This window comes from Streptomyces sp. V4I2 (assembly GCF_030817655.1).
Classification (GTDB): domain Bacteria; phylum Actinomycetota; class Actinomycetes; order Streptomycetales; family Streptomycetaceae; genus Streptomyces; species Streptomyces plumbiresistens.
Genome location: NZ_JAUSZM010000003.1, coordinates 10,262,077 through 10,318,332, shown reverse-complemented (window position 1 = coordinate 10,318,332; position 56,256 = coordinate 10,262,077). Strand labels below are relative to the sequence as shown.

Genomic DNA, 56,256 nt, shown 5'->3' with positions numbered 1-56,256 from the left:
TCCAGTCCGACATGCGGGGGAAGCTCTCTGTGACGGCCCAGTTGGCGATCCAGTTCGCGGCGGTCGCCACCGACATCGCGGCGGCGCGGATCCTCAGCGGGAACATCTCGCCGACCATCACCCAGAGCACCACACCCCATGAGACCGCGAAGAAGAACACGAAGGAGTGGGCGGCGACCAGCGCCACGGTGCCCTGGGCGTCCGGGATGGACAGACTGCCGCCGCTGCCTGTCTTGTACGAGAAGGCCCAGGAGGCGAAGGCCAGCGACACGGCCATGCCGGCCGAACCGGTCAGCGCGAGCGGTTTCCGGCCGACCCGGTCGATCAGCAGCATCGCCACGACGGTGCCGATGATGTTGATGATCGACGTGGACAGGCTGATCAGAAGGGAGTTGGCCTGGTCGATGCCCACCGACTGCCACAGCAGCGACGAGTAGTAGAAGATGACGTTGATGCCGACGAGCTGCTGGAAGACGGCCAGCCCGATGCCGACCCACACGATCGGCAGCAGCCCGAAGCGGCCGTCGAGCAGATCGCGCACCCGCGGCTTGTGATCGGTCTTGAGAGCATGCTGGATCTCGGCGATCCGCTCCTCGGAGCCCGCGTACGTGCCTTGCAGGTCGCGCAGCACGGCGAGGGCCTGGACCTCGCGGCCCGTGGCGACGAGGAAGTGCGGCGACTCCGGGATGCGCAGGGTGAGGAACAGGTAGGCGAGGGCCGGTACGACCGCGGCCATCAGCATCCACTGCCAGGCATGCAGGGCACCCAGCAGGTTCTCGCTCTTGCCGTCGGCCCCTTGGGCGATGCCCCAGTTGACGAGCTGGGAGGCGGTGATGCCGAGCACGATGGCCGCCTGCTGGAACGAGGCCAGCCGCCCGCGATGGTCGGGCGGCGCGACCTCGGCGATGTAGGTGGGCCCGATCAGCGAGGCGAGGCCGATCGCCATACCGCCGACGATGCGCCAGGCGCCCAGGTCCCAGACGGAGAAGGGCATGGACGAGCCGAGCGCGCTGATCGCGAAGAGAACCGCGGCGAAGTGCATCACGCGCCGACGGCCTATGCGGTCGGCGAGACGTCCGGCGACGGCCGCTCCGAAGGCGGAACCGAGCAGCGCGGAGGCGACAATGGTGCCCGTCTCGCTGGAGGTGACATCGAATCGGTGCTGGATTCCGGTGACGGCGCCGTTGATGACGGCACTGTCGTAGCCGAACAGGAAGCCGCCGATCGACGCGGCCGCCGAGATATAGGTGACGCGCCGGAGGTTGGTCGGGCGGAGCGCGGCCCCTGAGTGGGCCCGCCCCGCTGAAGAGGCGTTCGCGGTCATGGACAAGGACTCCTTCACAGGACCGGGTACGCACCGGCGCAGGCGGGAGCTCCCGGCCAGGCGGGCGTACCAGTCGTAGGGGACGTGGATCGGATGGACGACCGTGCTGATGACCGGGCACCGGTCGTCGTGCCGGGGGGCGAGCATGCCGCCGCTCAGACGCCGGCCGTCGGGGCTGAGAGCAGTTCGTGCAGGCGGGCGAGGTTCGCCGCGCCGATGAGGCCGGCGTCCGATCCCACGGTGGCGGTGCGGACCTCGGCGTAGACGCGGTGCTCGCCGCCGCCGAGGGCCCGACGGTAGGACATCTCGGCCGGACGCCTGATCAGCTCGCCAGTGTCGCCGAGGCCGCCGCCGATGACGAGGACGGACGGGTCGAGGATGGAGGCGAGGTCGGCGAGGGCCTGGCCCAACCAGCGGCCCGACTGCGCGAACACCTCGAGGGAGAAGGGGTCGCCACTGAGGGCGGCCTCGGTCACATGGTGCCCATCGAGGCCGTCGGGGGTGCCGTCGCCCAGCGCGAGCACCACCGCGGCCCGTGTCGGATCAGCGGCCGCCATCTCACGGGCGCGGCGGGTGTGGGCCGCCCCGCTGGCGTACTGCTCCATGCAGCCGTGCTGGCCGCAGGGGCAGGGGAGCCCGTCGGGGACCGCCCGGTAGTGGCCGATCTCGCCGGCCATGCCGAAGCGGCCGCGGAAGAGCCGGCCCCTGCTGATGATGCCGCCGCCCAGGCCGGTGCCCGCCATGACCATCAACATGTCGTCATGCCCGGCACCGGCTCCATGGATGAACTCGCCCCAAGCGGCGGCGTTCGCGTCGTTCTCGACGACGACCGGAAGCCCGGTGGCCTCCTGGACGATGTCCCGGATCTCCTTGTCGTGCCAGCCCAGGTTGGGTGCGAAGCGCACCGTCGAGCGGTCCGCGTCCACGTATCCGGCTGCTCCGACACCGATCGCTCGGACGTCGTCCCAGCCCTTGCGGACCCGCTGGACCGCCTCGGCGATCGCCCCCGCGATCCGGTCCGGGTCGTGCGGGGTGGGGACGCGCACCCGGGAGACGACCTCCCCGCCGGGGTCGACCGTCCCGGCGGCGATCTTCGTGCCGCCGAGATCTACGCCGACGGTCAGACCGCCGTTCTGGTCGTTCATGCGGCACCGCCCACGCCGTCGAACCGACGGTGCGCGTACCGACGCTTGTGTCCGCCTGACCGGCTGACGGGTCCGTGAGACATGGTGTGGCTCCTGACGTTGTGATTTCGTGTGAAGGAGGGGGGAGTCGGCTCGTCACCAGCCGGAACAACGGGCATGGCGGCTTCGGCACCCTGGAGGCGGCGGTTCGCCGCCGGTCCGTCTACAAGCTCAGCTTCCGTAATCGGGTGGCGAGTTGCATGAGTCATTCGACTGTGTCCAGCCGTAGTCGCTCGCTGTGTCACACATCGGTGCCCTGCGTTGTCTTCTAAGCGAACCAAGTCGGATCTAGCGGAGGTATGACACGGTGTTGGACAAGACATCCATGAGCGGACTCGACGAGCACGGGAGCCAGGACGGGACCGGGCCCAGGATGCTGGCGGACGTCAAGCCGCCCTTCGTGCCGGAGGGTGCTTCGGCGATGACCGTGGTGGTCGAGTGGCCTCCGGGACACCCCGGGACGCCGCCGCACCGACACTCGGGGCCGTGCTTCGGCTACGTCACCGAAGGCGCCGTCCGGTGGGAACTCGAGGGCGAGCCCGAGCGGGTGATCAAGGCCGGTGAGACTTTCTGGGAGCCGGGCGGTGACGTGATCCACTACCAGAACGGCAACGCCCTGTCGGATACGCCGGCCAAGTACGTCGTCATCATGCTGTGCGCGCCCGGCCAGCCGATGCTCACCCTGGTCGAAGAGGAAGAGCTGTCGAAACGGGCCCACCTGCGAGCCCCGCGGCCTTCCGAGGACTGAACCACGGCCCGGGGGACGAGAGTCCGCCACGTCAGATCTCGAAGGGGGACGCTGTGGCTGGTCATGGATCGGCGCCGCGCAGCACGACCGAGGGGCTGGTAGGACGCGACCGGGAACTGGAGCTGCTTCGGTCGTACGTCGACCAGGTGCTCGGGCGCGGTGGGGTGCTGGTGCTGTCCGGTGAACCGGGTGTCGGCAAGTCCGTGCTACTTGATGCCGCGGTAAGGGCGGCGACGGCGGCCGGTGCGCTGGTCCTGCGCTCCGACGGGGTCGAGTTCCTCGCGGATCTGAGCTTCGCCGGACTGAACCACGTACTCGAACCCCTGCTGCACGAGTACGACGGGCTCGACCCGGTGCACCGGGAAGCCCTGACCGTGGCGCTGGGCGCGAGTGACGGCGCCCCAGTGGATCGGCTGATCCTGTACGGGGCCGTACTGGCACTGCTCCGCCGGGCAGCGAGCAGCCGTCCCGTTCTGCTGGCCATCGACGACCTGCAATGGATCGACCGGGCGAGCGCCGCGGCGCTCGCGTTCGTCGCCCGGCGGCTGACCGGGAGCCGAGTGGGCCTCCTCGCAGCCTCACGGCCGGGGTTCGAGAGTACCTTCGAACGCGCGGGGCTTCCCGAACTCACCGTGTCCCCCCTGGACGACAGGGCGGCAGCCACCCTGGTCGGCACCCACTTCCCGCTGCTCACCGGGCAGGAGCTGCGTCGGGTCCTCGCGCAGGCGCGGGGCAACCCACTGGCACTGTTGGAACTGCCGGCCGCGCTCGACGACTCGCGAGGCAGCGCGGGAGTGCTGCTGTCCGAGGTACTCCCGCTCAGCCGTCGGCTGCGGGACCTGTATGGCTCCCGGGTCGCGGAGATGTCGGCCCCCACCCGCCGCCTGCTGCTCCTGGCCGCGCTGGAGGGCGGCGGGGACCTGTCGGTCCTGCGGGCCGCCGCCCCCGGCGAGGACGTACTGGCCCTTCTCGCTCCCGCGGAGCGGGCGCAGTTGCTGCGAATCGAACACCGAGGTCTGGGGCGGCTGTCCTTCCACCATCCGCTGATCCGCGCGACCGTCGTATCGGGCTCGACCAGCGGTCAGCGCCTGGACGCCCACCTGGCTCTGGCCGAAGCGCTCACCAGTAAGCCCGATCGCCGGGCCTGGCACCTGGCCGAGGCCACACCCGATCCTGACGAGCAGGTCGCCGCGCTCCTGGAGGACACCGCACACCGGGTCCGCCGGCGCGGGGACGCCGTCGGCGCCTTCAACGCGCTGGTGCGGTCCGCCGACCTCACTCCCGGCCCCGCGAACCGCGCCAGACGGCTGGCCGAAGCCGCCTTCGTGGGCGCGGACGTGGCCGGAGAGCTGCGTACCGCGGCCGAACTGCTCGTGGAGGCCCGACGTGCCGACCCGGAACTCCGGGGATCGTTGCGGGCGGCGGCCGCGGCCGCCCAGGTGCTGCTCAACCGCGACGGTGATGTCAACACCGCGCACCGGCTGCTGGTCGGCGCGATCATGACCCGCGACGGCAGGGCCGACGGCGACGACGAGGCGCTCTTCGAGGCGCTGTGCACCCTGCGCAGGGTGTGTCTGTGCGCGGGCAGACCCGAGCTCTGGAACGCGTACCAGGCCGCCATGTCGCAGCTGACCGTGCCGATGCCTCCCCTCCAGGAACTGCTCGGCGACGTCTACGCCGACCCGGCACGCTCCTCCCCGACAGCCCTCGGCCTTCTCGATGCGGTCATCCACGACCTGCACCGGCAGACCGACCCGAGCCGGATCGAACGGATCGCGATGGCGGCACTGTTCGTGGACCGGGCGACAGGGTGCCGTGCGGCGCTCTGGCCCGTCGTCGAGAACGGGCGCGAAGGCGGCGCGGTCACGTCGGCGCTCATCGCGCTGGTGGTGCTGTGCCTGGACGACTTCACGACGGGTCGGTGGGACGAGTGCGGCCGTCTCGCCGCGGAGGGGCTGGCGCTGAGCGAGGCCCACGGCTATCAGATGCTGGCCCAGCAGTTCCATCGGGCCCAGGGCCTGCTGGCCGCGGCGCGGGGCGACGACGGCACGGTGCGGGGGCTGGCACAGAGGATCACGGAGTGGGCGGTACCCCGCGGTGCGTGGACCGTCGAGCACTTCGCGCGGCACATGACGGCACTGGCCGCCCTGGGACGTGGTGACCACGAGGACGCCTTCCTCGACGCCTCGGCGATCAGCCCTTCAGGCGTGCTGGCCCCGCATGCCCCGCTGGCTCTGTGGGTTGCCATGGACCTCGTGGAAGCCGCGGTGCGCAGCGGACGCCGAGCCGAGGCACTCGCCCATGTCGCCGCGATGCGGGAGACGGGCCTGCCCGGAATCTCCGGCCGCCTGGCACTGGTCACCGCCGGTTCGGCCGCGCTCGCCGCCCCCGAGGACCGGGCCGCCGACGCCTTCGAGGAAGCGCTCGCCGTTCCCGGTGCCGAGCGCTGGCCCTTCGACCTCGCCCGCGTCCGCCTGGCCTACGGGCAGCACCTGCGTAGCGCACGGGCCGCCCAGGACGCCCGGACGCACCTCGCCGCCGCCCTCCAGACCTTCCGCCGTCTCGGGGCCGCCCCCTGGGTCGCGCGGGCGGCCGAAGAGCTGCGGGCCACCGGCCGTACCGCCACCTGGGGGGCCCATCAGCACCTGGGGGCCGAGCCGCTCACGGAGCAGGAACACCAGATCGCCGCACTCGCCGCGACCGGGCTGAGCAACAAACAGATCGGCGAACGTCTCTTCTTCTCCCACCGAACCGTGGCGGCCCACCTGCACCGGATCTTCCGGAAGCTCGGCATCACCTCGCGTGTCACCCTCGGCGAGGCCCTGGCCGCGCTGCCGCCTCAGCAGTCCCAGGCGGAGCGGTCTGCCACCTCTTCGCAGGCCTAGAAGGCGTTGCTTCCTGCAAGGGACGCGAGCGCGTCCCTCAGTGCCGCACGTGAGGCGATTCCAAGTTTCGGGAACAACTGGTAGAGGTGCGAACCAACGGTTCGGGGCGAGAGGTGGAGACGTTCGCCGATCTGCTTGTTGGTCAACCCGGAAGCGGCGAGTACGGCGATCTCCTGCTCCTGCGCGGTGAGGGTCACGGAACCGTGCTTCGCTCCGGTGCGGGACCGGCGGGTGGCGCGGAGTTCGCCCGTGGCCCGGTCGGCCCACGGCCGGGCGCCCAGGTGCTCGAACACCTCGGCCGCCGAGTCCAGCTGGGCTCGGGCCTCCGTGACGAAGCGCATGCGCCTCAGACGCTCCCCGTAGGCCAGCCGGATCCGCGCCAGATCGAAGGGCCAGTCCTGCGCTCCCGGGACGTCCAGCGCCTGCTCGAAGCACCCGACCGCGCCGTCATCGGGTGCTGCCAGCGCGACCGAGCCCGCCACCAACAGCGCCAGCCGCGGGGAGAGAGCCGCGACACCGGCTTCCCGCATCGCACGCACGTGTGCCTCCGCCTCAGCGGTGCGCCGGGTGTGCACCGCCGCTTCCACCAGGTCCATGCAGACCCACAGCGCGTACGGAGCGTGGGGCGCGAGTCGGCCCGCAGGGCTGATCGCCACGGCGTGCCGGTACGCGCATTCGTAGTCGCCGGCACCGAGTTCGGCCAGGACTCGCGCATGGTCGGCGAAGGCCGCCGCCGCCAGAACTCCACGAGGCACGGCCCACTGCGTGATTCGGTCGGCCGTACTCCTGCTCTCTTCGAAGTGCCCGTGGACGGCGGCGAGCAGGGCCTGGTGGTACTCGAAATACCAGGAGAAGAACGGGTATTGGCGCTCCTCGCAGAGCCTCAGGCCCTCGGCGGCCAGCGTTTCGGCCTCCTCCCACCGGCCGGTCGGGAAATCCTGCAGGCACAGGTGCATGAGCGCGTCGATGTGCCGGCGCACGTGGCCGCCCCGGCGTCCCCGACGGACCGCGTCCCAAGAGACGCCCCGCAGTTCCGTCAGCCGGTCGAGGCGGACAGGGGCCATGCCGTGACGGCCGACCGAACCGGTGCCGGCAGGTTCCCTCCACGTCCTGCCGCAGGCGGAGAGCGGAGGCGGTGCAGTCGGCTTCAGACGGTCGAGGGCCGCGTGGAAGGGTTCCCACAGGGCATCGCGACCACCGGCCCAGCACACCAGCTGCAGGATGTGCAGTGCCTCGATGAGAAGGTCGTCCTCGGCGTCGTATCCATGGCTGCCGGTCTCGATGGCCTCCACCAGGAGACGGTGGGCCATGTCGATGTCGCCGTCACCGCCGTTGAGCAGGAGGAGAGCCGCCGTGGCGGCGGTCAGCGGAGACCCGGTGAGGCCCGGGTCCGCGCGCCGGGCGCGGTCGAGGAGTTCCGACGCCGCGCGCAGCTCACCGGTCGCGTCGACACCGAGGTATGCGGCCCGGGTCAGTCGGCGTCCTCGGTCCACGGCACGGGGGCTCAGCTCGGCGGCCCTGGTGAACGTGGCGACCGCCTCTGCAGCGTCACCTCGCGTGGCGGCACGATGCCCGGCCTCCTCCAGCAGGGCGGCGACACGCTCGTCGGGAACGAGCGTTGCCCGTCCCAGGTGCCAGGCCCGCCGCTCAGGCGTCTCCGCGCGGATCTCGGCCAGGGTCTTGTGGGCCTGGCATCGCTCGGTCAGGGTGCTGGTCTCGACGACCGCGGCCCTCGTCAGCGGATGCCGGAAGACGAACCGTCGGTTCGTGTCGTCGAAGGTGATCAGACGGTCCGACTCCACCGCTGACAGCGCCGTAAGAGCCTTCGAGTCGTCCGATCCGGCACGGAGGACTCCCGGATCTCCGGTGTCGTCGAGGGCGAGCAGCAGCAGAAGCCGGCGCGACTCGGCCGGAAGGCGGGCCACGCGCGAAGCGAGGCGGATCCGAAGACGTGAGGAGAGGGGCAGTACGTCGTGCAGATCGGCCGGCGCGCCGCGTTGCGGGCCGCTCAGCGCGGCGGGCAGCTCCACGAGCGCCAGCGGGTTGCCCTGCGCCTGCGCCAGGACGCGGTCCCGCGCCGGTCCGGCCAGCCCCGGAAAGCGGACTCCGAGCAGTTCCACGGCCGCGTCGCGATCCAGCGGCGGCAGCTCGTACTCGGTGAGCCCGGTTCGGTCGAAGAAAGTCTCGTCTCCCGATCTGCAGGCGGCGAGGAATCCGATACGGCTGCCCGCCGACCGACGGGCGACGAAGCCCAGCACCTCCGAACTGGCCCGGTCGAAACAGCCGAGGTCGTCCACGACGATGAACACAGGGCGTTCGGTTGCCACTCGGCGCAGCAGGAAGATCACCGAGTCGGAGACGTGAAGACTGTCGGGCACCGGATCGCCCCCGTAGCCCAGCGCACTGCGCAGAACCCTCCGGTGGGTGTCCTCCAAGCGCTCGATCCGGTCGTTCAGCGGCAACAGCAACTGGTGAAGGCCGGAGTAGGCGAGCTCGGACTCGAACCGGACGCCGACGGCCGACAGCACCCGGGCACCCGACCCGGACATGACCCTGGCGACCTCCCCGAGCAGGGCGCTCTTGCCCACGCCCGGCTCCCCGGAGAGCAGCAGGGCACGGCCCGCGGCCGAGCCCTGCCCGATCAGCGCCGTGATCTCCCGGAGTTGCCGCGCACGCCCCACCACCTCAGGGGACTGACTGGCGTCCGCGGCAGGGGTCTTGGGCAACCGTTCGACGCGCGAGCCGAGTGACATGGGTACTCCGTACGTTTGCGCCGTCCCTCCCGCTGTACGGCGGGAAGGCTTGGGCCCACCGTGCACCGGTCGGCGAGGACAAACATCAGTCACGTGACTGCGTGGCGACTTGCGGTCATTTGACTGATGGTGCGAGCACACGAGGGCCTCGCAGAATCGTGATGTCCCTGAATCACACGAGCGGCGCTGGACGCATCACACCGTGTGCCCCTCCGAATCTCCCGTGATCCCAAGATCTACCGAGCGGTGATGTGATGAGAGAACCCGACAGTTGTACGCCGGTGGTGTGCCGGATGCTTGTCCGTCTGGTCGTCGCCGAAGGAGTGGACCGGCCGGTGATGCTTGATCTGTCCTACGACAGAGCCGATCCCTACGCGGTGTCCCTGACGTTCCACATGCGCGCAGACACGACCGTGCGCTGGGTGGTCGGTCGCGATCTCCTCCTGGACGGGCTGGTGAAGCTCACCGGCGTCGGTGACGTCCAGGTCTGGCCCTGCCGGGACCCGGGGGCGGACCATGTACACATCGCACTATGCCCGTGTCCGAAGCAGGAGGCGGTCGTGGTGACCGCCTCGGCGCGAGCCCTCGGGAGCTTTCTGCAGCGAACCCTCGCGGTGGTGCCCCCCGGTACCGAGGAGTGCCACCTGGACATGGACGGAGCCGTCCACCAACTCCTGAGCGGCCCCGGTGAGTCACTTCGATAAGGGCCATCCGAGCCGGACGGACCGACGCCGTACGGGGACGAGCGTCCCCGGCGCACAGGCACCCCGCCCATCTCGAGGTGCGGAAGGAGCGCGCCGAGGACATCCAGTTGCGGATCGCCGACTGGATCACCCGGTTCGCCGGATCGATGTGGTTCGTCTACATCCACGTGGCGGCACAACACGCCACTCACGGAACTCGTCCACAGGCTCACCGTCGAGATCCACAAAGCGGTGAACGCCGAGGCCCCGGGTGAAACGGACACAGGCGAGAACGCCGAGCAGGTACACACCGCCACGGCCTGAGCCGCCGTCGCATGTCACACCGGCCCGGCCTGAGCGGTCTACATGGTGACGGACAAGAAGCAGAGGGAGTCATGCGAGAGATTCTGATTGTCGGCGGCGGATACGCGGGCTTCTACACCGCCTGGGGTCTGCAGAAGAAGCTGCGTTCGGGCGAGGCGCGGGTCACGGTCGTCGACCCGCGCCCGTACATGACCTATCAGCCCTTCCTGCCCGAGGTGGCGGCCGGTTCGGTGGAGGCACGTCACGCCGTCGTGTCACTGCGGCGGCACCTGCGGGGCACCCGGCTGATCTCTGGCACCGTGACCGGGATCAGCAACGCGGACCGTACGGTGACCGTCCGCCCGGTGCGCGGCGACGCCTACGAGCTTCGGTATGACATCCTCGTGGTCACCGCCGGCGCGGTGACCCGCACCTTCCCCATTCCCGGACTCGCGCAGCAGGCCATCGGCCTCAAGCACGTGGAGGAGGCCGTGGCGATCCGTGACCGGCTGGTGACCGCGTTCGACCAGGCCGCGTCGCTGCCGGCCGGCCCCGAGCGGCAAAAGCTGCTCACCGTCACGTTCGTGGGAGGCGGGTTCTCCGGCGTCGAGGGCTTCGGTGAACTGCTGTCACTGGCGACCGCGATGCTCAGGTCCTATCCGGAACTGAGCATCGACGACCTGTCCTTCCACCTGGTCGAGGCCCGGGGCCGCATCCTGCCCGAGGTGAGCGACCGGCCGGGTGCCTGGGTGGTACGCCACCTGGAACGCCGCGGCGCACATGTCCATCTCAACACGCAACTGCTGTCCGCCGAGGACGGCCACGTCGTCCTCTCCGACGGAGCGGAGTACGACTCCGAGCTGATCGTCTGGGCCGCCGGCAACGCCGCGAACCCGGTCGTGCACAACCACACGGACCTGCCCCTCGACGAGCGCGGTCTGCTGCTGGCCCGCGCCGATCTACGCGTGGGCACGGGCGCCGAGCCCGTGCCGAACGTGTGGGCCGCCGGCGACGACGCGTCAATCCCCGACCTGGCCTCGCCGGTGCCGGGCGCGCGCACGGTGCCGAACGCCCAGCACGCCGTGCGACAGGGCAGACGTCTCGCCAGGAACCTCGTGGCCGACCTGCGCGGGCGGCGAGTCCGGAACTACCGGCACGGCAGCCTGGGCGTGGTGGCGACGCTGGGGCTGGGGCGGGGCATCTTCCAGTACAGGGGCATCGTCATCAGGGGATTCCCGGCGTGGCTGATGCACCGGGGTTATCACGTGCTCGCGGTGCCCAGCTGGGAACGCAAGATCCGCGTTCTGGCGGTCTGGCTCACCGCGGCCCTGACAGGCCGGGATCTCGTGTCTCTCGCCTCCGTCCAGCGTCCGCGGGACGCCTTCGTCACGGGTGGGCAGCCGCAGGACCCGAGCGCCGGCCGTGCGAAGGAAGGCAGCGCACCATGACCATGTGGGGTTCTCGTTTTCATTGGGGGTACGCCGTGTCCGCACGCGAGGAGGCCGCCCGCGGCCTGCCCGATATCGAGGGCTTCTTGTACCGGGAGGCTCACAGGGGAGCGACGTACCGCCGCGTGGCGGCATTCACCGCGCGCGTGGAGGGGCTCACCCCCGAGCAGAAGCGGGACATCGAGCAGTGGTACGTCGACGAGCAGAAACACGTAGCCCGCATGGTGACCGATCACATCGCCGAACGCGTCGGCGCGATGGAGGCGCAGCACCACGTCAGGATCCGGCAATGGCTGCGGGGAACACTCACCGGAATGGTGCTGATCACCCTGACGATCATCGCCTGCGTCGTGGTGATCCTTGGCTCGTCGCGGTGACCGCCGAGCGCTAGGAACGCCCGGTGCGATACAAGCCCCGGCCGGCGCGCTCAATGCGGGAGGAGGCGACGAGGCGATCGAGTGTGCTGCGGACCGCGTTGATGCTTCCGCTGTCGGCGTCACGGCCGAGCGCCGCCGCGACCTCACGGGCTCGCACCTCCGCGTCACCGACCTTGGCGAAGTACGCCACGATCTGCTCGGTGAGCTTGCCGTACTGCTTGCCGTGCGCGTCCACCTGGTCAGCGGCGCGCGGAGTGACCAGCGCGCTCTCGAGAGCGCCGAGGGCCCGCTGTACGGAGCCGAGATGTGCCACGATCGCCGCCAACTCCCTTTCCAGCGCCTGCTTCTGGAAATGCAGCCGGGCCAGTTCCTCCTGGAGCCCCTCGGCGGTGACCTCGATGCTGTGTGCCGTACGGCTCGCGGAGACCATGAGTTCTCCCCTCCTCAACCCTTGTCGACATCATATGCAGTGGTTCGAGTGTCAGGCAGGTCATCTCAGTGTCTCGAACAGTGGGATTTTGCAGGCCCGTGAAAAAGCATCGTCCGTTTCTGTCACACGTTCCCGTCGGTGGCGGTCCCTGCAGCGGATGGACCGTAGCAACGGAGGCGGGCAGCTCTTCGGGATCGACTACCGCATACTCGGCAGCACGGTCGAGGCCGAGGACGTGGTCCAGGAGGTATGGCTGCGCTGCGTCGGAAAGCCCACGTCGGTCACGTCCGCCAGGGCCCTGTGCACCTCGCGCAGGTCGTCCGGGCCTGCCGCACGATAGGCCGCCGAACGCACCAGCGGGTGACGGAAGCGCGCCCTGGCGCCGAGGGTGATCAATCCCGACGCCTCGGCGTCCGCCGCGGCCGCGTCCACGGCGATTCCCAGCCGCTCGGCTGCACGCCTGAGCAGCGTCACGTCGCCGACCGGCTCGGCAGCGGCGAGGAACAGCAGGCGCTGCGTCTCGGCCGGCAGCGCCTGGACGCGGCGGAGGAAGTCCTGCTCCAGCCGGTTCGACATAGGCCCCGCCCCGGTGCGCCCGAAGTCGCCGGTCAGGTCCAACGCCGTGAGCGCGTGGGGCAGTTCGAGCAGGGCGAGTGGGTTGCCGCGGGTCTCCGCGACGATGCGATCACGCACCCTACGGTCGAGCGGGCCGGTGACGACCGAGGCGAGAAGCTTTCGGGAGTCCTCCGCGAACAACCCGGTCACGGGCAGCTCGGGGAGGCCGGTGAACACCTCACCGGTGGTCGGCTCGCGCACGGCGACGGCGAGCACCACCGATTCCGCGAGCAGCCTGCGGGCGACGAACGCCAGAGTCTGTGAAGAGACGCGGTCCAGCCATTGCGCGTCGTCGATGACGCAGACCAGCGGCTCGCTCCCGGCGGCGTTGGCGAGGAGGCTCAGCGTGGCGAGCCCCACCAGGAACCGGACGGGCGCGGCTCCGCCGTGCAGCCCGAACGCCGTGCGCAGTGCGTCGCGCTGCGGCTCCGGAAGGTTGTCGACTCCCGACAGCAGCGGTGCGCAGAGCTGGTGCAGGCCGGCGTAGGAGAGCTCCATCTCGGACTGGACGCCGGCCACGCCGACGGTACGGCATCCGGTGGCACGACCCAGCAGGTATTTCAGCAGCTCGGTTTTCCCGATCCCCGCCTCACCTCGAAGGACCAGGACTCCGCTGCGCCCGTCCCTGGCGCCCGCCAGCAGGTCATCGAGGGCCCGACGCTCGCTCCGCCTGCCGAGGAGTTCCGGCTCCGGAACCGCGGCTCGTCATGGCAGCCTCCCACGTCAGATCCTCATGGCGGCGCGTCGGCTGGTGCGTAGCCGGATGACTGCGGCCGTGGCGCAACCGAGGCGAGCCGGTTGCATCGTAAACGGCTGCGAAAGTGGAGAACTTCCGACTTTGAGCGAACGTGGTGGTCGAGCGTCCGGAACGACGGTCCGACGGGTCGGCCACGGATCTCCCACGGCACGACCACGCAATCCCCTACGGCCTTCCAAGGGCGCGCCGGGCTGCCCTCGGGCGCGACATTGGTGCCGGCTGCTCTTCGAGCTGCTGACCCACGGAGCAGAGGAGCCGGACATGGACACACAGCTGACCGAGACCGGGCAGAGCCGGGAGACGGCGGGCACATCCGTCATCGCGCTGGACGACGCGACCTGGGTGTTCGTGCAGGCCAGGCCCGGGCTGCTCACCCTCGCCAGGCACATCGTCGGAAACGCGAACGAAGCCGAGGACGTCATCCAGGAGACGTGGCTGCGGTGGCAGGATGCCGACCGCACGGCCGTCTCCAATCCGCCGGCACTGCTCAGGACGACCGCCGTCCGGCTGGCCATCAACGTCGTCCAGTCCGCCTGGAAGCGCCGGGAGTCCTGTGACAGCCCCTCGCTCCCGGAGCGGGTGGACCACCACGCGGGCCCTGAAGAGGTGGCCGAGCGGCAGGACGCCGTCGAGCGAGCGGTCCTCCTGCTGATGGAAACCCTGACTCCGAGGCAACGCGCCGCGTACGTCCTGCGGGAGGGCTTCGGCTGCCCGTACGACCGGATCGCCGAGATCCTGCATCTCAGCGTCGTCAACACGAGGCAGCAGGTTGCACGCGCCCAGCGGCGTCTCAACGGGGACCGCCGCAGGCAGCAGGTCGACTCCGTCGCGCACCGGCGTCTTGTTCAGGCGTTCCTCTCGGCGGCCTAGATGTTCTGTCCCGGGAGGTTGTGGACGGTGAGGCAGGTCTCAGCTGAGGGATCTTGAACAGGTGAGGGCCTTTCGAGTTCGGTGTGGATTGCGACGTCGACACCGACCGAAAGGCCCTCGTGTCCCACCGTAATGCACCCCTGACCGAGACCGGACGACTGCGCCTGGCCCGTTGCGTGGTCGAGGACGGCTGGCCCCTGCGCCGGGCTGCCGAACGCTTCCAGGTCTCGCCGACCACCGCCCAGCGCTGGGCCGACCGCTACCGGACGTTCGGCGAAGCAGGCATGAGCGACCTCTCCAGCCGCCCGCGTACCAGCCCGCGCAGGACGCCGACCCGCACCGAGCGGCGCATCATCAAGGTCCGTGTCCTGCGCCGCTGGGGACCGGCCCGCATCGCGCACCTGCTGCACCTGGTGCCCTCGACCGTTCACCGTGTGCTGACCCGCTACGGCCTGGCCCGCCTCACCCACCTGGACCGGGCCACCGGCCGCGTCATACGCCGCTACGAACGTGAACGTCCCGGCGAGCTGGTGCACGTCGACATCAAGAAGCTCGGCAACATCCCCGACGGCGGCGGACACAAAGTGCTGGGCCGCCAAGCAGGACGCAAGAACCGCCCGAACGCCGGCTACAGCTACCTCCACACCGCCGTCGACGACCACTCCCGACTGGCCTACAGCGAGATCCACGCGGATGAGAAGAAGGAGACCGCCACCGGCTTCTGGACCCGTGCCCAGGCGTTCTTCACCCAGGCCGGCATCACGGTCGAACGGGTCCTGACCGACAACGGCTCCTGCTACCGCTCACGAGACTGGCGCGACCTGCTCACCGCAGCCGGGATCGCCCACAAGCGCACCCGGCCCTACCGGCCGCAGACCAACGGGAAGGTCGAACGCTTCAACCGCACCCTGCTCGACGAGTGGGCCTACGCCCGCCCCTACCACTCAGAGACCGAACGACGCCAAGCGTTCCCCGACTGGCTGCACACCTACAATCACCACCGCGGACACACCGCGCTGAAAGGCCAACCACCCGCCAGCCGCGTCCCCAACCTCTCAGGGCAATACACCTAGACGGGTGACCTCGGGCACCTGGAGAGGGTGCTGTCGAGTGATGCGGGCGGTCGGCGGTGACCGCTGCGGCAGGTGTCAGCGGGCCTCCGGGCGGGCGGGCGGGCGGAATGTCGTCGACGTAGACGTGCCCGGGCCGGGTGACGGCGTACCGGACGTCGTCGGCGATTTTCCTCGGGCTCAGCCTCTCGCGGCTAATCCAGGCTCGACGGGGACGACGTGTACCCACGCGCCGTCGCCTCCTGCCGCAACGCCTCTGAGAAGGCAGTGATCCCGATCCTGGAACCTGGTGGCCGCTGCACGACGACGACGGCCGTGCCCCTACGCCCCCAGGTCAAGGAGATCTCCACCGCGGCACCCTTGCAGCGCGGCAGGTGAGCAGGTCGGCGCACATGGATCGGAGCCGTTCGGTGGCGGACATGCGCGTCCACTCCCCCGCGTCGGCAGGGGGACCGGTCCGCTCGGCATGACGCGCGTCGTTCACCAGGATGTCCAGCGCCACCAAACTGCCCGACGGTCGCCTTCGCAGCCTCCTGCATTGGCCTTCAGGCAGGGCGGCGACCCTGGCCCGGACGAGGAGGTCAGGGGCAGGGCGTATGCCGGTTCAGAGCGGTTGAAATGACGATCATGCGCTCGCCGAGGGCCGCGAGTTCCTGGCGCAGTTCCGTGACCCGGTCACGAAGCTCGGCGGCTTCGGCGGTCAGCGACTCGAATGTGGCAGCGAGGTCGATGCGGTCCTCATGGATCAGGGACATCGTGGCTCCATGAGTTTGCGTTCGAGCAGCGCGAGCCGCCCTCCCGGAGGAATGAAGTCGGCCCGTCGGCAAAGGACATCGGTGGCCCTCTTCCTTTCGGTGAGGGCCACCTCGAGAAATTACTTCTGCCGTGACAGCCAGTCGGCGAAGCGGGTCTCCGCGATGTGCGCGTCCGGGCCGGGCAGGAGTGTGTTCTCCTGCAGCGGGGCGCCCCAGTACGTCGCCTGCGGATCCGTGACGATCTTGCGGGGGTCGTTCTGGGCGGTCAGTCCCATGCGGATGAACTCCTCCAGCTGGAACGCCTCAGGACCGGCGACCTCCACCACGCCTCCCACCGGTGCGCCGACCGCGGTGCGGGCGACGGCCACGGCCACGTCGTCGGAGACGATGGGCTGGATCTTGGTGTCGGGGAGATGCACGGTGCCACCCTCGGTGACCCCGTCGGCGAGTCCCTTCGCGAACTCGAAGAACTGGGTGGCGTGGACGATGGAGTAGGGGTTGCCGGACGCCTTGATCAGGTCTTCCTGGACCTGCTTGGCGCGGAAGTACCCGCTCCCTTGGAGACGGTCGGTGCCGACCACGGACAGCGCCACGTGATGCGCCACGCCGGCCTGGGTCTCCGCCTTCAGCAGATTGGTCGTCGAGGTGCGGAAGAACTCCATGACGGCCTCGTCCTCGAACGAGGGCGAGTTCGACACGTCGACCACCACCGACGCACCCTGCAGGACCTCGGCAAGGCCCTCACCCGTCAGCGTGTTGACGCCGGTGTTGGGGGACGCCGCGACCGCCTCGTGCCCGTGCTCGCCAAGCCCGGCGACCACCTTCGAGCCGATGAGCCCGGTCCCACCGATCACTACGACCTTCATGACGGAATTCCTTTCGAGTTTCCCTGATGCCTCTACCAGTAGAGACCGGCCACCGGTTCTGTTTGTGACACCTCTTATTCGACGAGTTTGCCCGTGGTCGAGACTTCCTCCATCAGGGCGGAAATCTCTTCGGGGACGGCCGGAACGCTCTCGCGGGTGACGCCCGTCGTCGGGGACCACACGAGGTTGACCTGCAGAGCAGGATCCATGTCGGGATAGTCGCTGCGGTTGTGGCAGCCGCGGGTCTCCCGGCGCTCCAGTGCCGCTTCGAGGGTGGCCCGGGCCGCCAGCGCGGCGGACTTGAGGTCGAAAGCGTGCGCGAGGTCCTGATAGCCGGCGATGTCGGGGTGGATGCCTACATCCTGCATCCTCTTCTCGATCGCCGCGAGTTCCGCCAGTCCCGCGCGCAGGCCGTCTTCATCGCGGACGACGCCCGCGTGCTCGGTCATGGTGTTGCGGATGGCGCGTTGCAGAGCACGAACGTTCTCCGGCCCGTCGGCGGCGAGGAGTTCGTCGATCTCCTCCCGGGCCTCCGCGATGGCCGACGCCGACCGCGGCTGCGCGGTCAGGGACTCTGAATAGGCGGCCGCCGCCCGGCCGGTGAGGCGGCCGAAGACAAGCAGTTCGATGAGACTGTTGCCACCGAGACGGTTGGCGCCGTGCAGGCCGCTCGACGCCTCGCCGATGGCGTACAGACCGCGGACGTCCGTGCTGTGGTCCTCGGGACGGACCCAGACGCCGCCCATCGAGTAGTGCGCCGTGGGGGCGACCTCGATGGGCTCGCGCGTGATGTCGAGCATCTGGAGGTCCAGAAGCGTCTGGTAGACCCGGGGCAGTCGATTCATGATCGTCTGCCGGGGCAGGTGGGAGACGTCGAGCCACACGCCGCCGTTGGGGGTGCCGCGCCCCTCCTTGATCTCGGTGTAGGAGGCGAGGGCCACGCGGTCGCGGGTGGACAGTTCCATGCGCTGCGGGTCGTAGCGGGTCATGAATCGCTCGCCGAGGGCGTTGCGCAGGATGCCGCCCTCACCGCGGGCGGCCTCGCTGACGAGGGTGCCCGCGGCGTTCTCCGGCTCGATGATGCCGGACGGGTGGAACTGGACCAGCTCGGCGTCGCGCAGCCGGGCCCCGGCCTCGACGGCCAGGCGGAAGGAGTCGCCGGTGTTCTCGTCACGGCGCGAAGAGGTGCGTCGCCAGATGCGGGTGTGGCCGCCGGCCGCGAGGATCACGGCGTCGGCGTGGATGAGATAACGCTGTCCGTTGGTGAGGTCGAAGCCGTACGCACCGAAGACGGCACCGTCGTGCACGAGCAGGCGGGTGATGTAGACGCTGTCGAGCATGGGTATGTTCAACTGGCTCGCGCGCCGGATGAGGGTGCGCTGGATCTCCAGGCCCGTGTAGTCGCCGGCGAAGGCGGTCCTGCGGAACTTGTGCGCGCCGAAGAAGCGCTGCGAGATACGGCCGTCCTCCTCGCGGGCGAAGGCCATGCCGTAGCGCTCCAGGTCGTCGATGCCCAGGGCGGCGCCCTGGGTGACGATCTCGGCGGTGCGGGGATCGCCGAGCAGGTAGCTCTCCTTGAGCGTGTCCGCGGCGTGCTGCTGCCAGCTGTCCTCGGGGTCCATCGTCGCCAGCGCCGCGTTGATCCCACCGGCCGCCAGTGCCGTATGGGCGTCCTCCTTGGGACGCTTGCCGACGGCGAGGACGTCGATGCCGGCCTCCGCCAGTTCGATCGCCGCGCGCAGGCCGGCCCCTCCGGTGCCGATCACCAGCACCATGGCGGCAAGACGTTGTTCGGTGACAGCCACGGTCCACTCCGTTCGCTGGGCCTTCATCAAGTACGACCGGGCAGTCCCGCGATCTGTGACACCACGGCCGTGGCGTCAGGAGGCCAGCGTGATGGTGGTCGGCGTGCCGTGCCAGGCCATCCTCGCGTAGGGGCACAGGGCGTCGGCCCTCTGCAGGAGCGGGGTGGCAAGCTCGGGGGTGACGCCCGGCCAGCTGACGACCAGGTCGATGTGCAGGACGTATCCGCCGTCCTGCGGACTGCGGCCGAACGCCACGGTCGCCTCGACGGATATCGCGGCGGGGTCGAGAGCGGCCTGTCGTGCGACGACGCTCAGCGCGCCGTGGAAGCAAGCCGCGAACCCGGCGGCGAACAGCTGCTCGGGATTGGTTCCCCGGCCGTCTCCGCCCAGTTCGGCGGGCAGGCGCAGGTCGAGGTCGAGAATTCCGTCGTCCGAGCGTGCCCTCCCCGAGGCTCTCCCATGGGCCGCCGTCCCGCCGGTCACGGTCACCGCCGTGGTGTAGAGGGGAGCGAAGGAGTTCCCGTCAAGGTCCTTCTCGGTGGACAGGTCGTGCGGCTGGATCGGCTCGGTCACCGCGTCACACCCGTGGTGCTGCGACGTGCCGGACCAACTGGGCTGCAAGTCATCGTGAGCGCACCTTTGCGTCGTGGCGTCCTGGATACCGGACGACCAATGACTGGAAGACCGACAAGTACCGGCTCTTGTGACGCGCGCGGCCTCGTTGACCGCGGTCCTCAGTCTCCGGGGCCCCAGATTGACCGGCCTCGTACACAGGTCGCCCCACGCGGTCGGCATGGTCGCCATTGCATGGATGCCGGCGCGGCACGGCAGCGTCACGCACGCGAGATGGTGCTTGGAGCCAGCACGAGCGCGGTCGACGGGTGACGGGCCGACGTGGTCCCCCCTTTTAGGGCCCGGACGTGCGACCCTTCCACGGCACAGTCGTCCAGGTCCAGCAGGTCGGTGCTCCGCAACTCGGCCAGTAGAGCCGCGTGCAGACGCGGCCAGACGCCGGCCTCGGTCCAGTCCCGCAGTCGGCGCCACGCCGTCACCCCGGAGCAGCCCACAGTCTCCGTCGGGACGTCGCGCCATGCGACACCAGTCTGCAGCACGTACAAGACGCCAGCGAGGGCCACCCGGTCGGGAACACGCAGTCGCCCGGGATAGCGGTAACTGCGCTCGGGAGCACGCGGCAACAGCGGAGCCACGCGCTCCCACAGGTCGTCTGGAACAAGATCAGCACGCGCGCGGCCACCCTGCCCACCGTGACCGCCAACGGCAAGACCCGCAGCTCGACTTCGTCTCGGAAGGCACCTGGTGGTGAGTTGGCGGGGTGCGAATCGGATCAGCTCAGTTGTGGTGGGACCCAGGCGTGGTGCCGAAGGATCATGTGCGTTGCGGCGCGGGAGGGTGTCAGCCGCATCGCCGTGTTCCGCAGGGCGACGGCCAGCGGGTGGGAGAGCTGCTGGCCCATCCGCCCGGCCTGCCGGGCGGCCCGCGCGACGGCCTGGCTGCGAGGTCGGCGCTCGGCGTCGTAGCGAGCGAGCGCGGCCTTCACGGTGGGCTCGGTGGCCAGCGCGGCGGCCAGGGTGACCGCGTCCTCCAGCGCCTGGCAGGCCCCCTGTCCGAGATTGGGGGTCATCGCGTGTGCCGCGTCGCCGAGCAGCGCGGTCCGACCGACCGTGTACGAGGGGAGCGGTGTGCGGAGTTCGTTGACGTCGTGGTGCAGCACGGCGGCGGGCCGAGTCGCGTCGAGCAGGGCGGGGACCGGGTCGTGCCAGGTATGAAATCGTCTGCGCAGTTCGTCCAGTGGGTCGGCGAACCGCGTCCCGGCGGGGAGGTTGAGGACGGCGTGCCACTCGGCCCGCCCGTCGTGGAAGGCGATGTGCCCGAACTCGGCGCCGTGCCCCCAGGTCAGCTCGAAGTCGGTGCGCAGGTCGACCGCCTGCTCGGTGATGGCACGCAGCACCGTCGAGCCGCTGTAGACCGGACCGGGGTGGGCTGGGAAGAGATGGCTGCGCACTTTGCTCCAGATGCCGTCGGCCGCCACTACAAGATCGGCGTCCAGGACCGTCTCGCCGCAGCTCACTCGAACCGTCCCGGGGCCGGGCTGCTCGACCGAGTCCGCCTCGGAACCGATCAGCAGTGCCTCGGCGGGCAGGCAGTCGCGAAGCAGCCGGTGCAAGGTGGAGCGGGGGATGCCCATGATCGGTGTGCCCACCGCCTTCTCCAGTGCCGAGCCGTCCATCCGGGCCAGCCAACCGCCCTGTGGTGTGCGAGTGCCGCCGTTGTACTGGCCTCGGGAGGCATCCCGTACCGCGTCGCCGACGCCGAGTTCGTCCAGTGCCCGCAGGCCGTTGGCGGCCAGTGAGATGCCCGCCCCCGCGTCCTCGGGCATGGAGGCACGCTCGCAGCGGTAACGATCAGGGAAAGCGGCTTTTGGCCCTGCTCGACCGCCAGGTGCAGCTTGGTCGTCAGCCCACCGCGCGAGCGTCCCAGGCCGTGATCGTCGGGCTCGACGCCGATGCCGCCGGGAGGCTCTTTTTGCTCCGCCCCTTTTTACGCGCCCCGGCGGCGTGCTGGTGAGCTCGGGCAATGGTGGAATCCACACTCACATCCCAAGTGATCAGGCCCTTCGCGTCAGCCTCAGCCTGCAGATCTTCCAAGATCCGCTTCCAGTGCCGTCGCGCTGCCAGCGCCGGAACAGGTCGTAGATCCGGTCCCAGGGGCCGTACCGCTCGGGCACGTCCCGCCATGGGGCGCCCGCCCGGGTCCGCCACTGGCATGACAGCCCGCAATTCCAGCCGGTCTTAGAAGCCATTCGGGTGCCTCGACAGGGGCGGGGCCGACCGCGTACCCGGCCGGACAAGGTAAGGGCTGACAAGGCCTACGGGTCCCGCGCGAACCGCGCCTACCTGCGCAGACGCGGGATCCGATGCACCATCCCAGAGAAGACCGACCAAGTCCGCAACCGCAGGAAACTCAGTTCCCGCGGAGGGCGTCCACCGAAGTTCGACAAGGATGACTACAAGGAGCGTCACGCGGTGGAGTGCGGGATCAACCGGCTGAAACGTCACAGGTCCGTAGCCACGAGGTACGACAAGCTGGCGGTCCGCTACGAAGCGACCGTGCTCGTCGCAGCGATCAACGAGTGGCTATGACGCAACGTCTCAGCAGCCCTATCCGCCCTGCACGATCCGCCCCTTTGGGGTTCCGTAGTACCAATAGCGCTTAGCTGGAGCTGGGGAGAGCGTGCCGGCTGCCAGATCGACCAGAGCCTGCGCCAGCTCAACAAGCGGAGCAGCAGCGATGTGTTCTGCACCGCGCAGGAAGCTGGTCGCACTCTCCTCCAAATCGGGCCAGGTCGAAACTTCCTCCCGGCTCACGCCGCCGCGGGCCTCGATCCGGCGTGCCGCCTCCGGAATGCAACTCAGGAGTACCTCCCGCTGCTCGACAGCGAAGTCGTCAAGCAGGACAGCGGAACTGCTGCCCCCCAACGCCTGGGTGCGGAGCCCCTGCTCCAACTCCGGCCAACCCGAGGGCCGCAGATCCGCCGGCATCTCCGCACCAACGCGCGCCGCCTCGATAAAGAGAACCCCGAGCGCCACGTCATAGGCCCAGAACACCGCTTCACCGGAGATCACTGGCACAGTCCTGCTCAACCGAACTCCTCCCCCCAGCCGACGCTTCCAGCCCTAATCATGGCTGATCGGCTCAGACACTTGTCCCGGTTGGCTCATCACGCCTTCGAGCCGCGACCAGCACTTTCGCAACAGGGCCTAAGAGCATCGCCACAGTGTGACCACTCTGACGAAGGTGACAGTGTGATGCTCGCCGGAGACAACGACCATGGCAGACCTGTAACGGAATGAGGGTGTGCCCGGTCGAAGAGAAGACGCGATCGACCTGGTGCCCGCCTTGTGGTGACACCGGACTCTGTGGCGGCCGGCCCATCCCCTGTGCGTGCAGCCAAAGCAACCGTGTCCAGGCGCCTACGGGCCGGACCGTCACACGGTGAACCAACGAGTGCGCCATCGACAGCACGGGTCCTGAGAGGAACGGAGACAGAGGATCATGCATCTTGACAGGCCCTCCACTACGAGCACGATGGACGAGGCCGTTTCTGTCTTCGTGGGGCTCCGTCCACGTCTTTTCGGTATCGCCTACCGCTTGCTGGGAAGCGCGGTGGAGTCCGAGGACGTGGTCCAGGAGGTGTGGCTGCGCTGGCAGAGGACAGACCGTTCGGCGGTGGAGAATCCCGTGGCGTTCCTGTCCAAGGCAACCACCCGGCTGGCCATCAACGTGGCCCAGTCCGCCCGCGTGCGGCGTGAGACCTACATCGGCCCATGGCTACCCGAGCCCATAGACACGAGCAACGACCCGGAGGTGGGCGCGCAGCGGGCAGAGGCCCTCGAACTGGCCCTGCTCCTCGTGCTGGGCAAGCTGAATCCGACCGAGCGGGCCGCCTACGTGCTGCGTGAGGCATTCGACTACGCCTACGCCGATATCGCGGAGATACTCGGGTTCACCGTCGTCAACGTGCGCAAAATCGTGAGCCGGGCCCGTAAGCATCTGTCGGCCGACCACCAGGAGACCGTGGACGCGGCCGAGCACCGGCAGCTTCTCGACACCTTCGTCTCGGCGGCGCGTACCGGGGACATCGCGTCCCTGGAGGCTCTTCTGACACCGGACGCCGTCTCTCTGCCCTGCTGACGATGACCAACGAGGCGTCGCTCAGCCCCCTGCTTCCCCAACGCGCGCTCACCGTCCTCACACGCATGAGTAACCGCGTGTCGAGCGCTGAGGCTGCGCTCGCGGTGTCACAAACCACCGCCGGACCTGGTCCTAGTCAGTGACCACCCGGAGCGATGGGAGCAATCGTGGCTATCACCGAACAACGTCTTTCCACCATGGTGCTGGTGATCGGTACCGGCGGGGCCGGCCTCAGGGCGTCGATCGAGCTGGCCGAGGCCGGTGTCGATGTCATGGCCGTCGGCAAGCGCCCCAAAGAGGACACCCACACATCCCTGGCGGCCGGTGGGATCAACGCGGCGCTGGCGACGATGGACCCCGAGGACAGCTGGCAGCAGCACGCCGCCGACACGCTCAAGGAGAGCTACCTGCTCGCCGATCCCCGCACCGCCGAGATCGTCACCCAGGGCGCCGCCCTGGGCATCGACGACCTGGAGCGCTACGGCATGGCCTTCGCCCGCGAGGAGGACGGCCGTATCTCGCAGCGCTTCTTCGGCGCGCACAAGTTCCGCAGGACCGCCTTCGCCGGCGACTACACGGGCCTGGAGATCCAGCGCACCCTCATCCGGCGCGCGAGCCAGTTGAACATACCCATGCTCGACAGCGTCTACATCACCCGCCTCCTCGTGCACGACGGTGCCGTCTTCGGTGCGTACGGCTTCGACCTCACCAACGGACAGCGTTACCTCATCCACGCCGACGCCGTGATCCTCGCGGCCGGCGGCCACACCCGCATCTGGCGACGCACCTCTTCGCGCCGTGACGAGAACACCGGCGACTCCTTCCGCCTGGCCGTCGAGGCCGGGGCCCGGCTGCGCGACGCCGAGCTGGTCCAGTTCCACCCGTCCGGGATCATCGAGCCGGAGAACGCCGCGGGCACCCTCGTCAGCGAGGCCGCCCGCGGTGAGGGCGGCATCCTGCGCAACGCCCTCGGCGAGCGATTCATGACCCGCTACGACCCGCAGCGCATGGAACTGTCCACCCGCGACCGCGTGGCCCTCGCCTCCTACACCGAGATCAAGGAGGGGCGCGGCACCCCCAACGGCGGCGTGTGGCTCGACGTCTCCCACCTGCCCCGGCAGACGATCATGAATCGACTGCCCCGGGTCTACCAGACGCTTCTGGACCTCCAGATGCTCGACATCACGCGCGAGCCCATCGAGGTCGCCCCCACGGCGCACTACTCGATGGGCGGCGTCTGGGTCCGTCCCGAGGACCACAGCACGGACGTCCGCGGTCTGTACGCCATCGGCGAGGCGTCGAGCGGCCTGCACGGCGCCAACCGTCTCGGTGGCAACAGTCTCATCGAGCTTCTCGTCTACGGCCGCATCACCGGCCAGGCCGCTGCCGCCTACTCCGAGTCACTCACCGCCCAGCCCCGGTCCGCGGCAGCCGTCGCCCAGGCCCGTGGCGAGGTCGACGAACTCCTCGCCGCCGACGGACCCGAGAACGTCCGCGCCCTGCAGCGCGCCATCCGCAACACCATGACCGAACACGCGGGAGTCGTCCGCGATGAAGAGGGCCTGCGCACCGGTCTGGCGGAACTGGACACCATCGAGAAGCGTATGGAGAACGTCGGAGTCCACCCCGACATCGCCGGGTTCCAGGACCTCGCGCATGCTTTCGACCTCAAATCGGCCGCGCTGGCGGCCCGCGCCACCCTCGAAGCGGCGCTCGAACGCAGGGAAACCCGCGGCTGCCACAACCGCAGCGACTACCCCGGCATGGATCCCGCCCTCCGCGTCAACCTCGTGTGGTCCCCGACCACAGGAATCACCCACGAAAGCATTCCGTCCATCCCGAAGGAGATCACCTCACTCATGGAGGACGTCTCCACCGACGGAAAGCTCGTCGAGTAGCGCACCAGGGGCCTGGCCGTCAAGAACGACCCGCGGAAGGTCGTGGGTACCGTCCGCACCGCGGTACGGCAGGCCCCTGTCCACAGTGGACGAAGCGGGACCTGAGCCGCCAACGCGCCTTGTCACCGCAGTAACCGTAGAGAAAGCCATTCACCATGCTCACAGGACGCGACCGAAGCACTTCTCCCGGATCCGGCACCTACGCGGCAGTCACCGGTGCCTACACCATCGATCCGGCCCACACGACGGTCGGATTCTCCGTCCGGCACGCCATGATCTCCAACATTCGCGGCAGGTTCGACCGTTTCGAGGGCCTCCTCCTGCTGGACGGCTCCGACCCCTCCCGGTCAACGGCGTACGTGAGTGTCCAGACCGACAGCATTGACACGGGAATCCAGGAACGCGACGCGCACCTGAGAGGACCCGAGTTCTTCGACTCCGCGACGTTTCCCCTGATGGCCTTCCGCTCCACGGGAATCGTCCAGCGCGGCGACGACGAGTTCCGTCTCATCGGCAGCTTGCGCATCAAGGACGTCGAGCTGCCGCTGGACATCGATCTCGTCTTCGGCGGAGCCGGCGACGACGTCGGCGGACAGCGCCGGGTCGGCTTCGAGGGCACGGCCACCCTGCGCCGTTCGGACTGGGGGCTCACCTGGAACACGACTCTGGAGGCAGGAGGCGTGCTCGTCAGTGACAAGGTGACTCTGGCCCTGGACATCTCGGCGGTACGGATCGATCAGGACGCGGCGGCGTGAAGGCGGTGAGGTCGTCGAGGGTGACAGTTCTGGTGTCCTCGCCGCCCTCCAGTGCCTGGCATCGGCCGATGCTCGCCCGCCATGCCGGTGAGGAACACCGCACCGCCACTGCGCTGGAGTTGTTCTTCGACCTGTGTTTCGTCGCCGCCGTCGCCCAGGCGGCCTCGGCGTTCGAGCACGAAATCACAGCGGGCCGTCCTGGTCACGGCCTGCTCGGTTACACACTCGTGTTCTTCGCGATCTGGTGGGCCTGGATGAACTTCACCTGGTTCGCCTCCGCCTACGACACGGACGACGTGCCGTATCGCCTCCTCACTCTGGTCCAGATCACCGGAGCTCTGGTCATGGCCGCAGGGGCCACCAAGGCCCTGGAGCACGGGGACTTCCAGATCATCACGTGGGGTTATGTCGTCATGCGGCTCGCCGTGGTCAGCCAGTGGCTGCGCGCCGCGTACACGGACCAGGAACGCCGGCGGTCGGCACTGCGGTATGCCCTGGGAATCTCAGTCCTGGAGATCGGCTGGCTGGTCCGCCTGGCCCTGCCCCACGACGGCGGTATCGCCTCGTTCGCCGTCCTCGCGGTCGGTGAACTCGCGGTGCCGGTCTGGGCCGAACGTGCCGTGGGCACCACGTGGCACCCGCACCACATTGCCGAGCGCTACGGGCTGTTCACTCTGATTGTGCTCGGCGAGTCCATCACCGCCGCTGCCCTTGCCGTCCGCACCGCCCTGGACACCCATGCGGAAGTCGGCTCCGTCCTGCTCATCGCACTGGGTGGCATCCTGACCGTCTTCGCCCTGTGGTGGCTGTACTTCGCCCAGGACGCGCCGCGTCGCCTCAAAACCCAGACCACGGCCATGCTGTGGGGCTACGGGCACTACGCGGTGTTCGCCGCAGCGGCGGCCATAGGGGCCGGACTTGCCGTCAACGTCGCCCATCTCACCGACCACGGCACTCTCACCGACGTTCAGGCCGCGGCCACGTACACGGTGCCCGTCGCCGTCTTCATCGCCTGCGTGTGGCTGCTGCACCGGCGGACCGTGCAACTGCCCACCAAGGCCAACGTCCTTCCCCCGGTCGCGGCACTCGCCGTCCTCGCCACCACCTTCACGACGGTCGCCGTGTTGTGCACCGGCGTCATCGCATCGCTTCTGATCGGTGCCTCCCTCGTCGTAGCCCGTCGCGAAGCCCACGCGTCCTGAACTGTGCCGCCGCACGACTTCACACTTAGTGGCATTACAGTGTGTCCTGTCAAACACACTCTCAAGTGACCTCCCACCCCTGGGGGGTCGCCACATCCTCGCGCCCCGAAAGGCATCATCATGCGCAATATGCTGCGTGCAGCAGCTGTCGGTGCAGCGTGCACCGCGCTCTCACTCACCTCCGCGGTCGCCCAGGCGACTCCCGGAGGTCCCGGCGTAACCGGCAAGGTCCTTGCCCAGAAGACCATCGGAGACCGGGACTACATCCTCCGAGAGGTCACCATTCCGCCCGGCCAGGGAACGGGCTGGCACTACCACGACGGCACCCTGTACGCGTACGTCAAGCAGGGAACGCTGAGCCACTTCGATGCCACGTGCGCATCCGACGGCGTCTACGACAAGGGCAGCTCCCTGAAGGAACCGTCGGGCGCGGACCACGTGCACCTGGGCCAGAACCGCGGCACGACGGACGTCGTCCTGGAAGTCCTCTACGTGCTGCCGCACGGCGCCCCGTTCGCCGAGGACGCCCCCAACCCCGGCTGCACGTTCCAGTAGTCCGGCGCGCCGCGCCACGGCCGCGTCCTTCGCGTAAGGACGCGGCCGATCGCCGACAGCTGTCACAGCTCCTCCCGCTGCCCGGTCAATCGGGTGTCAGCAGCTTGCGGTGGCATCCACCCGAGCCCCGCAGCGAGGAGGAGGCAGCATGGCAGGGACCCAGGTCAGTCGACGCAGTCGGGCGATCGCTGTAAGCCCGTCGACAGAACTCCGGCACGAACCGAGGGAGGACGGGATGATGCTCCGAGGGACCGACCTACAAGCCGATCCCGCCGCCGCCACCGCGTCGCTGGCGGCAGAGGCCGCCCTGCTCGAGGGACGGCTGAGCCAGCTCCGAGAGGCCATCCACACGGTGGACGCACGCATCGAGTCGATCTCCGAGACTCTTCGGCGGCTGCGCCACACGCCGTCCGGGTCCGATGACGGCGGGCCTCGCTCGGGCGACACAGACGACGCCGGCCCCGGTCACTCGGCGACGCGCCACCACTGACGGACCCGAACAGACGAGCTGACGGGTCCGCCCGCTTGCGTCCCCGACCGGCGCCCATGAGGGGATGCGCACCCGGACGTTCCCGAGCCGAGCTGGATCGCCGAGCACCTGAGCAGGCGCTGTCCGAAACCGCGCCGGCTCGGTCTCGGACAGCCGAGACCAGGAACAGAACGGCTGGATTCAGCTCGTTGCCTCCTGAAGCACCCATCCGTTGCCGTCCGGGTCGCTGAATGCCGCATACGAGCAATAGCTGCGACGTTGCGGATCAGGGCCGCTGACCCGCATCTCATCCGTGCAGCGGTGGAATATCTCGCTCGTGTCGTGGAAGATCCCGCCCATCTCCACACCCCTGCCGAGGAGCTCTTCGTGGGCCTTCACGATGTCGGAAACGACGAGGTGGAGCCCCTGCGCCGAACCGGGAGTGGCAGTGGTGACCCCGACGCCGAAGAGGATCGAGCACGGCGAGCCGGGGGGTGTCATGTGCACCACCCGGTAGGTGTCATCGGTGACGTGATCGGCATCCAGGCGGAACCCCACCGCCTCGTAGAACGCTCTGGCCCGGTCGACGTCGGAGACGGGCAGAACTACAACTTCCAGCTTGAAATCCACTGTCGTCATCACTTTCACAGACGGAGGCTTGGCACCACCGGGTATTACGGTCAGAAACGGTGTCGTCATCTCGGATGACGTACAAGGGCCACGGGATACGGACGGCTCATTCCGATCACGAGACAGCCGACCCTGAAGGGGATCGGGATGATGGGTGTCGGCTCTCCGTAGAAATGACGGAGGAAGTCCCAGCAGTCGGCGGCTCGGGAAGGTCCTCCAGGAAGTCCGCAGCCGGCGCGAAGAACATGGAGCCTGTCACCGGGACGGAGAAGTCCAGTATGCGGTCGTACGGCGCCGACTCCGTGCCCAGGAACATCCGCTCCAGCATCGTCTCCGTCACCTCGGGGGTGCGGGCGTAGCCGATGAAATACGTGCCGAACTCCGCACGGCCCACGGCGCCGAAGGGCATGTTGTCGCGCAGGATCTCGAGTTCTTTGCCGTCCGCGTCGGTGAGGCTGGTGAGGGCGACGTGTGAATCCGCAGGTTTGACGTTGTCGGCGAGCTCCACGTCGGACAGCTTTCGCCGGCCAATTGCTCTCTCCTGCGCCTCGACGGACAGTTCCTCCCACGCGTCGAGGTCGTGCAGGTACTTCTGCACGACGACGTAACTCCCGCCCGAGAAGGACGGATCCTCGTCGCCGACGACTACCGCGGCGTGCGCCGCGGCACCCGTCGGATTCTCCGTTCCGTCGACGAAGCCGAGCAGGTCGCGTTCGTCGAAGTACTTGAAGCCGTGCACCTCGTCCTGGACTGACACTGCCTGGCGCAGTCGGCTCATGATCTCCGCGGCAAGCGCGAAGCACAGGTCCAGTCGGGAGGCGCGGATGTGGAAGAGCAGGTCGCCCGGGGTGGCGACGGCTCGGTGCACCGGACCGTTCACTTCCCGGAAGGGATGGAGCCGGGCCGGACGCGTCCCGGAGAACAGGCGGTCCCAGGCGTGCGAACCGATGCCGGTGACGCAACTCAATCTGCCGTCGGGCTGGGCACGGAATCCCACGGCCCGTTCCAGCGAGCCGATGTCCGACAGCAGCTCACGGGCGATGGTCTCGCCGCCGCTGTCGATCGTCACGACGAGAAAGATCGCCGCACTGGTCAGCGGGGACAGAACCATCTGAGGCACCGGTTCCGCGACGTCTGCGGTCATGAGCGTTTCCCTTCCAGCCGCCGGCAGCGGCAGATGTGTCACCGACGCCAGTAGTCGTCCAGACGATCAGTTCGGGACAACTCGCGTTTCTCCTGGTGTGTCAACGGAAGCGCGGTAGCGGCTTGCTTGATCGCGTAGAAGGCGTCCTTGTCCAGGACACCTTTGGATTGCAGCTCTTCCAGTAGGAGGGCCAGCGCGTTGGTGTTCGCGCACGCCTTCTCCATCGTCCGGTCGAGTTGCGGCTGGTTGACCAGAGCAAGAGGATCAGGCGCCGCTTGTGACTTGTCCTCATCGGCGATCAGCACCAGGTTGTGACGACGGGCTCCTTCCCCGGCCCGCTGCCACACGCGGCGCCCGAAGCGCATACGCAGAGGTTCGTCACTGATGCCTCGGCGGATGACGTCGAAGAACTCATGCGGCTTCCTGAGAAGCTCATCCAGCCGCTCATCGTCCTCATCGGACACCTCGGTGACGAACGTCGCCGTGATCGTCTCCTCGCTGACGTCCTCTCTGTACCTGGTCGGAACGAGAGTGACTCCTTCGATCTCGAGAGCCAAGACGTGGAGCTCCTCCACCTCCTGGATCTCCGCCCTGTAGATGTAGATCTCGGGTCTGCGTCCTTGGGAGACGGCGGTCCAGCCCTCCGACACGCGCCAGGTCGCGTCAGTCCCCTGAATGTGCGTTCCATCGGCCGTGGAGGCCGCCTGGAGCTCGGCGTCCAGTTCCTCGTGCCGTTCGTCCGGCACATGGAGCTCCAGCGCGAAGCGGCGCAGGGAACGGCCATTGTGGACGGAAACGACGGCAGGCAGCTCTGCGGCCGTGAGTTCGCGGACCGCGCCGAGCAGAGTGAGGTGCAGTATCGTCATTGCCGATTCTCTTCCATGCCGGTCTCAAGGGTCTCTTCCCGACGTCTCGGACGGCCGAAGTCACACGATCCGCTCGAAACACAACAGTGGTTTCCACACTATCACTGCATGGCATGTGTCAACCGGTCCCAAGCACGCGGCAGAGATCAGTGACCCCGCAGCCCACGCCTCATCGGCTGAACAGTTCGAAGACAACAGCCGGCGCCCCACCGAAACGTGGGCTCAGGGCGCTGGTGCTCTGGGTCAGGAACCGTCGTGCCTGCGATTCGGGGTCCTCGTCGGTCAATGCCTCGAGGTCTGCGCGGTGCTCGCGAAGCGACAGAAGATCCAGCGATTACCGGCATCCGCTGCCGCATCGAGAGCAGCGTGCGCTACGGCCACGTGGTCCGGGGTGTTCCAGGCGCCGGTACTCCAGGTCGTGTGATGGTTGAGCATGATGACCAGTTCGGGCCGGTAGCGGCGCATGGCCGTAGCGATGTCGCGGCGCAGCGGGAGGCCGTATTCGATCATGCCGTCGCGATGGTCGAGAAACTACACGGCTGACACGCCGACCACCGCCGCACTGGCCCGCTGCTCCCGTTCCCGCAGCGGTCCGCACTCGGTCGGCGCGATCGTGTCGATGCCGGCCTCGCCACGAGTGGCCAGGAGATAGGACACCTCGCGGCCGGCATCGGTCCAGGCGGCGACGGCGGCCGCGCAGCCGTATTCGAGGTCGTCGAGATGGGCCACCACCGCGAGGGCACGCTGCCAGTCGGTCGGCATCGGCTGCAGCTGACCGGGCCTCGACTCGATCATGGTTCGTTCCCTTGTTCCGAAGCGTGCCGACCGCTTCGCCCGAGCCGCAGGATGCTCACGCCTCGTCGTTCACCCATGACATCAGCTTGCGCAGTTCCTTGCCGGTGGTCTCCAGCAGGTGCTCGGAGTCTGCGGTCTTGTACTCGTTGTACCTCTTCAGACCACCGTGGTATTCGTCCATCCAGTTCTTGGCGAACGTGCCGTTCTGGATCTCGGCGAGGAGTGCCCGGGAGCCGGCGTCGTGGGGAGACGCGATCGGCGCCACACTGGCGGCAGAAGCCGCCCTACTAGAAGCCCACGAGCGTCTGCTCCGAGAGGCCCTCGACACGGTCGACGCGCGCATCGAGGCTGTCTCCGCGGCCTTACGGCACCTACGCCGTTCGGCGGCCTCCGCCGAGGCCCAGAAGCGGGCGGACCCGGGCGACGGCCGCAGGCTCACCGTCGCCGACTCCGCCGACGTGTGTCTCACGTGGCTCGACGGCTCTACGACATGTCGCCCTTGACGATCCTGGCGCTCTGCTCGCGAAGTGGCTGAGAAGCGGCCCGCGCCCGACTGGCCGAACACGTCAGACAGGGCGTCCTCGCCGGCCACGACAGTCACGCTGAAACCTGCGCTCGGGCGCGGGTCGGGTCCAGTACAAGATCCCCGTGCGGCATCGAGGGGATGAGCCTGGTCCCCCGCTCCAGGCGCGCACGGGCAACCCCGTCGCCGTACGCGTCAGCCGTTGGGGAAGGCCGCCCAATGAGCCTCCAGGAGTGCGGCGACCTCTGTCGGCCGCTCGAGCACCGTCCAGTGGTTGCAATCGAGCTTGGCGACCTTGGAGGCGCGCAGGGACGCGCCGAGCCTCTCACCGAACTCGATCTGACAGGCGGGGTCGAGCGCTCCCCAGAACACGAGAGACGGCGCGGACACGTTCGCCAGTGCCGGTTCCCATTCCGCCCCCATGGTCACCGCGGAGCGGTAGATCTTGAGGATGCTGTCCTTCATCACCCCGTCCACGCGGCTGACCATCTCCTTGGCCGGTTCGACGGGGAGGTCGAAGCCCTTTACCAAGTCGTCGGCGAAGGACTCAGCTTCCAGCTCGTTCATGAAGCGGTCGCCTTCGACCGGGTCCTGCCATGTCATGGCAAGCGGATGCCAGACGTAGTCGGAGCTGATCGGACCGTTGCCCCCGGCCCAGGTACGCACGAGATCGGGCCGGAGTGATGCGACACGGGCCGTGAATATGCAGCCCCAGTCGTGACCGACCAGGTCGACCGGCTCACCGATCCGCGCCAGTCGGTCGATGAGCCAACTGACGTACTCCTCCTTGGTGGATTTGAAGTCGTCCGGCCTGGCGGCGGCGAACCCGGGCAGGTCCCAGGCTTCCACGTCGGTCCGGGAGAGGTGCCGACGTACGTCGTCCCACACGTGGTGGGTGTCGGGGACGCCGTGGATCAGGATGGCAGGCATGGGGGTGCCCTTCGTCGATCGGAGATGGGTCGACTGCCGTGCGATGAGCAGCCGTACCTCGCGTGAGGTGTCCGGTAACCATATTGCCAGGAACAACATCGTGTCACACGGTGTTGTCGTCTCCGTCCACCTGCGGGTCGCTTCTTCAGGTGGTGGCCGCTGGTTCACGTCGTGTCCGATTGATCCATGGTCAATCAGCACATGGATCGGGCCGCGCGCCGCGTGGACGCTGGTGACCCGGAAGTACCGCCCGACCAGGAGTGTGTGATGAACGAAATGACGGAGCCCGACCTGCGAGGAAAGCTGGCCGTGGTCACCGGGGCGAGCGACGGCGTCGGCCTTGGGCTGGCCACTCGACTCGCTCATGCCGGCGCCGAGCTGATCCTGCCGGTGCGCAACATGGCCAAAGGAACCACCGCCCTAGAACAGATCCGGACGAGCGTGCCCGATGCGCGGATCTCCCTTCGCGTCCTCGACCTGGCTTCCTTGGCGTCGGTGGAGGACCTCGCCGACACACTCAATGGGGAAGGCAGGCCGATCCACCTGCTCGTCAACAACGCAGGCGTGATGGCGCCGCCCATGCGGCACACGACCGAGGACGGATACGAGCTGCAGTTCGGAACCAACTATCTGGGTCATGTGGCCCTCACCGGGCGGCTGATGCCGTCCCTGCGGGCCGGCCGGGCTCGTGTGACCACGGTGACCAGTAGCGCCGCGCGTAACAGCCGGATCGACTGGGACGACCCGCAGGGTGTGAAGCGGTACTCCCCGGTGCGTGCGTACGGACAGTCCAAGCTGGCCAACCTGCTGTTCGCTCTAGAACTGGAGCGGCGCAGCGCATCGGGCGGCTGGGGCCTCGTCAGCAACGCGGCCCATCCCGGTACGACTCTGACCAATCTCTACGCAGCCGGGCCCAACCTCGGCCGCGCCCGTCCCGCACCCCACGCGGCGATCATGAAGCGGCTCGCACGCTGGGGTGTCTTCGTGCAGTCCGTCGACGCCGGCCTGCGTCCGCTGCTGTACGCGGCGACGAGCCCGGAAGCCGAGGGCGGGCGTCTGTACGGCCCCGACGGCTGGGGCCAGTTCACGGGCAGTCCCACGGAACTGGCGCTCTACAAATCGGCCCGGAGCGAGGCGGACGCATCCCGGCTCTGGCAGCTGTCCGAGCGTCTCACCGGCGTCACCTTCGCGGCGGTCTGATGGCATCCCCGACGGACCAGGGCAGCGTGACTGCTTCGGCGTCCACACCGACCGGCCCAGGACACGGAAGCATGCCTGACGGTCCGTAAGGCAGCCCGGTTCGGGCTGAGTTCGCGCCTTTCTCGCCCGTTCGGCCGGTGTCACAAAAACCGGAGGACCTCGGTCTTGTCTATGGACGCATGGCCGTCAGGCCTGGTGCACCAAGGAAGTAGCAGAACATGCCGCACCCGGCACGGGTCTACGGACTTGGTGATCGGGGTGGTGCGCCGACGCGTCACCGCCGCGGGGTGGCACAGACACGAGTCTTTCCCGTGGGTGCTGGACGCGCCGGTCCTGTCCCGCACTCCGGCACCGGCGCCACAGGCTTCGAGAAAGGACATTGCGATGCTGCACGAGTCATTGACCATTGTGGATGCCGGTCCCTTCGACCGCGTGGACCCGGACGAATTCGTCCGGGCGGCCATGCAGTGGCACTTCGACCCCGCGACCGGTTCCCGCTACTGGCTCGACCGGGCGGAACGGCTCGACTTCGACCCCCGGCACGACGTCAAGGGCGTGGCGGACCTGGTCCTGTTTCCCGATCTGGCTGACGAACTGCGGGGGGTGCGGGTGGCGGATCTCATCCCCAGGGGCTACGGATCCGGGGCCAGGCTGCTGAACGTGTTCGACAGCGGCGGGACGACCGGAGCGCCCAAGCGCGTCATCCAGCTGGACGACTGGATGGGGCACAGTACTGAGCAGGTGAATCGACGTCTCAGGGCCCATGGGCTGCCCGACGGCGGTCTGTGGCTGACTGTGGCGCCGACGGGGCCGCACCTCGTGGGAGACGTGCTGCAGCGGGCGGCGGCGGGCCTCGGCAGCGTGGGCCTGAGCGTCGACATGGACCCCCGGTGGGTGAGGAAGTTGGTCGCCGCGGGCCGGGCCGACGACGTCGACGCCTACACCGACCACCTCGTCGACCAGTGCCGACGCATCCTGCTCAGCCAGGACATCGGCGTCATCGCGGCCACCACCCCCCTCCTGGAGCGGTTCGCCCGTGAGGACGGTCTCGTCGAGATGATCAACGGCAGTGCCAAGGCGATCATCTGGGGCGGTACGCACATGGACCCCGACACACGGGAGCTGTTGAGCACCGAGGTCTTCCCCGATGTGCCGGTCATCGGCATGTACGGCAACACCCTGATGCTCACCGCGCTCATGGAGAGGGTCGGTCTCACGGCCTCGGAGCCGTGCGTGTTCGACCCGGTGTCGCCGTACGTCTTCCTGTCGGTCGTTGATCCCGGCACCGGGGAACGGGTGGAGGTCGGCGAACGCGGTCAGGTGGTGGTCAGCCACGTCAGCAAGTCCATGCTGATCCCGAACAACATGGAGCGGGACACCGCGCTGCGGGTCCGTCCGGACGAGGGCCACGTGGGCGACGCCGTAGCGGACGTCGCGCCCGTACCCACGGTCAAGGGCGAGACCGTGATCGAAGGCGTCTACTGATGACGACCGTGAAGTTGGCCGACCCCCTGTACCTGGACGCCTTGGGCCCTCGGGGTGCTTACCGGACGCGTGTTCCGACCTCGGTGACGGACGTGACCGGCACCGAGGTCGCGCGGCTGAGCCTGGTACCGCCGCTCTTCGTGACGCGGGCGATGGCCGCCTTGCGGCAGGCCGGGCCGATACCCGCGGCCGACCTCGACGGCCTGCTCGCGGCGGCGGCCGACGCGTTCGCCTCCGGCACGATAGGCGGTCTGGGCGTGCGGGAGTACGAGCAACTCGTGAGCCGTACGTCGGGCACTCCCCTGTCGGTGGTGCACGCCGCGACCGATGGCACGGCTCGCTTCGTACGGCAGGCCCGCTCGTCCGCCTGGCGGGGCAGGCCGGTGGGCGCGGCCGGCGGCCTGCGTGACTCCGCCATCCGCGAAGGACACGCGGTCTGGGTGCGTCAGGGCGACGTGTTCGCCGTCAACGCCTCCGGCAACCACCCCGGCGTTCACCGTCTGTGGCTGGAGGCGCTGGCGCTGGGTTACCGCGTCGCCGTCCGCCCGTCGAGACGTGAGCCCTTCACCCCGTACCGGCTGGTCGGGGCGCTGCGTCAGGCCGGGGTACGAGACGACCAGCTCGTGTTGCTGCCCACCGACCACCGGACCGCCGACACGGTGGTCCGCGACGCCGACCGGGCCCTGGTGTACGGCGGTGACGACGTGGTCGCCAAGTACGCGAACGATCCCGGAGTCCTGTCGCAGGGACCCGGCCGGTCGAAGATCCTCATCACCGCGGACACGGACTGGCGTGACCACTTGGACACGATCGTGGCGTCTGTCGCCGACGAAGGCGGAACCGCGTGTGTCAACGCCACCGCAGTCCTCCTCGAAGGCGATCCAGCACCTCTCGCCGAGGCCATCGCCGCGCGCCTGTCAGCACTGCCCAGCCTCCCTCCGCAGGACGAGAGGGCGGTTCTGCCGGTCTGTGCGCGGGAGCGGGCGCACGCTCTCAGCGCCTACCTGGGAACCGTGGCCGCGGGTACGCGCGCCTGGCTCGGCGGAGACGGGATCGCCGACGATCTCGGCGACGGGAGTGCCGTACTGCGCCCCGCCGTCCACCAGACCGATAGCGCCGACGCCGTCCAGCTGCGCAGCGAACTGCCCTTCCCCTGCGTGTGGGTCGCACCCTGGAGCCGGTCGGACGGCATCGCTCCGCTGAGGGACACGCTCGTGCTGTCGGCTCTGACGTGCGACGGGGAACTGCTGGACGCCCTGCTCTCGGAACCCACCATCGCCAACCTGTACATCGGCGATCAGCCGACCTACTGGATGGCTCCGGGGGTGCCTCACGACAGCTACCTCTCGGATTTCCTGATGCGGAGTAAAGCCGTCTTCGACGCGCGGTGAGGCGGGGTCGGCCGTCGTGTCCGTTCAGTGGTGCATGAGCAGCATGATGACCGTCCCCAGCGCCATCGACCCGTCCCAGAAGCGGCCGTAGGGATCCCTCTCAGTTCCGGCGTCTCTCCTGTCGGCGGTGGAGCGCAGCGCGGGCATCTCGCGGGTCAGCGACTGCAGCGCACAGCCCAGGAGGTACAGCACCAGCATCGTGACGACCACGTCACCGATGGCTGAATCCCCTGCGGAATGGGCGAGATGCCGTGCCGGGGCAGGACCGTCGGCCAGGTTCTCGTGCGACGGACCCGCCATGGAGCGGGACGTCCATGCCATCCAGCCCATTGCCGCCATCCCCGCCGCCTGGGGCAGCCTCCTGACCTGCGCGGCGAGTACGGATTCCTGGCGGCGGACAGCGGTCAGCGGAAACCACAGCGCGGCGGCGGCGAAGAAACCCATCTGTGCCGCCGCCGACACCGCTTGGACCAAGCCCCACGGCATCGCCGCCATGACAAGGGCCATCGCGGCATGCAGCAGGTGATCGACACGGGCGCGCCGTCCCGGTCTGCCGGACAGCAGGCCGCGGCGCAGTCCGTGGACAGCCGCGGCCACGAAGAGCGCTGTCAGCATGCAGTACACGACGTCGGACGGACTCATGCCTTGGCGTACTCTCCTAGATTCTAGGGAACCGACCGGTTCTTCATGAACCGGCGTGTGCGAGCGATGGCGCTCCAGCCGGTGGGCCGCGAACCGCACAGGCGGCGGGGCCGCGCGCGGCGCGCGCGTCATCGTCCGCACCGAGCGGATGGGCGCCCAGGCCAACGCGTCGTCGTGCTGGTGTCGCAGAGCGGCATTGCCCGGCTCATGAACGCTGTGCAAGTGATGACCGTGCAGGACGTGGATCTGTGACATGAACGGCCGCGTTCTCCTTCCACCGTGTTCCATGGGGGCTGCGGCAGTCGGTGTCACACCAACGATGCGACGCCTGTCCTATGTGCATTGGGTGGTGGACGTCGCCGTCGCCATCGAGACACCAGCGGATATCCCCCGACGAAAGAGACCTGGATGAGAGTCGTTGTTGCCGGGGTCACCGGCCTGGTCGGTTCCAGAACTGTCGCCCGACTCCGGGACCGCGGCGTAGACGTCGTGCCCGTATCACGCCGTACGGGAGTCGATGTCATCACCGGGCAGGGACTCGCCGAGACCCTGCGCAGCGCCGAGGTGGTCGTCGACCTCACCGATGCGCCTTCCCGTGCGGAAAAGTCGAGCACGGAGTTCTTCACCACCGCGACCGCCAACCCTCGCACAGGCGGGCTACTCCCGTGCGAAGGCGGCTCAGGAGGAGTTGGCACGGCGCTCACCGATCCCCCACTCGATCGTGCGTGCCGGGCCGTTCTTCGAGTCCGTGGACACCGTGTCACACTCGAGCAACATGCGGACGGCGCACATGTCGCGCCGGTGCTGATCCGCCCCGTGTTCCGGAGCCTTGAAATCGCCGGCCCCGAGGAGTACCGACTCGACGACCTCACCGCAACACTGCTGGCCGCCAGCGGCGACCAGCGCGACGTGATCTCCGACGTCCACTCCCCCTTCTTCAGTGCGGTGTTCGAGGAGCGGACGCTGCTTCCTGCGACGACTGCACCGCGAGGCCACGTCACCCTCGCGCAGTGGCTCCTGCAGGACTGACGCCCGCCTGGTGTCCCTGGGATCACGCAGAGTGTCACAGGTACCGCACACGATTGGTCTTGCTGGATATGCGCACCTTTATACACAGTTCACGGCCGGTCCAGGTTCGCCAGGACGACTACGCGGTCAGTGCCGAGTTCTACGACGTCCTTCAGGCCGAGCAGGACGCGGTGCGGGTACGTCGTCTCTACGGCCGCGCTGTGGAAAGCTCCCGGCTCGGCGTACTGGATGTCGGAGCCGGAACCGGACGGGTGACCTTGATGAGCCTTCTCGCCTCTCAGGTGGACGTACACGCCATCGAACCCGCACACGCCATGCGGACACCGCTGATGACGCGCCTGGCCTCCCTGTCCGCCGAGCTGAGGGCTCGGGTCACCGTCCATCCCACGACTCTCGGCGAGGCGCGGCTCCGAGAAGTGGCGGACCTCGCAATCTGTCACAACATGATCGCCTGTTTGTCACCCTCCGCCCGACATGTTCTGTGGCCGGCACTCGCCGAGGCCCTGGTACCGGGTGGCTCACTGCTCCTTCAGCTTCCGCCGTCGGGCCTGTTTCCCGGCGAGGTGACTGAGCGTCGCTTCCCGGAGCAACAAGTCGGGCGACACGAGTACGGAGGCCGTATGGTGCTGTCGGCAGAGGGGGAACGGATCCGCACACGCTTCGATTACTGGGTGCGGGAGAGTGGGCTCCTGCTGCGTGAGCACACGGAAACCTTCTGGATGTGGCCGTCGTCTCGCACGGCGATGATCAAGGATCTGGAAGATCACGGATTCGTGCCGCAGCCGGCGTGGGAAGATCCGACCGTGCTGGCGATGACTCTCGGTCCCCACCCGAAATGACTCCGTTACGCTCGGCGAGACGGGAAGCGTGCGCCCGGGCCGCGGACACACTCGGCTTCTGCGACTTGTAACATGGTGGCGTTGCAGCCGAAGGGACACCTATGCACGCCGAGGCCGACGCCAACTCCCTCGAACAGGCGACACAAAACTTCCTCGCGGCACGTCCGCAGCTCTTCGGTATCGCCTACCGCCTGCTTGGCAGCACAGTGGAGGCGGAGGACATTCTTCAAGAGACGTGGTTGCGGTGGCAGAACACGGACCGCACGAAGGTGGTGGAGCCGACGGCCTTCCTCACCACGATCACCACACGTCTGGCCATCAACCTCGCTCAGTCCGCGAGGGTACGGCGGGAATCGTATGTCGGACCGTGGCTTCCCGAGCCGGTCGATACCGTTGAGGACCCTCAGCTGGGCGCGGAACGCGCTGAGGCGCTCGAACTGGCGGTGCTGTTGCTCCTGGAGAAGCTGAACCCGGTGGAGCGGGGCGCGTATGTCCTGCGGGAGGCCTTCGGCTACCCCTATCCGCAGATCGCGGGCATCTTGGAGATCAGTGAGGCCAACGCCCGTCAGCTGGTAAGCCGTGCCCGCAAGCACCTGGCCGCTGAGCGCCGGGAACGCGTGAGCCCGAGCGAGCACCGCCGCCTGCTGCGAGTGTTTCTCACCGCTGCGCAGACAGGTGATCTCGCGGTGCTCGAGGATGTGCTCACCGCAGACGTCGTCAGCTACTCCGATGGTGGAGGCACTCGCGGCGCCTCGAAGATCCCAGTGTTCGGACGCGTGCACGTTTCCAAGTACCTCGCCGCGTTCGCGCCACGGTTCTGGCCCCAGTCGGAGATCCGGTGGGTCGAGGCCAACAGTCGGCCGGCCGTCCTCATCTCTTCCGGCGGAGCAGCTGTGGCCCTGCTGTCCGTAGATGTGTCGGTGGAAGGCATCGACCGGATCATGTGGGTGATGAACCCCGCCAAGCTGTCTCCCTACGTGGCGTCGCTGAACGAGTGACCGCTTCCGCGTAGTCGGGCGATCGTCACACTGGGCGCGTGTCACAAGGGTCGTCACTCATCGGTCTACAGGTCGTCCGGGACCCCGGATCCTACGAAGCGTGAGGAAAAGTCAACGTGACGATGATCATGAGCGGCACGGCGGCCCCTCCCCGCGGCTGGGCGCATAGCCCGGCCCGCCGCAAGCACATTCCACCGGTAGGCGCGTACCGCGACGATGCCGGAGTCATGCCGTGACCGAGCGGATCCAGTTGCCCGACCTGTCCATCGAGAAGGACTACGACGGGGCGTCCTTCTCTCCCATTTACACCACGACGGTGACTGTCCACGGCGGTGTGGTCTCACACGGTCGGGCCTCGGGCAAGGCACGTTCGTCGGACGGAGCCTTGGACCTCGATCTGCGCATGCCGGCCGAACTCGGAGGGGACGGTCAGGGCACGAACCCTGAGCAGTTGTTCGCAGCCGGCTTCGCGGCCTGTTACCACGGAGCCCTGAGCCTGGTGGCCCGGCAGGAGGAACTCGACCCCTCCTCGATCTCCGTGGAAGCAACCGTCGCCTTCGGGCGGGATCCGGCAGACGGTGGCTACCTGCTCCAGGTTGATCTGGTGGTGAAGTGGCCTGGCATCGACCGCGAGATTGCGGCTCCCCTGCTCGAGACAGCCGACTCGTTGTGCCCCTACGCAAGGATGGCGTGGCAGGGAACCCCGACCACCATCACACTGGCCCCGTAGCGGACCAGCGCGGACTGGGCACCACGCTGCGCCGGGGATGTCCATGTCGACGCCGTAGGTCACCGTTGGCGGCATACGGCGTCTTCGCATTGGCGGCCGCGGCTGTCGATGGAGACGCGTTGATCGGGAGCTGACCGTGCTATGCCGTGAGTTCCTGGCTGGGGATCGGTTCCCTGCACGTGAGCCGGCACTCCGCATGTCAGCTCCGGTGACCGCTGGTGATCTCCTTGTATTCCTGCACCGTGGGTTTGGGTATCTGGGCTCCGTCCCCGTAGAAGCTCCGGCTGAGCCTGACCCGCAGCCGTTGCGCCCGGGTGGGGCTGCCGTTCACGCTTCCCGCCTGAGCCGCCGTAAGCGGTTTGTCCTGCTCATGCGCCGTGAGGATGTGCAGCTGTTCCTGGCTGAGCGGTTCATGCACCTCGACGAACTCGCCGTGCGCAAGGCGTTTGATGACGCCGGTCTCGCGACCGTGCAGCACCTTCTCCCGATCGCGCAACTGGAGGGCGAGGGCCCAGCGTTTCGTCACGGCGAAGACGACGAGGGGCACGGCGAAGAGACCGATACGGACGGCCCATGTCACCGCGTTGACAGAGACGTGGAAGCGCGTGGCAATCAGATCGTTCGCGGCGCCGAGAAGGGCCACGGCATAGACACTCAGCCACGCGGCACCAAGTGCCGTACGCACAGGCCGGTTCCGCGGGCGGTCGAGGAGGTGATGCTCTCGATCGTCGCCGGTAACCCACGACTCGATGAAGGGATAGGCGCCCAGCGCGAGGAAGAGGCCGACACCCACGCCCAGCGGTATGAGGTTGTCGAGGGCAAGGGTGTGGCCCCAGGCGTCGATCTCCCAGCCAGGCATAACGCGCAGCAACCCGTCGGCCACGCCCATGTACCAGTCAGGCTGGGATCCTGCCGACACCTGGTCAGCCCGGTAGGGGCCGTACTGCCAGATGGGGTTGATCTGCGCGATCGCCGCGATGACGAAGATGAATCCACACACCATGAGACCGAACGCCGCCGTCTTCACGGCGTGCACCTTGAACGGCAGGCCGACGACGTTCTTGTCCGTACGCCCCGGCCCGGGGTACTGGGTGTGCTTGTGGCGCAGCGCCAGGACCGCGTGGGCGACGATCAGCAGCAGCATGGCGGCCGGGATCACCAGGACGTGGATCGTGTTGAAGCGAGCCACCAGGTCATCGCCGGGGAACTCACCGCCGAAGAGGAACCACGACAGGTAGGTACCGATGATCGGTACGGAGAGGAGGGTGCCGTTCACGACTGCCAGCCCGGTGCCCGAGAGGAGGTCGTCTGGTAGGTCGTAGCCTGTCAGACCACCGAACATGCCCAGGATCAGGAGCAGAAAGCCGAACACCCAGTTGAGCTCGCGCGGCTTGCGAAACGCCCCGGTGAAGAAGACCCGCATCATGTGCGCGAGCATGCTGGCGACGAACACCAGCGCCGCCCAGTGGTGGGCCTGCCGGATCAGCAGCCCGCCACGGACATCGAAGGAGATGTGCATGGTCGAGTTGAACGCTTCCGACACCAGTTGACCCTGGAGGGGGACGTAGCTTCCCTGGTACCGCACCGGTGCTGATGAGGGATGGAAGTAGAAGGAGAGGTAGACGCCTGTGACGATGAGGACGAGGAAGCTGTAGAGACAGATCTCCCCCAACATGAAGGACCAGTGGTCAGGGAAAACCCTTCGCGCGGCGGCCCTGGTCACGCCACGGGTGCCCAGCCGGGTGTCGACCCAACGGGCGATGCTCTCACCTTTTCGCCGTTGCTGTGGTGCGGCCTGCCGGCTCTCGTTGCTCATCGTTCATCACTCATTCCTGATCACCCGCAGCGACTCTCGTCCACAGGTAACGGGTCACGGGTCTCGCCCACGGCTGTTCCTGGCCGGATTTTGATGCTCTGCCCTCATTACGACCGGTTGGCCAGTGATGGTGTGACACATCCGTGCCGAACCGACGTTGCGGCCAGGAGCGACAGCCGATCGCACTGTCTGCCGGCTCGTACGGCGTCTCGGTTCGCGCGCGATTACGCCGCGGGCTTCGCGTTGGGCCGGTCGGCACGTGCCGCACTGCGCCGCCTCATGGCCCGCCGTTCCGCTTCTGTGGTGCCGCCCCAGATTCCCTCCACCGGATCGGCGTCGAGGGCCCAGCTCAGGCACTGGTCGATCACGGGGCATCGGTGGCACACTGCGTTCGCCTCAGCGATCTGGATGAGCGTGGGGCCACTGCTCGCATTGCCGACAGGGAAAAACAGATCAGGATCAGTGCCTTGGCAGATCGCCGATTCATGCCAGTCCACGAAGAACCTCCTGCGGTGCGAGATGCGTAGGGTTCAACGGCTCAACTCGTCGTACGGCGGGAGCCTCTCGGACAAGGGAGCCGAATGCCTTGTCCAGTCACCGGACCGCAGTGTTCCGAGGCACTGCGAGCACTTGGAAGACGTGTCCCTCTGCGGCTGTAGACACCCGTGAGGTCTCTGACAGATGAGACCGGGCGGTCGGCGTATATGTGACACCGGGGGCCTGTCGGCCACCGATTGCGAGGGCCCAGGGGGTCGCACTCGGTGACACACTGTAGTCACTTTTACCGCGGACGATACTTCCACTGCCTGTTATGCCGATGTCACAATGTCTGTGGCTGTCCTGTCTCTGTCGCGTACCAGGGCCTCATCGTCTGCCGTTCAACTTCCTCTGGTGCGGACTCGTCACAGTAGGTATCCGCCGACGGGACGGCGGAGCCGCTGAAGTGGTATCCGAGAGGAAGGATGCGCATGAAGCCCGTCGGTCAGGTGGTGCCGATCGCGGAGCTGACGGAGGAACGGCAACACCTGTTGGATGTCGCGTACTGGATGCTCGGCAACGGTCCAGGGCCTGAGAACGTCGTCGATGAGGCCTATCGGCTGTGGTACGGGTTGTCCGATCATGAGCTGGCGCGGATCGTGCAGCCGCGCGCATGGCTCGTGAAGACCGTCGGCGGTATATGCGTGGACCGGCTTGCCCAACCGGACCGGGAGCATTCACGTAGGGTCGGCGAGCCGGCGTCGGAGCGGTACGAGATGCTGTCACAGGAAATTCATCAGGTGATGCTGAACACGCTGGAATCCCTGTCCCCGATCGAGCAGGCGGCGCTCGTACTGAACGACGCTTTCGGGACGGCGCGGAGTACGGTCGCCGACATCGGCGGTCAGCCACAGCCGGAGTGCATGCAGCTAACCGACCGTGCACGCCGTAGTCTGCAGGACCGGCGCACACGGCCCACGACGCCGCAGCAGCACGACGCGGTGACCGGCGCGGTTCATGACGCCTGCGTGGCGGAGGAAGCCGGGCTATTGGCGTCCTTGCTGGTACCGGACGTGACCGTCTACTTCGACGGCGGTGGCAAGATACGAGCCCTGGTCCGGCCCGTCCACGGCAGACAGCAGGTCGCCCGCAGCCTGCTGACACTGCTTGCCCGGCACCCTCGCACCACCCTGGACACCCATCCAGTCAATGGGCGTACCGGTCTTGTCGTTCGTTACGACCGCCAGGTCGCCGGGGTCATAAGCCTGGACGTCGCCGGGCCCCACGTCGTTCAGATCTGGGTCATCCTGAACCCCGACAAGCTCCGTTCATGGAACCGGTCCAGCGCCGCTCGGTAGTGCCGCACGGTCCTGGGAGCAGGCATGGTCTTGGGGGTCCGACAGTCACCGACTGCCACTATCTTCTCGCACGGACCGGAAGCCGTGGTAGCCCGGCCGACACCACTGTCTTCACGCGGAGGGGGCCTGATGTGCCGACCGTCCGATGTGGACCGCCCGCTTGTATGTCCCCTCCGGCATGGGGACGGGCGCCACCCGGACTGACCGTGCTGTCGGCCTCGTTCCCGTCTTTCGTTTGAGTGACCACTGCGAGCTGTCCCGTACATGGTGGTGACGCTGTGTACGTGATCCGCCTATGATGTTCAGGGGCACCCGTCTCATTGTATGGGGCGAGCGAGCGGCACCAGAGGTGTGCCTAACGAGCACGCAAAAGTATTGAGGACAAGAGGACACATGGTCTCCGTAAGCCACACGGCGCACAATATCGAGATCACCGCCGAGAGCCTTCAAGAGGATCTGGCCCGCCTGGAGATTCAGAAGCAGGCGCTGGAGAGGGAGCTCGCTGCGGTCGTCGCTCATCTCGGCTCCGTACAGCGGGCCCTCGAAGCCCTCGAAGCCCTTATGCACGGAGGTGCCCAGCCGCAGGCAGCCGACGCGGCGGCTGCGGTGTCCCCGAAACGGCGTCGCCCCTCAGCACCCGTGCCCCCGCAGGAGGGCGCCCCCTCCTCGGAATCTGCGGACGACGCCACCATCACACGTGGTGTCCAGAAACAGCAGCCGGCGGTGAGCCGGCGGGGTCCGCGGGACTCCGCCTCCCCGGCCGGAGCCAACGCGGTCAGCCGTACGCCCAGGCCTCACACCAACGATGACGGTGACGATGACAAGAAGTACGGCAAACTCACCGAACAGATTTTGGAGTATTTCGAGGGGGCCGGCGACGCCGACGTGCGGGCCCGGGATGTCGCGGCGGCTCTCGGCCGCGACAAGGACAGCGGCAGCATCAACGCGGTCCGCAGCACCCTGGACCGGCTGGTAGGCACTTCTCGTATCCGGCGGACGGGGCGCGGCCTCTACGCCAAGCTGGCCTGAGACCGCCGGGGACCAAGCCTTGCGTTCACCTGGTCAGCGTGACTCCGGGCACCGTCCACGGGGGGAGGACGGCACCCGGAGCACGGCACCAGGTCGGCTCTGAGACCTCGGTGCCAACGTGCGACATCTTCACGATGACCGTGTCGAACAGACGTCGCGAACGTTGTGATCAGTATACCCACTAACAAGCGTGGTCGGCACTGCCGGAGGAGAGTGTGCCCCGCCCGCCAGGTCACTCCGGCTGCGCACGCCGGTGTGGCGAAAACACTGAGATGTTGTTTGCCTGGGTTGGTCGACAGGATGAGGGCATCGTCGATTTACGCTGTCGGCCTCCCCCGCAGGCTCAGATCGCGTCCCCCTCGCGTCGGTCACCGCACCAGGGAGCCCACAACGGCTGACTCACGGGGCGGCGGCCTCGGGCTGCTCACTCCGGCGTGGATTGCCCCGAGCCACGAAGGCCTCCCGGGGATGCTGGACCGAGGCCAGGGAGACGATGTCACGTCCGTAGAGCGCGGCGGTCATCCAGACAGCCAGCACGCGGACCTTGCGCTCCCATGACGGTACGGCGAGCACGTGATAGCCGCGGTGCATTCACCTATGAAGACAAGCCGAAACTGCTCGTTGTGACACGTCATCGGTTGGTCCGGTGGCGTGCGGGCCCCTACTGCGGGCTCGGAGGTCGGTACCACAGATGCCTCTCCCCACCGGCGGCTGCTGCATGGGCGGCCGCTTGTCTGGAGGGGCCGGCTTCCTGCCACGAGCGCATCCTGAACTGGACCAGTCGCTGCCGCGCCCTGCGCGCATCGCCCTTGTCCGACCGCGCCGCGCAGTGGACCACAGCAGTTGTCGGCGGTCTCTGAACCTGGACCCCTTTGGGGTCGGTGACTTTTGACCCCGTGTGCAGTTGTTCACCCGGTTGCCGCGCTCGGTGTTCGGCCGATGTCGCGGTCTTTGAGCCGGTAGGAGTCTCCCTTCAAGGAGAGCACATCGGCGTGATGGACGAGACGGTCGATCATGGCGGCGGCGACGGTGTCGTCGCTGAAGACCTCTCCCCAGCGTCCGAACGGTTTGTTGCTGGTCACGATCACGGACGCGCGTTCGTAGCGGCCGGAGATCAGCTGGAAGAACAGGTTCGCCGCTTGCGGTTCGAACGGGATGTAGCCGACCTCATCGATCACCAGAACGGGGACGCGTGCCAGCCGCAGGAGTTCGTCCTGCAGCTTGCCGGTGGCGTGGGCGGCGGCCAGGCGGTCGACCCACTGGGAGGCGGTGGCGAACGCGACGCGGTGTCCGGCCTGACAGGCACGGATGCCCAGGGCGATGGCCAGGTGGGTCTTGCCGGTGCCGGGCGGGCCGAGGAAGACCACGTTCTCCTTGCCGGTGATGAAGTCCAGGGTGCCCAGGTGGGCCACCGCCTCCCGTTTCAGCCCGCGCAGGTGGGTGAAGTCGAACTCCTCCAGGGTCTTGCGGGCGGGGAAACGGGCCGCGCGGATGCGGCCTTCGCCGCCGTGGGCCTCGCGGGCGGCGACCTCGCGCTGCAGGCAGGCGGCCAGGTATTCCTGATGTGTCCAGGACTCGGCGGTGGCGCGTTCGGCGAGCCGGTCGGCAGCGTCCAGCAGGGCTGGTGCCTTCAATGCACGGCTGAGGAAGGCAAGTTCGGCGGCGACGTCCCGGGATGTGGTGGTGCGGGTGGCCATGGCATTTACTCCTGTCCTCCGCCGCCCTCGATCAGCTGGAAGACGCGGTCGTAGGCCGGCAGATCCGGCTGTGCGACCTCCACCGCCGCGGCGCCGACCCCACCGGTCTGGCGGTACTGGTGCCGCATCGCCGTGGCGGCATCGGCGTGGTCGGGGTCGGTCAGTGTCTGGTGGCGGGCCCAGCAGCGCGTATGTTCGGCGACCAGGCGGCCGTCCAGGTGGGCCCGCACCGTTTCGGTGTCCGCCTCGATGCGCACGATCCGTCCGATCGCGGCCGGGTGGACGGAGTAGTCGCAGGTGTCCAGGCGGATGTAGTGGTCCCGGCCGATCCGCACCGAGGTCTGCCACCAGCGCGGCGGTGCGGTCGGCGGCAGCGGCAGCATCGCGGCCCGGTCGGCCTCCCACCGCTCGGCCGGGCGGGCATCCAGGGTGCGGTGCACTCGTCGGTTGGCGACCTCGAGCCATGCGGCCAGCTGCGTGTTGAAGTCGGCCGGGGAAGTGAACACCCTGCCGGGCAGGAATGACGTTTCCAGGTAGCCGTTGGCCCGCTCGACCAGCCCCTTGGCCTCCGGGTCGCGGGGCCGGCACAAGATCACCTTGCAGGCCAGCAGCCCGGCTAGGGCTGCGAACTCATGACCGAGCACGACCCGCCCCTCGCGGCGGCGACCGATGGCCGCCTCGTTGTCCCAGACCAACGCCCGGGGCACCGCATTCCAGCCGGACAGCAGGTCCCAGTGCCCGCTCACCAGATCGGCGGCCTGCCTCGACGGCAGCATCCGCGCGGTCATCACCCGCGAGTACCCAGCCACCATCACCAGCACCGGCGGGCGCCCGGTCTGCCCGAAGCCCAGAGGGATGTCCGCTGGCGGGAACCACAGGTCACACTGGGCCAGCTCGCCGGGCTGATACGCCGTCCGGGAGACCGGATCCGCCGGCAAATACACCGGCCGCAGTTCCCGCACCCGCCGCTTCAGCACCGACAACGACCGTTCCCACCCGATCCGCTCGGCAATCACAGTGGCGGGCATCCGCGGATACTGGGCCAGCAACTCACGGATCGCCGGCTCTACCGCGTCCACGATCGAGCCCCTCGGCGCCCGCCGGCACTTCGGCGGATCGTCGCTGGCCACAGCCCGCCGCACGGTGTTCCGGGCGATCCCCAGATGCCGCGCGATCCCCTTGATCGACATGCCCTCCGCACGGTGGAGCCGCCGGATCTCAGCCCAGTCCTCCACACCGATCACCTCTTCCACCTGACTCCCATGGAGCCAGACTGATCACTTGATCACGGAAGGGGTCACTTTTCATCGACCGATAGGGGGTCACGGTTCACGGAACGGCGACAGCAGTCGGAAGGCGGACGGAGCTGCCGCCCGATCAGCATGCCGCGTCAGGAGAGGCGGGTATCTCTCTGGGCCAGCACGAACATCAAGAGGCTTCAACGTCCGACCGTCCCGCCCTCTTCCGATAGTCAGATGACTGATGTCTCAGAGCTTGACCGACCCGAGACTTGCAGTAGCCCGATCGCCCCGGTGCAGAGGTGCGAAGTCTCCGATCCACTCGGCGCACACTTCACCGCGCTGCGCGGGTGTGCTGAGCACCCGGCGGTCCGGGAAAAACAGGAAGGGATGACACTGATGAGCGGGAACACCTTCGACACCGACGACGATCGCGGGTGTGCTGACGCGGAAAACCACCGCCACGAAGGTGTCCACGCGGAGCGTAAGGGAATCGGATGCGACACGGTGACCTGCCGCACGCTCGTGCGACTAGTTCAAGATCAAAAATACCCGCAGGCGACAACAGACCTTCGGTATGACAGCGCCGAACCTTTCTCAGTGGGCCTGGAGTTCAATGTGGGCACCGATAGGTCCGTCGAGTGGACATTCGGCCGCGAACTCCTGGTGTCCGGTCTGCAGCGGCTCAGTGGTTTCGGCGACGTGCAGATCTGGCCCTCCAGGATCCGAGGTGCGGAGCTTGTATTCATCTCTCTGCACTCGGGGGACTCAACAGACCTGGTCGCCGCACCGGCGATAGTGATCAAGGCCTTCCTTGAACGCACCTTGGCGGTTGTACCTCTGGGAGAAGAGACGCGTTATCTGGACATTCAAAGTGCCACCGCCCAACTCCTGAACGAAACATGACAAGCGAGACGGTCTCCCGGTGCTGTGAGTCGTGAGCGGAACAAATGCCTGTCCCGAGTGCCCGGCCCGCTCGGGGCAGGCACTACTGAGCCAGGCTTACCGCCCACACTCATCCCGGTCCCGGCGGGTGACGGCCGGCCGGCGCGGATGTCGACCGCACCCACACGTCCCACCGGTTCCGTCTTTCACCGACAGGACGCGGCCGCTTGCGAGGGAGATCCCCCGCTGCCGGGGATCTGTGTCACACCCGCACGGTGAGCGTTGTCTTACTGGTAGCGCCGAGGTTCGTGCCCGTGCCCAGCGGCGCGAAGGTTGCAAATCGCTTGTCCTCCCACGGAGAGGTTGACTGATGTCCACGCGCACCGTTTCTGTCAGCGAGGGAAGACGCCTTGCCCGCACCGTTGTGATCGGCAGCCACCTTCTGAGATCCGATGAACCGGAGCCCGTCAGTTCCGACACCGGTCCTACCCCAGGAGAGCTGCTGCTGGCGGCGCTTGGGTCTTGTACCTCAATGGCGGTACGCGCCTATGCCGACCGGCACAGCTGGCCGTTGCGTCAAGTCGACGTAGACCTCACGTTCGGTTCGGATGCAGAGATCATCAAAGAGATCCACCTCTCCGGCGAACTTGAACCTTCCCAGTCAGAACGGCTCCTGGCAGTGGCTGGCCGCTGTCCGGTGCATCGACTGCTGACAAATAGTGTCTCGGTGGTGACCCTCTCCACCGTGCGGCAGGGGTCAACCGGTCAGCCCGGACTGCCCGAGTAGACAAGCTGGGCCGGAAGAGTAATTCGAAACATGATTCTCATACTGGCCCGTACACAGGTCCTAGATATGGCAAGAGATACGAGGATAAAGGGACTTGGGTACATTAGTCCGGCATGGGCGTTATCGGTTAGCCTGGTCCGCGTAGCTGCCTCACCCTGATCGGGCCCACCGTGCGGTTGACGGTGCCGTCGCCGCTTGTAGAGAGCAACTCGGTGTGTCGTCCGAGTTGCGAGTGAAAGTCTTCGGAAGGAATGCAGATGAAGGTTGTAGTAGTCGGCGGAACCGGGCTCATCGGTTCGCAGGTGGTCACCAAGCTGAACGAGCACGGCCATGAGGCGATCCCGGCCGCACCTACTGACCTTTCCGTTCAGTTGTCGTGTTGAGCAAGAGGCCGGTTTCGGCGAGGCAACCCTCGATGAGGTCGGTGCGTTGTTGGATGCGGCGCAGGCCGCCGCGGACCGCTTGGACGAGGTGGTCGCGGTCGCGGAAGACGACGTTGGCAGTGGTGCTGCGCCGGAGCAATGACCAGATGCCCTCGACCGGATTGAGGTCGGGTGCATAGCTGGGCAGCTGGACGATGGTGAGCCAGTCATGCTCCGCCGCGTACTCACGTAATCGACTGCAGCGATGAACATTCAGATTGTCCCAGATCGAGCCATTGTCAAGAGTTGTGGATGGCGGGCCGACCATGACCACCGCTACCCCAAGGCCGTTACTGCCTTGTCGGCCAGACCAGTGCCTGAGCGACGATGACGTTTTCACGATTGAAAGTGACGGCGGGGCCTTCGTGCAGTTCGTAGCCAAGGCCAATCGCCTCGCTCACGCGTCGGCAGAACGTTTCATCATCTGGACCGGTCAAGACTCGATAGGTGGGCAATCCGCCTGGTGGCGTGCCCATGAGGGCAAGGATCTCAGACTCACTCCGATTGCCTATCGGTGGACAGCCGCACGGCCTGGTGCGTATTTCAGGTAGGTGGCAGTTTCGGTGAACCCCAGGCGGCTGTAGAACCCAGCCGCTCGGCGGGTAGGCACCGTCACCTCAACGTCGTCGGCCTGCTCGGCCCTGGTGATAACAGCGTGGACCAGGAGCGATCCCATGCCGTGGCCTCGGTGGGCTGCATCGACGGTCAGCTCCAGAATGTCCAGAACGGTTCCGCCTGCGAACAGGGTCGGCAGTCGAGCAGCCAGAACGTAGCCGACCACGGTGCCGTTCAGCTCAGCGACCAGAAGCTCGGCCGCGCCGTCCGCGGCGGCCTTGAGGACACGTGGGAACGTGCGGTGGTCGAAGATCGCGCGTTCGGGCTGATAACTGGTGGCAAAGTCGCAGAGCAGGCGGTAGATGACCGCCGAATCCTCCTGCGTCGCAACGCGAACCGTCATTGCTTCCCTCCCCGCAGCGCGGCAACGCTGGCACACGCGCCTATAGTTCAATCCTTATCAAGGGTTGCAGATCGGTTGAGGTGGCTCAGGCGGCGCTGAGTTCGGGACGCTCGACGAGCTGACCGCGTTCGAAGCGGGCTCCGGCACGGACGAGGCCGACGAGGTGGGGCGCGTTCACTGCCCGCCAGCGGGCCTGGGCGGACTCGACGAGCTTGAAGACCATGGCCAGGGCGGCGGTGCGGGAGCCGGCCCCACGCGTGACCTTGGTCCGCAGCCTCACGGTGGAGAACGTGGACTCGATGGGGTTTGTCGTCCGCAGGTGGATCCAGTGCTCGGCAGGGAAGTCGAAGAACGCCAGCAGCTCAGCTTCGTCGTCGGTGATCTTCTTGACGGCCTTGGGGAACTTCGTGCCGTAGAGCTGGGCGTACGTCTTGATCGCCGCTTGAGCGTGCTGTTTGTCCTCGGCGTTGTAGATGTCCTGGATGGCCTTCTTTGCGCCCGGCTGCGCGGACTTCGGCATGACGTCGAGCACATTTGCGATTTTGTGAACCCAGCACCTTTGCTCGCGGGTTTCGGGGAACACCTCGGCCAGGGCCTTCCAGAAGCCCAGGGCCCCATCGCCGACCGCGAGGACGGGGGCGCGCATGCCCCGGCGGGCGCAGTCGCGCATCAGGTCAGCCCAGGGCTCGGCGGACTCGCGGTAGCCGTCCTTGAGCGCGACCAGCTCCTTCGAGCCGTCGGCGCGCACGCCGACCAGGACGAGTACGCAGGCCCTGGCCTCCTCCAGGCGGACGTTGAGATGGATGCCATCAGCCCACACGTACACGTAGTCGACCTCCGCGAGGTCGCGGTCCATGAACGCGGCGTGGTCGGCCTGCCACTGCTGCGTGAGCCGGGTGACCGTCGCGGGCGAGAGGCCGGCCGAGCTGCCCAGGAACTGCTCCAGCGCCGGAACGAAGTCCCCCGAGGACAGGCCGTGCAGGTAGAGCAGCGGCAGCACCTCGCTGATCTTCGGTGACTTGCGGCACCACGGCGGCAGGATCGCGGAGGAGAACCGCTTACGCTCGCCCGTCTCGGCATCGACTCGCTTGTCGTTCACGCGCGGGGCCTTCACCTCGACCACCCCCGCCGCGGTGGTGACCTTCCTGGGCTGGTGGTAGCCGTTGCGGACCACGAGCCGTCGGCCTGTCTCATCCCGCTGGTCGGCCAACTCGGCTATATACGCGTTGACTTCCGCTTCCAGGGCCGCCGCGAGCATCCGCCGGGCGCCCTCCCTGACGATCTCGTCAATGAGGGAGCCGTTCGGCGTGGAACCGTCGTCGTTGATTACGCTGAGCAGTCGGGTAGCCGGGACGCATTGCTGCGTCCCGGCCCCCTCAGAACCGGACGTGCGAGTCATCCCCGCATCCGGCTCAAGCTAGCCTGTGGCTGCCAGTTGGGTGTCACGCCTTCGGTCACCAGCATGTACCTGATGATGACAGGTCGTGTGGATCAGCTCCAGGTTGCTCGGGTGGTCGCTACCGCCCTTGCTGCGGTAGGTCAGGTGATGCACGTGGATCGCCCGGAGGCTCCCCGTGAACCACTTGACCCAGTCCTGAACGTCGTCCGGGTCGAATCCGGCTCCGTCGATCAGATCCAGTCCGCACCTGGGACACAGCCCCCGCTGGCGGTAGGCGAGGGAGAGGATGTTCTGAAAAGTGCGTTCTTCCACGTCAGCCGCAAGTCTCCTACAGTGCCTTAGTAACCATAAGATACCGAGAGTGTCGTAGGTCGGCGCGAACGCGAGGCTCGCAGGCGCTCAGGACAAGGAGACAGGCAACATGGCCATCACTTTCGTAAACCCCAGCGGATTGCCCAAGATCGATGTCTATCGGCAGGTGTCGATCGCATCCGGATCGAGGCTGGTCTTCATCGCCGGGCAGGTGGCATGGGACGCCAATGGTGTCACGATCGGCGAAGGCGACCTCGCCGCCCAGGTCGAGCAGAGCTACCTCAACGTCGGCACCGCCCTGGCCGAGATCGGCGGCTCCTTCGACGACGTGGCGAAGCTGACCTTCTACGTCGTCGACTGGACCCCCGACAAGATGCCGCCGCTCCTGGAAGGCATCTCCCGCGCAGCCGCGAAGCTGGGGGTCACCCCGGCCCCGCCCACCACGCTCATAGGCGTTGCGGCACTGGACGTCCCCGACCACCTGGTCGAGATCGAAGCCACCGCGATCCTCGACTGAAAGATGCCCTCCGCTCACTGAGCCTTTTCAGCGTGACCACCGATCAGGTGACGGCTTCGGCGCCCCTGGCAATAAGCACTCGCCGAGGAGACAGTCAGTTGAAAGCGTCAGTCATGCAGTCCACCCGGCAGTCGGCGGCATCAAAGCGCTGGCGGAGGGCGGCAGCTGCCTCTTCGCGCTCCACGAAGTGCCCGTAGTGCTGGCACGCCACCCTGGTCACGTCCCCGACCGTGACGATGGCCGGTTCGCCGCGTGCGGCCCGGCGGCGTGCTTCGGCGATCGCCATGTCCGCAGAACGCAGCAGGCTTCTGGAACGGTCCCGGATCACGGCCGCCTGGGCCCGTTTCACCGAGAGGGGGCGCAGGACACGTCCCCGCCAGACGAAGCCGGCGGCGACAAGTACGAGACCGAGCGCTACGAACAGGAGTCCGCCGGGGTCGTGAGGCATCTATCCAGTCTTCACCACTCGCGTGGTGATCGTCATGCCCGCGCCAGCGTGACGCTGCCGATTTTCGGAGCGACTTGGTGTCAGTGACCCTTTCAGCACGGCCACCGATCGGGTGGCGCCGCCGGGATGCGCAACGCACGAGGCTCCCGTGCCGTTGGGGGAGGTGTTCGAAGTCCCAACCCACAGGCACAGGAGCCGCGTTGGTTCCCTATTCTGCCGCACTCGACCTGCCCCACGCCCTGGTCGAGTGGGTCACCATGCTCATCGTCACCCGCGAGGGTGACCGACGATGCAAACTCCCGCCGCACCAGCGTGCGCTCGTCGCCCTGACGTACTTGCGTAAGCACGACACGCTTGCCCAGATCGCCGTCGGCTTCGGTATCTCGGTGGGCACCGCTCACGCTTACACCACCTCGGTGATCAGCCTGCTCGCTGACCGTGCACCGGGCCTGCTCAAGGTGGTGCGCGAGACCGATCCCGACTACGTCCTGCTCGACGGCACTCTCGCGGAGTGCGACCGCCTGGGCGACGGCCGGGCCGACTACTCTGCCAAGCACCGCCGACATGGTGTGAACGTGCAGTTGGTGACCGATCCGGATGGCCGGCTGCTGTGGATCTCGCCCGCATTGCCCGGCCGCGCGCACGACCTGACCGCGGCCCGCACCCACCGGATCATCCGGATCTGCGAACGCCAGGGCGTCCCGGTCCTCGCCGACCGCGCCTACATGGGAGCTGGCCCGTGGGTGACAACGCCCCTCAGACGCCCGCCGGGCCGTGACCTCACGCCAACCCAGCAAACCGTCAACCGAGCGCTGTCCGCGGCACGGGCACCGGTCGAGCGCGGCGTCGCACGGCTCAAGTCGTGGCGGATCTTCCGCAGGGCACGATGCAGCCCAAATCGAATGTCGTCAATCTCCGCCGCCGTCCTCACCCTGGAGCGGCAGCGCTGAAAAGGCTCACTGAGTACCGAAGGGGCCAGCTACGGCGCTGAGTGGCCAAGCAGCGTGCTCAGTCACAGCCGAGCGTCACATCGGCTATTACTCGCAGCACTATCTGGCCATGCCCGCCCGGCGACTCTGCGGATCGCGGACGTTCCTCTCAAACACGGTTGGCCACTTTGCGCAGGAGTAGTTGGCCAGTGAGGACCCATGTGGCCCCATCGTCCCCCAGGGTTCGAGACATGCGTTGCTTGGGCATCTGGATCGGTAGCCTCGCCCCGGTGCGTGGCCGACTGGCCTAGATGATC

50 protein-coding genes and 11 pseudogenes (1 of these 61 only partly in view) are annotated in these 56,256 nt (G+C 67.8%); 30 read left to right on the top strand and 31 right to left on the bottom strand.

Annotated features, from left to right (window positions below; all coding sequences use genetic code 11):
* Both QFZ76_RS48335 and QFZ76_RS48330 read right to left on the bottom strand, forming a co-directional pair.
* Window positions 1–1,324, bottom strand: the 5' portion of a protein-coding gene (locus QFZ76_RS48335) for a sugar porter family MFS transporter (protein ID WP_307679636.1). 110 nt of this gene lie to the left of the window's left edge; the window shows 1,324 of its 1,434 coding nt (coding positions 1–1,324); it begins with the start codon at window positions 1,322–1,324; its stop codon lies off the left edge, out of view.
* A 155-nt stretch (window positions 1,325–1,479) separates the two neighbouring features.
* Entirely contained in the window at window positions 1,480–2,469 is a 990-nt protein-coding gene (locus tag QFZ76_RS48330) for an ROK family glucokinase (RefSeq protein WP_307679635.1), read from the bottom strand.
* A 364-nt stretch (window positions 2,470–2,833) separates the two neighbouring features.
* Between QFZ76_RS48330 and QFZ76_RS48325 the strand changes: the two genes are divergently transcribed.
* A complete protein-coding gene (locus QFZ76_RS48325; protein ID WP_079664470.1) occupies window positions 2,834–3,256 on the top strand; it encodes a cupin domain-containing protein in 423 nt (140 codons plus the stop codon).
* Window positions 3,257–3,309: 53 nt separating this feature from the next.
* Entirely contained in the window at window positions 3,310–6,141 is a 2,832-nt protein-coding gene (locus tag QFZ76_RS48320; RefSeq protein ID WP_307679633.1) for a LuxR family transcriptional regulator, read from the top strand.
* On the opposite strand, the gene QFZ76_RS48315 is transcribed toward QFZ76_RS48320, so the two are convergent.
* Complete coding sequence (locus tag QFZ76_RS48315) at window positions 6,138–8,894, bottom strand: AAA family ATPase (protein ID WP_307679632.1); 2,757 nt, start codon at window positions 8,892–8,894, stop codon at window positions 6,138–6,140. The two genes, QFZ76_RS48320 and QFZ76_RS48315, sit on opposite strands and share 4 nt — an antisense overlap.
* Window positions 8,895–9,187: 293 nt before the next feature.
* Between QFZ76_RS48315 and QFZ76_RS48310 the strand changes: the two genes are divergently transcribed.
* From QFZ76_RS48310 to QFZ76_RS48300, 3 genes are all read left to right on the top strand, one after another.
* Window positions 9,188–9,598 carry an SsgA family sporulation/cell division regulator gene (locus QFZ76_RS48310; RefSeq protein WP_307679631.1) on the top strand — a complete coding sequence of 137 codons (411 nt, stop codon included), beginning with the start codon at window positions 9,188–9,190 and terminating at the stop codon, window positions 9,596–9,598.
* Window positions 9,599–9,972: 374 nt separating this feature from the next.
* Complete coding sequence (locus QFZ76_RS48305) at window positions 9,973–11,328, top strand: NAD(P)/FAD-dependent oxidoreductase (RefSeq protein WP_307679630.1); 1,356 nt, start codon at window positions 9,973–9,975, stop codon at window positions 11,326–11,328.
* Between the two features lie 35 nt (window positions 11,329–11,363).
* The gene (locus QFZ76_RS48300; protein WP_079665279.1) at window positions 11,364–11,705 is read left to right on the top strand and encodes a hypothetical protein; all 342 of its coding nucleotides are present in this window, start codon (window positions 11,364–11,366) and stop codon (window positions 11,703–11,705) included.
* Window positions 11,706–11,715: 10 nt separating this feature from the next.
* Here the strand turns inward: QFZ76_RS48300 and QFZ76_RS48295 are convergent, their stop codons facing one another.
* Window positions 11,716–12,135, bottom strand: coding sequence for a hypothetical protein (locus QFZ76_RS48295; RefSeq protein WP_307679629.1), 420 nt, complete (start codon window positions 12,133–12,135; stop codon window positions 11,716–11,718).
* 157 nt (window positions 12,136–12,292) lie between these two features.
* On the opposite strand from QFZ76_RS48295, the pseudogene QFZ76_RS48290 reads away from it, so the two are divergent.
* A pseudogene (locus QFZ76_RS48290) lies at window positions 12,293–12,394 on the top strand (sigma factor); the annotation flags it as partial.
* A gap of 599 nt (window positions 12,395–12,993) precedes the next feature.
* Here the strand turns inward: QFZ76_RS48290 and QFZ76_RS48285 are convergent.
* A pseudogene (locus QFZ76_RS48285) lies at window positions 12,994–13,422 on the bottom strand (ATP-binding protein); the annotation flags it as partial.
* Window positions 13,423–13,768: 346 nt separating this feature from the next.
* Here QFZ76_RS48285 and QFZ76_RS48280 point away from each other — a divergent pair.
* Entirely contained in the window at window positions 13,769–14,377 is a 609-nt protein-coding gene (locus QFZ76_RS48280) for a sigma-70 family RNA polymerase sigma factor (protein WP_307679628.1), read from the top strand.
* Between the two features lie 119 nt (window positions 14,378–14,496).
* On the top strand, window positions 14,497–15,450 hold the full coding sequence (locus QFZ76_RS48275) for an IS481 family transposase (protein ID WP_307674073.1): 954 nt from the start codon (window positions 14,497–14,499) through the stop codon (window positions 15,448–15,450).
* A gap of 578 nt (window positions 15,451–16,028) precedes the next feature.
* Here the strand turns inward: QFZ76_RS48275 and QFZ76_RS48270 are convergent.
* The 7 genes and pseudogenes from QFZ76_RS48270 to QFZ76_RS52070 form a co-directional block, all read right to left on the bottom strand.
* Window positions 16,029–16,202, bottom strand: a complete 174-nt coding sequence (locus QFZ76_RS48270) for a hypothetical protein (RefSeq protein WP_307679627.1) — start codon at window positions 16,200–16,202, stop codon at window positions 16,029–16,031.
* 119 nt (window positions 16,203–16,321) lie between these two features.
* On the bottom strand, window positions 16,322–17,068 hold the full coding sequence (locus QFZ76_RS48265; protein WP_307679626.1) for an SDR family oxidoreductase: 747 nt from the start codon (window positions 17,066–17,068) through the stop codon (window positions 16,322–16,324).
* A gap of 74 nt (window positions 17,069–17,142) precedes the next feature.
* The gene (locus QFZ76_RS48260; protein ID WP_307680356.1) at window positions 17,143–18,843 is read right to left on the bottom strand and encodes an L-aspartate oxidase; all 1,701 of its coding nucleotides are present in this window, start codon (window positions 18,841–18,843) and stop codon (window positions 17,143–17,145) included.
* Window positions 18,844–18,948: 105 nt separating this feature from the next.
* On the bottom strand, window positions 18,949–19,446 hold the full coding sequence (locus QFZ76_RS48255) for an Ohr family peroxiredoxin (protein WP_307680355.1): 498 nt from the start codon (window positions 19,444–19,446) through the stop codon (window positions 18,949–18,951).
* A gap of 270 nt (window positions 19,447–19,716) precedes the next feature.
* A pseudogene (locus QFZ76_RS48250) lies at window positions 19,717–20,132 on the bottom strand (transposase); the annotation flags it as partial.
* Window positions 20,133–20,218: 86 nt separating this feature from the next.
* Window positions 20,219–21,283: pseudogene (locus QFZ76_RS48245) on the bottom strand (FAD-dependent monooxygenase); the annotation flags it as partial.
* A 216-nt stretch (window positions 21,284–21,499) separates the two neighbouring features.
* The gene (locus QFZ76_RS52070) at window positions 21,500–21,694 is read right to left on the bottom strand and encodes a transposase (RefSeq protein WP_373464474.1); all 195 of its coding nucleotides are present in this window, start codon (window positions 21,692–21,694) and stop codon (window positions 21,500–21,502) included.
* On the opposite strand from QFZ76_RS52070, the pseudogene QFZ76_RS48235 reads away from it, so the two are divergent.
* Window positions 21,654–22,034, top strand: a pseudogene (locus tag QFZ76_RS48235) (transposase); the annotation flags it as partial. The gene QFZ76_RS52070 and the pseudogene QFZ76_RS48235 sit on opposite strands and share 41 nt — an antisense overlap.
* An 18-nt stretch (window positions 22,035–22,052) precedes the next feature.
* On the opposite strand, the gene QFZ76_RS48230 reads toward QFZ76_RS48235, so the two are convergent.
* Window positions 22,053–22,517, bottom strand: a complete 465-nt coding sequence (locus QFZ76_RS48230; protein ID WP_307679625.1) for a hypothetical protein — start codon at window positions 22,515–22,517, stop codon at window positions 22,053–22,055.
* Window positions 22,518–22,947: 430 nt separating this feature from the next.
* On the opposite strand from QFZ76_RS48230, the pseudogene QFZ76_RS48225 reads away from it, so the two are divergent.
* From QFZ76_RS48225 to QFZ76_RS48200, 6 genes and pseudogenes are all read left to right on the top strand, one after another.
* Window positions 22,948–23,577 (top strand): annotated as a pseudogene (locus QFZ76_RS48225) (sigma-70 family RNA polymerase sigma factor); the annotation flags it as partial.
* 206 nt (window positions 23,578–23,783) lie between these two features.
* On the top strand, window positions 23,784–25,484 hold the full coding sequence (locus QFZ76_RS48220; RefSeq protein ID WP_307680354.1) for an L-aspartate oxidase: 1,701 nt from the start codon (window positions 23,784–23,786) through the stop codon (window positions 25,482–25,484).
* 155 nt (window positions 25,485–25,639) lie between these two features.
* On the top strand, window positions 25,640–26,239 hold the full coding sequence (locus tag QFZ76_RS48215) for a YceI family protein (RefSeq protein WP_307679624.1): 600 nt from the start codon (window positions 25,640–25,642) through the stop codon (window positions 26,237–26,239).
* 68 nt (window positions 26,240–26,307) lie between these two features.
* Complete coding sequence (locus tag QFZ76_RS48210) at window positions 26,308–27,441, top strand: low temperature requirement protein A (protein WP_307680353.1); 1,134 nt, start codon at window positions 26,308–26,310, stop codon at window positions 27,439–27,441.
* Between the two features lie 120 nt (window positions 27,442–27,561).
* On the top strand, window positions 27,562–27,996 hold the full coding sequence (locus QFZ76_RS48205; RefSeq protein WP_307679623.1) for a cupin domain-containing protein: 435 nt from the start codon (window positions 27,562–27,564) through the stop codon (window positions 27,994–27,996).
* 235 nt (window positions 27,997–28,231) lie between these two features.
* Window positions 28,232–28,486, top strand: coding sequence for a hypothetical protein (locus QFZ76_RS48200; RefSeq protein WP_307679622.1), 255 nt, complete (start codon window positions 28,232–28,234; stop codon window positions 28,484–28,486).
* A gap of 180 nt (window positions 28,487–28,666) precedes the next feature.
* Here QFZ76_RS48200 and QFZ76_RS48195 read toward each other — a convergent pair whose 3' ends face one another.
* The 6 genes and pseudogenes from QFZ76_RS48195 to QFZ76_RS48170 form a co-directional block, all read right to left on the bottom strand.
* On the bottom strand, window positions 28,667–29,095 hold the full coding sequence (locus tag QFZ76_RS48195; RefSeq protein WP_307680351.1) for a VOC family protein: 429 nt from the start codon (window positions 29,093–29,095) through the stop codon (window positions 28,667–28,669).
* Window positions 29,096–29,210: 115 nt separating this feature from the next.
* A complete protein-coding gene (locus QFZ76_RS48190; protein ID WP_307679621.1) occupies window positions 29,211–30,239 on the bottom strand; it encodes a Dyp-type peroxidase in 1,029 nt (342 codons plus the stop codon).
* Window positions 30,240–30,277: 38 nt separating this feature from the next.
* Window positions 30,278–31,105 (bottom strand): hypothetical protein, encoded by an 828-nt coding sequence (locus tag QFZ76_RS48185; RefSeq protein WP_307679620.1) that lies wholly within the window; start codon window positions 31,103–31,105, stop codon window positions 30,278–30,280.
* Between the two features lie 169 nt (window positions 31,106–31,274).
* Window positions 31,275–31,900 (bottom strand): annotated as a pseudogene (locus QFZ76_RS48180) (PIG-L deacetylase family protein).
* A 55-nt stretch (window positions 31,901–31,955) separates the two neighbouring features.
* Window positions 31,956–32,123, bottom strand: a pseudogene (locus QFZ76_RS52065) (ketol-acid reductoisomerase); the annotation flags it as partial.
* 495 nt (window positions 32,124–32,618) lie between these two features.
* Complete coding sequence (locus QFZ76_RS48170; protein ID WP_307679619.1) at window positions 32,619–33,353, bottom strand: alpha/beta fold hydrolase; 735 nt, start codon at window positions 33,351–33,353, stop codon at window positions 32,619–32,621.
* Window positions 33,354–33,620: 267 nt separating this feature from the next.
* On the opposite strand from QFZ76_RS48170, the gene QFZ76_RS48165 reads away from it, so the two are divergent.
* From QFZ76_RS48165 to QFZ76_RS48155, 3 genes are all read left to right on the top strand, one after another.
* Window positions 33,621–34,553, top strand: coding sequence for an SDR family oxidoreductase (locus tag QFZ76_RS48165; RefSeq protein WP_307679618.1), 933 nt, complete (start codon window positions 33,621–33,623; stop codon window positions 34,551–34,553).
* 384 nt (window positions 34,554–34,937) lie between these two features.
* Entirely contained in the window at window positions 34,938–36,038 is a 1,101-nt protein-coding gene (locus tag QFZ76_RS48160) for a phenazine antibiotic biosynthesis protein (RefSeq protein ID WP_307679617.1), read from the top strand.
* The gene (locus QFZ76_RS48155) at window positions 36,038–37,429 is read left to right on the top strand and encodes an aldehyde dehydrogenase family protein (protein WP_307679616.1); all 1,392 of its coding nucleotides are present in this window, start codon (window positions 36,038–36,040) and stop codon (window positions 37,427–37,429) included. The genes QFZ76_RS48160 and QFZ76_RS48155 overlap by 1 nt, the downstream gene beginning before the upstream one ends.
* 24 nt (window positions 37,430–37,453) lie before the next feature.
* Here QFZ76_RS48155 and QFZ76_RS48150 read toward each other — a convergent pair whose 3' ends face one another.
* Complete coding sequence (locus QFZ76_RS48150; protein ID WP_307679615.1) at window positions 37,454–38,326, bottom strand: DUF5134 domain-containing protein; 873 nt, start codon at window positions 38,324–38,326, stop codon at window positions 37,454–37,456.
* 153 nt (window positions 38,327–38,479) lie between these two features.
* Here QFZ76_RS48150 and QFZ76_RS48145 point away from each other — a divergent pair.
* From QFZ76_RS48145 to QFZ76_RS48125, 5 genes and pseudogenes are all read left to right on the top strand, one after another.
* A pseudogene (locus tag QFZ76_RS48145) lies at window positions 38,480–38,578 on the top strand (NAD-dependent epimerase/dehydratase family protein); the annotation flags it as partial.
* A gap of 309 nt (window positions 38,579–38,887) precedes the next feature.
* Window positions 38,888–39,100 carry a hypothetical protein gene (locus QFZ76_RS48140; RefSeq protein WP_307680399.1) on the top strand — a complete coding sequence of 71 codons (213 nt, stop codon included), beginning with the start codon at window positions 38,888–38,890 and terminating at the stop codon, window positions 39,098–39,100.
* Between the two features lie 53 nt (window positions 39,101–39,153).
* Window positions 39,154–39,939 (top strand): bifunctional 2-polyprenyl-6-hydroxyphenol methylase/3-demethylubiquinol 3-O-methyltransferase UbiG, encoded by a 786-nt coding sequence (locus tag QFZ76_RS48135; RefSeq protein WP_307679614.1) that lies wholly within the window; start codon window positions 39,154–39,156, stop codon window positions 39,937–39,939.
* A gap of 101 nt (window positions 39,940–40,040) precedes the next feature.
* Complete coding sequence (locus QFZ76_RS48130) at window positions 40,041–40,937, top strand: RNA polymerase sigma-70 factor (protein ID WP_307679613.1); 897 nt, start codon at window positions 40,041–40,043, stop codon at window positions 40,935–40,937.
* A gap of 232 nt (window positions 40,938–41,169) precedes the next feature.
* Window positions 41,170–41,667 (top strand): Ohr family peroxiredoxin, encoded by a 498-nt coding sequence (locus QFZ76_RS48125; RefSeq protein WP_307679612.1) that lies wholly within the window; start codon window positions 41,170–41,172, stop codon window positions 41,665–41,667.
* Between the two features lie 199 nt (window positions 41,668–41,866).
* Here QFZ76_RS48125 and QFZ76_RS48120 read toward each other — a convergent pair whose 3' ends face one another.
* Together QFZ76_RS48120 and QFZ76_RS48115 are read right to left on the bottom strand one after the other, a co-directional pair.
* Window positions 41,867–43,483 (bottom strand): cytochrome bc complex cytochrome b subunit, encoded by a 1,617-nt coding sequence (locus QFZ76_RS48120; RefSeq protein ID WP_307679611.1) that lies wholly within the window; start codon window positions 43,481–43,483, stop codon window positions 41,867–41,869.
* 224 nt (window positions 43,484–43,707) lie between these two features.
* Window positions 43,708–43,980 carry a WhiB family transcriptional regulator gene (locus tag QFZ76_RS48115; RefSeq protein WP_307679610.1) on the bottom strand — a complete coding sequence of 91 codons (273 nt, stop codon included), beginning with the start codon at window positions 43,978–43,980 and terminating at the stop codon, window positions 43,708–43,710.
* Window positions 43,981–44,451: 471 nt separating this feature from the next.
* Here QFZ76_RS48115 and QFZ76_RS48110 point away from each other — a divergent pair, with 471 nt between their 5' ends.
* The gene (locus QFZ76_RS48110; RefSeq protein ID WP_307679609.1) at window positions 44,452–45,318 is read left to right on the top strand and encodes an RNA polymerase subunit sigma; all 867 of its coding nucleotides are present in this window, start codon (window positions 44,452–44,454) and stop codon (window positions 45,316–45,318) included.
* A 393-nt stretch (window positions 45,319–45,711) separates the two neighbouring features.
* Entirely contained in the window at window positions 45,712–46,347 is a 636-nt protein-coding gene (locus QFZ76_RS48105) for a hypothetical protein (RefSeq protein ID WP_307679608.1), read from the top strand.
* Between the two features lie 399 nt (window positions 46,348–46,746).
* Here the strand turns inward: QFZ76_RS48105 and QFZ76_RS48100 are convergent.
* The 3 genes and pseudogenes from QFZ76_RS48100 to istA form a co-directional block, all read right to left on the bottom strand.
* A pseudogene (locus QFZ76_RS48100) lies at window positions 46,747–46,938 on the bottom strand (NAD(P)/FAD-dependent oxidoreductase); the annotation flags it as partial.
* 317 nt (window positions 46,939–47,255) lie between these two features.
* Window positions 47,256–48,044, bottom strand: coding sequence for an IS21-like element helper ATPase IstB (gene istB / locus QFZ76_RS48095; protein WP_307671790.1), 789 nt, complete (start codon window positions 48,042–48,044; stop codon window positions 47,256–47,258).
* Between the two features lie 5 nt (window positions 48,045–48,049).
* Window positions 48,050–49,288 (bottom strand): IS21 family transposase, encoded by a 1,239-nt coding sequence (istA, locus tag QFZ76_RS48090; protein ID WP_307671843.1) that lies wholly within the window; start codon window positions 49,286–49,288, stop codon window positions 48,050–48,052.
* A 231-nt stretch (window positions 49,289–49,519) separates the two neighbouring features.
* Between istA and QFZ76_RS48085 the strand changes: the two genes are divergently transcribed.
* The 3 genes and pseudogenes from QFZ76_RS48085 to QFZ76_RS48075 form a co-directional block, all read left to right on the top strand.
* The gene (locus QFZ76_RS48085) at window positions 49,520–50,188 is read left to right on the top strand and encodes an SsgA family sporulation/cell division regulator (protein ID WP_307679607.1); all 669 of its coding nucleotides are present in this window, start codon (window positions 49,520–49,522) and stop codon (window positions 50,186–50,188) included.
* A 349-nt stretch (window positions 50,189–50,537) separates the two neighbouring features.
* Window positions 50,538–50,954, top strand: a complete 417-nt coding sequence (locus QFZ76_RS48080) for an OsmC family protein (protein WP_307679606.1) — start codon at window positions 50,538–50,540, stop codon at window positions 50,952–50,954.
* A 257-nt stretch (window positions 50,955–51,211) separates the two neighbouring features.
* A pseudogene (locus QFZ76_RS48075) lies at window positions 51,212–51,307 on the top strand (NAD-dependent epimerase/dehydratase family protein); the annotation flags it as partial.
* On the opposite strand, the gene QFZ76_RS48070 reads toward QFZ76_RS48075, so the two are convergent.
* From QFZ76_RS48070 to QFZ76_RS48050, 5 genes are all read right to left on the bottom strand, one after another.
* On the bottom strand, window positions 51,306–51,716 hold the full coding sequence (locus QFZ76_RS48070; RefSeq protein WP_307679605.1) for a transposase: 411 nt from the start codon (window positions 51,714–51,716) through the stop codon (window positions 51,306–51,308). The pseudogene QFZ76_RS48075 and the gene QFZ76_RS48070 sit on opposite strands and share 2 nt — an antisense overlap.
* Window positions 51,667–51,852 (bottom strand): DUF1737 domain-containing protein, encoded by a 186-nt coding sequence (locus QFZ76_RS48065; RefSeq protein ID WP_307679604.1) that lies wholly within the window; start codon window positions 51,850–51,852, stop codon window positions 51,667–51,669. The genes QFZ76_RS48070 and QFZ76_RS48065 overlap by 50 nt, the downstream gene beginning before the upstream one ends.
* 32 nt (window positions 51,853–51,884) lie before the next feature.
* Window positions 51,885–52,370 carry a GNAT family N-acetyltransferase gene (locus QFZ76_RS48060; protein ID WP_307679603.1) on the bottom strand — a complete coding sequence of 162 codons (486 nt, stop codon included), beginning with the start codon at window positions 52,368–52,370 and terminating at the stop codon, window positions 51,885–51,887.
* A 49-nt stretch (window positions 52,371–52,419) separates the two neighbouring features.
* The gene (locus tag QFZ76_RS48055; protein WP_307680349.1) at window positions 52,420–53,673 is read right to left on the bottom strand and encodes an IS256 family transposase; all 1,254 of its coding nucleotides are present in this window, start codon (window positions 53,671–53,673) and stop codon (window positions 52,420–52,422) included.
* Window positions 53,674–53,751: 78 nt separating this feature from the next.
* Window positions 53,752–54,045 (bottom strand): HNH endonuclease, encoded by a 294-nt coding sequence (locus QFZ76_RS48050; RefSeq protein WP_307679602.1) that lies wholly within the window; start codon window positions 54,043–54,045, stop codon window positions 53,752–53,754.
* A gap of 109 nt (window positions 54,046–54,154) precedes the next feature.
* Here QFZ76_RS48050 and QFZ76_RS48045 point away from each other — a divergent pair, with 109 nt between their 5' ends.
* Window positions 54,155–54,562: a RidA family protein gene (locus QFZ76_RS48045; RefSeq protein ID WP_307679601.1), complete on the top strand. Its 408-nt coding sequence runs from the start codon at window positions 54,155–54,157 to the stop codon at window positions 54,560–54,562.
* A 94-nt stretch (window positions 54,563–54,656) separates the two neighbouring features.
* On the opposite strand, the gene QFZ76_RS48040 is transcribed toward QFZ76_RS48045, so the two are convergent.
* Window positions 54,657–55,010 carry a hypothetical protein gene (locus QFZ76_RS48040; RefSeq protein WP_307679600.1) on the bottom strand — a complete coding sequence of 118 codons (354 nt, stop codon included), beginning with the start codon at window positions 55,008–55,010 and terminating at the stop codon, window positions 54,657–54,659.
* A 200-nt stretch (window positions 55,011–55,210) separates the two neighbouring features.
* Here QFZ76_RS48040 and QFZ76_RS48035 point away from each other — a divergent pair, with 200 nt between their 5' ends.
* Window positions 55,211–55,960 carry a transposase family protein gene (locus tag QFZ76_RS48035; RefSeq protein ID WP_307679599.1) on the top strand — a complete coding sequence of 250 codons (750 nt, stop codon included), beginning with the start codon at window positions 55,211–55,213 and terminating at the stop codon, window positions 55,958–55,960.
* Window positions 55,961–56,256 lie beyond the last annotated feature (296 nt).

Coding starts and splice junctions, on each gene's coding strand:
- QFZ76_RS48190 (WP_307679621.1), bottom strand. CDS start 30,239: ATGACCGCAGACGTCGCGGAACCGGTGCCTCAGATGGTTCTGTCCCCG.
- QFZ76_RS48280 (WP_307679628.1), top strand. CDS start 13,769: ATGGACACACAGCTGACCGAGACCGGGCAGAGCCGGGAGACGGCGGGC.
- QFZ76_RS48260 (WP_307680356.1), bottom strand. CDS start 18,843: ATGGTGCTGGTGATCGGCACCGGAGGGGCCGGCCTGCGCGCGGCGATC.
- QFZ76_RS48120 (WP_307679611.1), bottom strand. CDS start 43,483: ATGAGCAACGAGAGCCGGCAGGCCGCACCACAGCAACGGCGAAAAGGT.
- QFZ76_RS48200 (WP_307679622.1), top strand. CDS start 28,232: ATGATGCTCCGAGGGACCGACCTACAAGCCGATCCCGCCGCCGCCACC.
- QFZ76_RS48310 (WP_307679631.1), top strand. CDS start 9,188: ATGCTTGTCCGTCTGGTCGTCGCCGAAGGAGTGGACCGGCCGGTGATG.
- QFZ76_RS48330 (WP_307679635.1), bottom strand. CDS start 2,469: ATGAACGACCAGAACGGCGGTCTGACCGTCGGCGTAGATCTCGGCGGC.
- QFZ76_RS48065 (WP_307679604.1), bottom strand. CDS start 51,852: ATGGGCACGCCACCAGGCGGATTGCCCACCTATCGAGTCTTGACCGGT.
- QFZ76_RS48110 (WP_307679609.1), top strand. CDS start 44,452: ATGAAGCCCGTCGGTCAGGTGGTGCCGATCGCGGAGCTGACGGAGGAA.
- QFZ76_RS48150 (WP_307679615.1), bottom strand. CDS start 38,326: ATGTCACAGATCCACGTCCTGCACGGTCATCACTTGCACAGCGTTCAT.
- QFZ76_RS48155 (WP_307679616.1), top strand. CDS start 36,038: ATGACGACCGTGAAGTTGGCCGACCCCCTGTACCTGGACGCCTTGGGC.
- QFZ76_RS48105 (WP_307679608.1), top strand. CDS start 45,712: ATGGTCTCCGTAAGCCACACGGCGCACAATATCGAGATCACCGCCGAG.
- QFZ76_RS48045 (WP_307679601.1), top strand. CDS start 54,155: ATGGCCATCACTTTCGTAAACCCCAGCGGATTGCCCAAGATCGATGTC.
- QFZ76_RS48185 (WP_307679620.1), bottom strand. CDS start 31,105: ATGACGATACTGCACCTCACTCTGCTCGGCGCGGTCCGCGAACTCACG.
- QFZ76_RS48325 (WP_079664470.1), top strand. CDS start 2,834: ATGAGCGGACTCGACGAGCACGGGAGCCAGGACGGGACCGGGCCCAGG.
- QFZ76_RS48215 (WP_307679624.1), top strand. CDS start 25,640: ATGCTCACAGGACGCGACCGAAGCACTTCTCCCGGATCCGGCACCTAC.
- QFZ76_RS48040 (WP_307679600.1), bottom strand. CDS start 55,010: ATGCCTCACGACCCCGGCGGACTCCTGTTCGTAGCGCTCGGTCTCGTA.
- QFZ76_RS48205 (WP_307679623.1), top strand. CDS start 27,562: ATGCGCAATATGCTGCGTGCAGCAGCTGTCGGTGCAGCGTGCACCGCG.
- QFZ76_RS48130 (WP_307679613.1), top strand. CDS start 40,041: ATGCACGCCGAGGCCGACGCCAACTCCCTCGAACAGGCGACACAAAAC.
- QFZ76_RS48305 (WP_307679630.1), top strand. CDS start 9,973: ATGCGAGAGATTCTGATTGTCGGCGGCGGATACGCGGGCTTCTACACC.
- QFZ76_RS48080 (WP_307679606.1), top strand. CDS start 50,538: ATGTCCACGCGCACCGTTTCTGTCAGCGAGGGAAGACGCCTTGCCCGC.
- QFZ76_RS48270 (WP_307679627.1), bottom strand. CDS start 16,202: ATGTCCCTGATCCATGAGGACCGCATCGACCTCGCTGCCACATTCGAG.
- QFZ76_RS48315 (WP_307679632.1), bottom strand. CDS start 8,894: ATGTCACTCGGCTCGCGCGTCGAACGGTTGCCCAAGACCCCTGCCGCG.
- QFZ76_RS48265 (WP_307679626.1), bottom strand. CDS start 17,068: ATGAAGGTCGTAGTGATCGGTGGGACCGGGCTCATCGGCTCGAAGGTG.
- QFZ76_RS48170 (WP_307679619.1), bottom strand. CDS start 33,353: ATGCCTGCCATCCTGATCCACGGCGTCCCCGACACCCACCACGTGTGG.
- QFZ76_RS48085 (WP_307679607.1), top strand. CDS start 49,520: ATGACTGATGTCTCAGAGCTTGACCGACCCGAGACTTGCAGTAGCCCG.
- QFZ76_RS48220 (WP_307680354.1), top strand. CDS start 23,784: ATGGTGCTGGTGATCGGTACCGGCGGGGCCGGCCTCAGGGCGTCGATC.
- QFZ76_RS48210 (WP_307680353.1), top strand. CDS start 26,308: ATGCTCGCCCGCCATGCCGGTGAGGAACACCGCACCGCCACTGCGCTG.
- QFZ76_RS48295 (WP_307679629.1), bottom strand. CDS start 12,135: ATGGTCTCCGCGAGCCGTACGGCACACAGCATCGAGGTCACCGCCGAG.
- QFZ76_RS48165 (WP_307679618.1), top strand. CDS start 33,621: ATGAACGAAATGACGGAGCCCGACCTGCGAGGAAAGCTGGCCGTGGTC.
- istB (WP_307671790.1), bottom strand. CDS start 48,044: ATGGCCACCCGCACCACCACATCCCGGGACGTCGCCGCCGAACTTGCC.
- QFZ76_RS48160 (WP_307679617.1), top strand. CDS start 34,938: ATGCTGCACGAGTCATTGACCATTGTGGATGCCGGTCCCTTCGACCGC.
- QFZ76_RS52070 (WP_373464474.1), bottom strand. CDS start 21,694: ATGGCTTCTAAGACCGGCTGGAATTGCGGGCTGTCATGCCAGTGGCGG.